The 57671-nt window shown below is 71.3% G+C and carries 44 protein-coding genes, 1 tRNA gene and 7 pseudogenes (1 of these 52 only partly in view); 31 read left to right on the top strand and 21 right to left on the bottom strand.

Annotated features, from left to right (window positions below; genetic code table 11):
- From BM536_RS15195 to BM536_RS15170, 6 genes and pseudogenes are all read left to right on the top strand, one after another.
- Positions 1-1185: the 3' portion of an amidohydrolase family protein gene (locus BM536_RS15195; protein WP_073493711.1), read on the top strand. 51 nt of this gene lie to the left of the window's left edge; the window shows 1185 of its 1236 coding nt (coding positions 52-1236); its start codon lies off the left edge, out of view; its stop codon occupies positions 1183-1185.
- Positions 1186-1190: 5 nt separating this feature from the next.
- Positions 1191-2093 carry an LLM class F420-dependent oxidoreductase gene (locus BM536_RS15190; protein WP_073493744.1) on the top strand — a complete coding sequence of 301 codons (903 nt, stop codon included), beginning with the start codon at positions 1191-1193 and terminating at the stop codon, positions 2091-2093.
- Positions 2094-2202: 109 nt separating this feature from the next.
- A complete protein-coding gene (locus tag BM536_RS15185) occupies positions 2203-2973 on the top strand; it encodes an SDR family NAD(P)-dependent oxidoreductase (RefSeq protein WP_073493709.1) in 771 nt (256 codons plus the stop codon).
- 95 nt (positions 2974-3068) lie between these two features.
- A complete protein-coding gene (locus tag BM536_RS15180) occupies positions 3069-4190 on the top strand; it encodes an LLM class flavin-dependent oxidoreductase (RefSeq protein ID WP_073493707.1) in 1122 nt (373 codons plus the stop codon).
- A gap of 59 nt (positions 4191-4249) precedes the next feature.
- Positions 4250-5983 carry an N-acyl-D-amino-acid deacylase family protein gene (locus tag BM536_RS15175; protein WP_073493705.1) on the top strand — a complete coding sequence of 578 codons (1734 nt, stop codon included), beginning with the start codon at positions 4250-4252 and terminating at the stop codon, positions 5981-5983.
- Positions 5984-5991: 8 nt separating this feature from the next.
- Positions 5992-7424 (top strand): annotated as a pseudogene (locus BM536_RS15170) (aldehyde dehydrogenase family protein).
- A 27-nt stretch (positions 7425-7451) separates the two neighbouring features.
- On the opposite strand, the gene BM536_RS15165 reads toward BM536_RS15170, so the two are convergent.
- The 3 genes from BM536_RS15165 to BM536_RS15155 all read right to left on the bottom strand — a co-directional run bounded on the left by BM536_RS15165 (position 7452) and on the right by BM536_RS15155 (position 8434).
- The gene (locus tag BM536_RS15165) at positions 7452-7751 is read right to left on the bottom strand and encodes a type II toxin-antitoxin system PemK/MazF family toxin (RefSeq protein ID WP_073493703.1); all 300 of its coding nucleotides are present in this window, start codon (positions 7749-7751) and stop codon (positions 7452-7454) included.
- Positions 7748-7978 (bottom strand): hypothetical protein, encoded by a 231-nt coding sequence (locus BM536_RS15160; RefSeq protein ID WP_073493701.1) that lies wholly within the window; start codon positions 7976-7978, stop codon positions 7748-7750. The genes BM536_RS15165 and BM536_RS15160 overlap by 4 nt, the downstream gene beginning before the upstream one ends.
- 63 nt (positions 7979-8041) lie before the next feature.
- Positions 8042-8434, bottom strand: a complete 393-nt coding sequence (locus BM536_RS15155; protein ID WP_094103030.1) for a nitroreductase/quinone reductase family protein — start codon at positions 8432-8434, stop codon at positions 8042-8044.
- A gap of 245 nt (positions 8435-8679) precedes the next feature.
- On the opposite strand from BM536_RS15155, the gene BM536_RS15150 reads away from it, so the two are divergent.
- The gene (locus BM536_RS15150) at positions 8680-9096 is read left to right on the top strand and encodes a cytidine deaminase family protein (RefSeq protein ID WP_073493699.1); all 417 of its coding nucleotides are present in this window, start codon (positions 8680-8682) and stop codon (positions 9094-9096) included.
- A gap of 13 nt (positions 9097-9109) precedes the next feature.
- On the opposite strand, the gene BM536_RS15145 is transcribed toward BM536_RS15150, so the two are convergent.
- Entirely contained in the window at positions 9110-10651 is a 1542-nt protein-coding gene (locus BM536_RS15145; RefSeq protein ID WP_073493697.1) for a CehA/McbA family metallohydrolase, read from the bottom strand.
- A 359-nt stretch (positions 10652-11010) separates the two neighbouring features.
- Here BM536_RS15145 and BM536_RS15140 point away from each other — a divergent pair, with 359 nt between their 5' ends.
- The 3 genes and pseudogenes from BM536_RS15140 to BM536_RS42825 all read left to right on the top strand — a co-directional run bounded on the left by BM536_RS15140 (position 11011) and on the right by BM536_RS42825 (position 15385).
- Positions 11011-11877, top strand: a complete 867-nt coding sequence (locus BM536_RS15140; RefSeq protein ID WP_073496627.1) for a TIGR03619 family F420-dependent LLM class oxidoreductase — start codon at positions 11011-11013, stop codon at positions 11875-11877.
- Positions 11878-12145: 268 nt separating this feature from the next.
- Positions 12146-14730: pseudogene (locus BM536_RS15135) on the top strand (bifunctional FO biosynthesis protein CofGH).
- A gap of 74 nt (positions 14731-14804) precedes the next feature.
- Positions 14805-15385: pseudogene (locus tag BM536_RS42825) on the top strand (hypothetical protein).
- 7 nt (positions 15386-15392) lie between these two features.
- On the opposite strand, the gene BM536_RS15125 reads toward BM536_RS42825, so the two are convergent.
- Positions 15393-15896, bottom strand: a complete 504-nt coding sequence (locus tag BM536_RS15125) for a DUF2165 domain-containing protein (protein WP_073496625.1) — start codon at positions 15894-15896, stop codon at positions 15393-15395.
- A gap of 264 nt (positions 15897-16160) precedes the next feature.
- On the opposite strand from BM536_RS15125, the gene BM536_RS15120 reads away from it, so the two are divergent.
- Positions 16161-17279 carry an ADP-ribosylglycohydrolase family protein gene (locus tag BM536_RS15120; protein WP_094103029.1) on the top strand — a complete coding sequence of 373 codons (1119 nt, stop codon included), beginning with the start codon at positions 16161-16163 and terminating at the stop codon, positions 17277-17279.
- On the opposite strand, the gene BM536_RS15115 is transcribed toward BM536_RS15120, so the two are convergent.
- Positions 17276-18847, bottom strand: a complete 1572-nt coding sequence (locus tag BM536_RS15115; protein ID WP_073496623.1) for a sodium:solute symporter family protein — start codon at positions 18845-18847, stop codon at positions 17276-17278. The genes BM536_RS15120 and BM536_RS15115 overlap by 4 nt on opposite strands.
- A 126-nt stretch (positions 18848-18973) precedes the next feature.
- A complete protein-coding gene (locus tag BM536_RS15110) occupies positions 18974-19759 on the bottom strand; it encodes an SDR family oxidoreductase (RefSeq protein WP_073496621.1) in 786 nt (261 codons plus the stop codon).
- 89 nt (positions 19760-19848) lie between these two features.
- On the opposite strand from BM536_RS15110, the gene BM536_RS15105 reads away from it, so the two are divergent.
- Positions 19849-20748 (top strand): hypothetical protein, encoded by a 900-nt coding sequence (locus tag BM536_RS15105; protein WP_073496629.1) that lies wholly within the window; start codon positions 19849-19851, stop codon positions 20746-20748.
- Positions 20749-20769: 21 nt separating this feature from the next.
- Here BM536_RS15105 and BM536_RS15100 read toward each other — a convergent pair whose 3' ends face one another.
- A complete protein-coding gene (locus BM536_RS15100) occupies positions 20770-22674 on the bottom strand; it encodes an MFS transporter (protein ID WP_094103028.1) in 1905 nt (634 codons plus the stop codon).
- Between the two features lie 170 nt (positions 22675-22844).
- On the bottom strand, positions 22845-25517 hold the full coding sequence (locus tag BM536_RS15095; protein WP_094103027.1) for a D-alanyl-D-alanine carboxypeptidase: 2673 nt from the start codon (positions 25515-25517) through the stop codon (positions 22845-22847).
- A gap of 239 nt (positions 25518-25756) precedes the next feature.
- Here BM536_RS15095 and BM536_RS15090 point away from each other — a divergent pair.
- The 3 genes and pseudogenes from BM536_RS15090 (at position 25757) to BM536_RS15080 (ending at position 28101) form a co-directional block, all read left to right on the top strand.
- Positions 25757-26511, top strand: a pseudogene (locus tag BM536_RS15090) (GOLPH3/VPS74 family protein).
- 302 nt (positions 26512-26813) lie between these two features.
- Positions 26814-27668: a helix-turn-helix domain-containing protein gene (locus tag BM536_RS15085; RefSeq protein ID WP_073496616.1), complete on the top strand. Its 855-nt coding sequence runs from the start codon at positions 26814-26816 to the stop codon at positions 27666-27668.
- A gap of 241 nt (positions 27669-27909) precedes the next feature.
- A complete protein-coding gene (locus BM536_RS15080; RefSeq protein ID WP_073496614.1) occupies positions 27910-28101 on the top strand; it encodes a DUF397 domain-containing protein in 192 nt (63 codons plus the stop codon).
- A 175-nt stretch (positions 28102-28276) separates the two neighbouring features.
- On the opposite strand, the gene BM536_RS15075 is transcribed toward BM536_RS15080, so the two are convergent.
- The 3 genes from BM536_RS15075 to BM536_RS15065 all read right to left on the bottom strand — a co-directional run bounded on the left by BM536_RS15075 (position 28277) and on the right by BM536_RS15065 (position 30789).
- Positions 28277-29131, bottom strand: coding sequence for a MerR family transcriptional regulator (locus BM536_RS15075; protein ID WP_094103026.1), 855 nt, complete (start codon positions 29129-29131; stop codon positions 28277-28279).
- 89 nt (positions 29132-29220) lie between these two features.
- Entirely contained in the window at positions 29221-29724 is a 504-nt protein-coding gene (locus BM536_RS15070) for a glutathione peroxidase (protein ID WP_073496612.1), read from the bottom strand.
- A 9-nt stretch (positions 29725-29733) separates the two neighbouring features.
- Entirely contained in the window at positions 29734-30789 is a 1056-nt protein-coding gene (locus BM536_RS15065; protein ID WP_107439598.1) for an ArsR/SmtB family transcription factor, read from the bottom strand.
- A gap of 78 nt (positions 30790-30867) precedes the next feature.
- Here BM536_RS15065 and BM536_RS15060 point away from each other — a divergent pair.
- Positions 30868-32111: pseudogene (locus BM536_RS15060) on the top strand (MFS transporter).
- A gap of 504 nt (positions 32112-32615) precedes the next feature.
- Here BM536_RS15060 and BM536_RS15055 read toward each other — a convergent pair.
- Positions 32616-33782 (bottom strand): Cmx/CmrA family chloramphenicol efflux MFS transporter, encoded by a 1167-nt coding sequence (locus BM536_RS15055; RefSeq protein ID WP_073496927.1) that lies wholly within the window; start codon positions 33780-33782, stop codon positions 32616-32618.
- Positions 33783-34338: 556 nt separating this feature from the next.
- On the opposite strand from BM536_RS15055, the gene BM536_RS15050 reads away from it, so the two are divergent.
- The 3 genes from BM536_RS15050 to BM536_RS15040 all read left to right on the top strand — a co-directional run bounded on the left by BM536_RS15050 (position 34339) and on the right by BM536_RS15040 (position 35795).
- On the top strand, positions 34339-34824 hold the full coding sequence (locus BM536_RS15050) for a hypothetical protein (protein WP_073496925.1): 486 nt from the start codon (positions 34339-34341) through the stop codon (positions 34822-34824).
- 130 nt (positions 34825-34954) lie between these two features.
- Entirely contained in the window at positions 34955-35332 is a 378-nt protein-coding gene (locus tag BM536_RS15045; RefSeq protein ID WP_073496923.1) for a winged helix-turn-helix transcriptional regulator, read from the top strand.
- Between the two features lie 151 nt (positions 35333-35483).
- Positions 35484-35795, top strand: coding sequence for a hypothetical protein (locus tag BM536_RS15040; RefSeq protein ID WP_073496922.1), 312 nt, complete (start codon positions 35484-35486; stop codon positions 35793-35795).
- A gap of 263 nt (positions 35796-36058) precedes the next feature.
- Here BM536_RS15040 and BM536_RS15035 read toward each other — a convergent pair whose 3' ends face one another.
- Positions 36059-36721, bottom strand: coding sequence for a MerR family transcriptional regulator (locus tag BM536_RS15035; RefSeq protein WP_073496920.1), 663 nt, complete (start codon positions 36719-36721; stop codon positions 36059-36061).
- 123 nt (positions 36722-36844) lie between these two features.
- On the opposite strand from BM536_RS15035, the gene BM536_RS15030 reads away from it, so the two are divergent.
- The 3 genes from BM536_RS15030 to BM536_RS15020 all read left to right on the top strand — a co-directional run bounded on the left by BM536_RS15030 (position 36845) and on the right by BM536_RS15020 (position 39332).
- Positions 36845-37909: a hypothetical protein gene (locus tag BM536_RS15030; protein WP_245873503.1), complete on the top strand. Its 1065-nt coding sequence runs from the start codon at positions 36845-36847 to the stop codon at positions 37907-37909.
- Complete coding sequence (locus BM536_RS15025) at positions 37906-38409, top strand: ABA4-like family protein (protein WP_073496917.1); 504 nt, start codon at positions 37906-37908, stop codon at positions 38407-38409. The genes BM536_RS15030 and BM536_RS15025 overlap by 4 nt, the downstream gene beginning before the upstream one ends.
- 302 nt (positions 38410-38711) lie before the next feature.
- Entirely contained in the window at positions 38712-39332 is a 621-nt protein-coding gene (locus BM536_RS15020) for a hypothetical protein (protein WP_245873502.1), read from the top strand.
- Between the two features lie 76 nt (positions 39333-39408).
- Here the strand turns inward: BM536_RS15020 and BM536_RS15015 are convergent, their stop codons facing one another.
- Positions 39409-39594 carry a hypothetical protein gene (locus BM536_RS15015; RefSeq protein ID WP_073496915.1) on the bottom strand — a complete coding sequence of 62 codons (186 nt, stop codon included), beginning with the start codon at positions 39592-39594 and terminating at the stop codon, positions 39409-39411.
- A gap of 224 nt (positions 39595-39818) precedes the next feature.
- On the opposite strand from BM536_RS15015, the gene BM536_RS15010 reads away from it, so the two are divergent.
- A complete protein-coding gene (locus BM536_RS15010) occupies positions 39819-41228 on the top strand; it encodes a hypothetical protein (RefSeq protein ID WP_073496914.1) in 1410 nt (469 codons plus the stop codon).
- Between the two features lie 321 nt (positions 41229-41549).
- Here BM536_RS15010 and BM536_RS15005 read toward each other — a convergent pair.
- The 3 genes and pseudogenes from BM536_RS15005 to BM536_RS14995 form a co-directional block, all read right to left on the bottom strand.
- Positions 41550-41625 (bottom strand) — tRNA-Arg (locus BM536_RS15005).
- 63 nt (positions 41626-41688) lie between these two features.
- Positions 41689-43265 (bottom strand): annotated as a pseudogene (locus BM536_RS15000) (IclR family transcriptional regulator domain-containing protein).
- Positions 43266-43521: 256 nt separating this feature from the next.
- Positions 43522-44853 (bottom strand): M6 family metalloprotease domain-containing protein, encoded by a 1332-nt coding sequence (locus BM536_RS14995; protein WP_094103025.1) that lies wholly within the window; start codon positions 44851-44853, stop codon positions 43522-43524.
- A 397-nt stretch (positions 44854-45250) separates the two neighbouring features.
- On the opposite strand from BM536_RS14995, the gene BM536_RS14990 reads away from it, so the two are divergent.
- Together BM536_RS14990 and BM536_RS14985 are read left to right on the top strand one after the other, a co-directional pair.
- Positions 45251-45898: a TetR/AcrR family transcriptional regulator gene (locus BM536_RS14990; RefSeq protein ID WP_073496911.1), complete on the top strand. Its 648-nt coding sequence runs from the start codon at positions 45251-45253 to the stop codon at positions 45896-45898.
- 339 nt (positions 45899-46237) lie between these two features.
- The gene (locus tag BM536_RS14985) at positions 46238-47773 is read left to right on the top strand and encodes an MFS transporter (protein WP_073496931.1); all 1536 of its coding nucleotides are present in this window, start codon (positions 46238-46240) and stop codon (positions 47771-47773) included.
- Positions 47774-47800: 27 nt separating this feature from the next.
- On the opposite strand, the gene BM536_RS14980 is transcribed toward BM536_RS14985, so the two are convergent.
- Positions 47801-48310, bottom strand: a complete 510-nt coding sequence (locus tag BM536_RS14980) for a MarR family winged helix-turn-helix transcriptional regulator (RefSeq protein WP_073496909.1) — start codon at positions 48308-48310, stop codon at positions 47801-47803.
- 112 nt (positions 48311-48422) lie between these two features.
- Here BM536_RS14980 and BM536_RS14975 point away from each other — a divergent pair, with 112 nt between their 5' ends.
- Entirely contained in the window at positions 48423-49232 is an 810-nt protein-coding gene (locus BM536_RS14975) for a dioxygenase family protein (RefSeq protein WP_245873501.1), read from the top strand.
- Positions 49233-49431: 199 nt separating this feature from the next.
- Here the strand turns inward: BM536_RS14975 and BM536_RS14970 are convergent, their stop codons facing one another.
- Positions 49432-49950, bottom strand: coding sequence for a GNAT family N-acetyltransferase (locus BM536_RS14970; protein ID WP_073496907.1), 519 nt, complete (start codon positions 49948-49950; stop codon positions 49432-49434).
- Positions 49951-50154: 204 nt separating this feature from the next.
- Between BM536_RS14970 and BM536_RS14965 the strand changes: the two genes are divergently transcribed.
- Together BM536_RS14965 and BM536_RS14960 are read left to right on the top strand one after the other, a co-directional pair.
- Positions 50155-51150, top strand: coding sequence for a sigma-70 family RNA polymerase sigma factor (locus BM536_RS14965; protein ID WP_073496905.1), 996 nt, complete (start codon positions 50155-50157; stop codon positions 51148-51150).
- A gap of 632 nt (positions 51151-51782) precedes the next feature.
- Positions 51783-52457 carry a TetR/AcrR family transcriptional regulator gene (locus tag BM536_RS14960; RefSeq protein ID WP_073496904.1) on the top strand — a complete coding sequence of 225 codons (675 nt, stop codon included), beginning with the start codon at positions 51783-51785 and terminating at the stop codon, positions 52455-52457.
- Between the two features lie 13 nt (positions 52458-52470).
- Here BM536_RS14960 and BM536_RS14955 read toward each other — a convergent pair.
- Positions 52471-53512 (bottom strand): annotated as a pseudogene (locus tag BM536_RS14955) (helix-turn-helix transcriptional regulator).
- A 62-nt stretch (positions 53513-53574) separates the two neighbouring features.
- Between BM536_RS14955 and BM536_RS14950 the strand changes: the two are divergent.
- From BM536_RS14950 to pfkB, 3 genes are all read left to right on the top strand, one after another.
- On the top strand, positions 53575-55158 hold the full coding sequence (locus BM536_RS14950) for an MFS transporter (protein WP_079275289.1): 1584 nt from the start codon (positions 53575-53577) through the stop codon (positions 55156-55158).
- Positions 55159-55368: 210 nt separating this feature from the next.
- The gene (locus BM536_RS14945) at positions 55369-56130 is read left to right on the top strand and encodes a DeoR/GlpR family DNA-binding transcription regulator (RefSeq protein WP_073499916.1); all 762 of its coding nucleotides are present in this window, start codon (positions 55369-55371) and stop codon (positions 56128-56130) included.
- A complete protein-coding gene (pfkB, locus tag BM536_RS14940) occupies positions 56127-57074 on the top strand; it encodes a 1-phosphofructokinase (RefSeq protein WP_094103024.1) in 948 nt (315 codons plus the stop codon). The genes BM536_RS14945 and pfkB overlap by 4 nt, the downstream gene beginning before the upstream one ends.
- The last annotated feature ends 597 nt before the right edge of the window (positions 57075-57671 follow it).

The following is a 57671-nucleotide window of genomic DNA, read 5'->3' as shown; positions in this document are numbered from 1 at the left end:
GTCGAACCCCCCACGGTCTGGCAGGACCGCCTGCCGAAGAAGTACCTGGACACCGGCCCCCGCACGGTCCGCGCCCCGCTGCGCGAGATGACCTTCCTCGGCGGACGCTTCAAGCCCGTCATGGGACAGCCCGGCGACGAGGGCCCGGTCGGCGACTGGTGGGTCTACGAGGACCTGCACCGGCCCCTGACCCGCCTCGACACCGCCGTCGGCTACGACCGCGACGAGATCAGACTGGAGGTGATCACCTACGAGCAGATGCGCCCCGGCTCCTACGACGTCCCCGCCCGCCTCGCCGACATGGACGTCAACCACGTCCAGTCCGCCGTCTGCTTCCCCACCTTCCCCCGCTTCTGCGGGCAGACCTTCACCGAGGCCGCCGACCACGAACTGGGCCTGCTCTGCGTGCGCGCCTACAACGACTGGATGGTGGAGGAGTGGTGCGGCCCCGCCGCCCACGGCCGGCTGATCCCCCTCACCCTCATCCCCCTCTGGGACGCCCGACTGGCCGCCGCCGAGGTCCGCCGCAACGCCGCCCGCGGCGTCCGCGCCGTCGCCTTCTCCGAGATACCCCCGCACCTCGGCCTGCCGTCCGTCCACACCGACGCCTGGGACCCCTTCCTCGCCGCCTGCGACGAGACGGGCACCGTCATCGCCATGCACATCGGTTCGTCGAGCCGCATGCCGTCCACCTCCACCGACGCCCCGCCCGCCGTCGGCTCCACCATCACCTTCGCCAACTGCTGCTTCTCGATGGTCGACTGGCTGATGAGCGGCAAGTTCGAGCGCTTTCCCAACCTCAAGATCATGTACGCGGAGGGCCAGATCGGCTGGATCCCCTACATCCTGGAGCGCGCCGACGTCGTCTGGGAGGAGAACCGCGGCTGGGGCGGCGTCGCCGACAAGGTCCACCGCCCGCCGTCCGAACTGTTCGCCGAGCACGTCCACGGCTGCTTCTTCGACGACGCCTTCGGGCTGCGCAACCTGGACTCCATCGGCGTGGGCAACGTGCTCTACGAGACGGACTACCCCCACTCCGACTCCACCTGGCCCAGGTCCCGCGAGGTCGGCGAGGCGCAGATGGGCCACCTGGACGCCGACGTCGTCGACCGGATCGTCCGCGGCAACGCCATCGACCTGCTCGGGCTGACGCCGGACGGCCTGTGGGCCGGTGGGACACGGTGACCGGCCTGGAGTACGGCATCCAGCTCCCCGTCCAGTCCCAGTCCACCCTGTACACCGAGCCCTGGGAGACCGGCGCGGGCCCGGCCGACCTGGTCGCCGTCGCCCGTGCCGCCGACCGCGCCGGGTTCGCGTACGTCGCCTGCTGCGACCACGTCGCCGTACCGCGCCGGCTCGCCGGGGCCATGAGCACGGTCTGGTACGACCCCGTCGCCACCCTCGCCCACCTCGCCGCCGTGACCGAACGCGTCCGACTGCTCAGCCACGTCGCCGTGGTGGGCCTGCGGCACCCTCTCCTCACCGCCAAGCAGTACGCCACCCTCGACCACCTCAGCGGCGGCCGGCTGATCCTCGGCGTCGGCGCCGGACACGTACCGGAGGAGTTCGAGGCGCTCGGCGTCGACTTCCGGCAGCGCGGCGCCCTCCTGGACGAGACGATCGACGCCCTGCGCGCCGCGCTCGGCCCCGAGGAGTTCCCCGAACACCACGGCAAGGCGTACGACTTCGAGGCACTGGGGCAGCGGCCACGACCGGCCCAGGCCCGGGTCCCCGTCTGGGTCGGCGGCTCGTCACCCGCGGCCGTACGCCGGGCCGCCCTCAGGGGCGACGGCTGGCTCCCCCAGGGCGACCCCAGGGACCGCCTCCCCGCACAGATCGACCGCCTCCGCCGACTCCGCGGCGACACCCCCCTCACCATCGGCGCCCTCACCGAACCCCTCTACGTCTCCACCCCCGCCTGGGACGTAGGCCGCCGCACCCTCCACGGCACCCCGGAGTCGATCGCCGAGTCACTCCGGGAGTACCGGGCGATGGGCGTCCACCAGATCCAGGTCCGCTTCCGCTCCCGCAGTCGTACCGAACTCACCGACCAGATGGCCGCCTTCGGGGAAGAGGTCGCGCCGATGCTGTGAGTGCGCCGGGGGACGGCACCCGCCGACGGGCCCTCCTCGCCCGTCCGCCGCCCTTCTTTGCTGACGCAGCGTCAGCTACCGTGCCGTCGCCACTTCCGAAGGAGGAGCGATGGGAAAGCTGGACGGACGTGTCGTCATCGTCACCGGTGCGGCGCGCGGGCAGGGGGAGCAGGAGGCGCGGCTCTTCGCCGAGGAGGGCGCGCGGGTCGTCGTGGCGGACGTGCTGGACGAGCGAGGGCATGCCCTAGCCGCCGAGTTGCGGGCCCTGTACGTCCATCTCGACGTGGGCGAGGAGGCCGACTGGGCCGATGCGGTGGCGGCGGCGAAGCGGGCGTACGGGCGGATCGACGGGCTGGTCAACAACGCGGGCATCCTGCGGTTCAACGCCCTTGTCGACACCCCGCTGGACGAGTTCATGCAGGTGGTGCGGGTCAACCAGGTCGGCTGCTTCCTCGGCGTGAAGACCGTCGCGCCGGAGCTGACGGACGGCGGCACCATCGTCAACACGGCCTCCTGCACCGGCCTGTCCGGCATGGCGGCCGTGGGGTCGTACGCCGCCACCAAGCACGCCGTCGTCGGGCTCACCCGGGTCGCCGCGCTGGAGCTGGCCCCGCGCGGCATCCGTGTCAACGCCGTGTGCCCCGGCGCGATCGACACGGCGATGTCCAACCCGGCCCACCTCGACCCGGACGCCGACACCGAGGAGACGTCGCGGGCCCTGGACGCGCTGTACCGCAAGCTGGTGCCGCTCGGCCGGGTGGGACGCCCGGAGGAGGTGGCCCGGCTCGCACTGTTCCTGTCCTGCGAGGACTCGTCGTACATCACCGGCCAGCCGTTCGTGATCGACGGGGGCTGGCTCGCCGGGGTCACCGTCATCTGACGATCCGTCAGCTATTGACGCCGCAGGCGGGCGGTGCCACAGTCAGCGATCTGACGCCACATCAGATACCTAGGGACCGGGGACGGTGAACCTCCTTGGAATTCGGACTCTTCGTACAGGGATACGTCGGCAAGCGGGCCGAGACCGACCCCCTCGCCGAGCACAAGGCACTGATGGAGGAGACCGAGTACGTCATCCAGGCGGACCGGTCCGGATTCAAGTACGCCTGGGCGTCCGAGCACCACTTCCTGGAGGAGTACTCGCACCTCTCCGCCAACGACGTCTTCCTCGGCTACCTGGCCCACGCCACCGAACGCATCCACCTCGGCTCCGGCATCTTCAACCCCCTGGCCCAGGTCAACCACCCGGTGAAGGTCGCCGAGAAGGTCGCCATGCTCGACCATCTCACTGGCAACCGCTTCGAGTTCGGCAGCGGACGCGGGGCCGGCTCCCACGAGATCCTCGGCTTCCTCCCCGGCATCACCGACATGAACCACACGAAGGAGATCTGGGAGGAGACGATCGCCGAGTTCCCCAAGATGTGGCTCCAGGACGAGTACGTCGGTTTCCAGGGCAAGCACTGGCAGCTCCCGCCCAGGAAGGTGCTGCCCAAGCCCTACGGCAGCAGCCACCCCGCGATGTGGTACGCCGCCGGCTCGCCGCCGTCGTACGCGATGGCCGCCCGCAAGGGGCTCGGGGTGCTCGGGTTCAGCATCCAGAAGGTCGCCGACATGGAGTGGGTGCTGGAGCAGTACAAGACGGCGATCGTGAACGCCGAGCCGATCGGTGACTTCGTCAACGACAACGTGATGGTGACCACGACGGCGATCTGCGCCCCGACGCACGACGAGGCGATCCGGATCGCGGTGAGCGGCGGACTGCACTACCTGCCGTCGCTGGTGTTCCGGTACCACGACACGTTCCCCCGTCCCGAGGGGTTCCCCGCCTGGCCCGAGACGCTGCCCGAGTACACCGCCGAGTTCGTCGAACTCCTCGTCGAGGAGGAGCTGTTGATCTGCGGCGACCCGGACGAGGTGCTGCGGCAGTGCAAGAGGTGGGAGCAGGCCGGAGCCGATCAGCTGAGCTTCGGACTGCCCGTCGGGGTGCCGAAGGAGGAGACGCTGCAGACGATCCGGCTGATCGGGGAGCACGTGATCCCGAAGATCGACACGGACCCCGTGCACCGGACCACTCGGTTCCGTCGGGCCGCCGCCTGAGCCCCACGGGCGTTCATCCCCGCTGATGCCGATGCCCTCGGAGTTGAGGAGGCACCCCCATGCTCGATCACGTCATCAAAGGCGCGACCGTCGTCGACGGGACGGGGGCGCCGGCCCGTATCGCCGACGTCGGTCTCCGGGACGGCCGTGTCGCCGCCGTAGGGAAGGTCACCGAGGCGGCGCGCACGGTCGAGGACGCCGCCGGGCTGGTCCTCACGCCCGGGTTCGTCGATCCGCACACGCACTACGACGCCCAGCTGTTCTGGGACCCCTACGCCACCCCGTCCCTGAACCACGGGGTGACCACCGTCGTCGCCGGGAACTGCGGCTTCACCCTCGCCCCGCTGAACCCCTCCCGCCCCGAGGACGCCGACTACACCCGGCGGATGATGTCCAAGGTGGAGGGGATGTCACTGGTGGCGCTGGAGGAGGGGGCGCCGTGGAGCTGGCATTCGTTCGGGGAGTATCTCGACGCCCTGGAGGGGCGGATCGCGGTCAACGCCGGATTCATGGTCGGCCATTGCGCGCTGCGGCGGTATGTGATGGGCCCGGACGCGGTCGGCGGGCAGCCGAGCGAGGAGCAGCTCGCACGGATCGTGGCGCTGCTCCACGAGGCGATGGACGCCGGCGCCTGGGGCTTCTCCACCACCCAGTCCGCCACCCACTCGGACGGTGACGGGCAGCCGGTCGCCTCCCGGCACGCGCGCCCGGCGGAGCTGCTGGCGCTGGCGAAGGCGGTCGGCGAGCACGAGGGCACGCAGATCGAGGCGATCGCCGCGGGCTGCCTGGACCAGTTCAGCGACGCCGAGATCGACCTGTTCGCGGAGCTGAGCGCGACGGCCGGACGCCCCCTGAACTGGAACGTCCTCACCATCGACGCGGCCGTCCCCGAGCGGGTGCCCAGACAGCTCGCGGCGAGCGAGCGGGCCCGGAAGGCGGGCGGCAGGGTGGTCGCCCTGACCATGCCGATCCTCACGCCGATGAACATGTCCCTGGGCACCTTCTGCGCCCTGAACCTGATCCCCGGCTGGGGCCCGGTCCTCGGCCTGCCGGTCCCGGAGCGCATCGCCCGACTGCGCGACCCCGAGGTCCGGGCGGAGCTGCTCAGGCGCGCGGACTCCAAGGAGGCGGGAGTCTTCCGGCGGCTGGCGAACTTCGGCCGGTACGTCATCGGCGACACCTACAGCGAGGCGAACCGCGGCCTGTCCGGCCGGGTCGTCAGGGACATCGCGGCCGAGCGCGGCCAGGACCCCTTCACCTGCCTGGTGGAGATCTGCGCGGCCGACGAGCTGCGTACGGTCCTGTGGCCCATGCCGCCGGACAACGACCCCGCGTCCTGGTCGCTGCGGGCCGAGACCTGGCAGCACGAGGACGTACTGCTCGGCGGCTCCGACGCCGGCGCGCACCTGGACCGCATGTGCGGGGCGCCGTACACCACCCGGTTCCTCGGGGACTGTCTGCGCGGCCGGAAACTCGTCGGCCTCGAGCAGGCGGTGAAGATGCTGACGGACGATCCGGCGCGGCTGTTCGGGCTGCGCGGGCGGGGCCGGATCGAGGAGGGCTGCCACGCCGACCTCGTCCTGTTCGACCCGGAGCGGATCGAGGCGGGCCCGGCCACCCTCGTGCACGACCTGCCCGGCGACAGTCCGCGGCTGGACTCCAAGGCGCTCGGCGTGCGGGCGGTGTGGGTCAACGGGGTGGCGGCGATCCGGGACGACGTGGTGACCGGTGCGGTACCGGGGAAGGGTGCTGCGTTCGGGGCGGGGACGACGCGGACGGTGGGCACCCGGTGAACCAGCGGCTGTTCGTCGGCGGCCGGTGGGCGGAGCCGGACGGGGGTCACTACGAGGTGACCGATCCGGCGACCGAGGAGCGGGTCGGGTGGGCGCCGGAGGCCTCGCGGGACCAGGTGCTGGCGGCCTGCGCCGCGGCCCGTGAGGCCTTCGGTCCGTGGTCGCGTACGGCACCCGGTGAGCGGGCGGCGGTGCTGGCGCGGGCGGCGGACGTCATCCGCGGCCACCTCGTGCCGTACGCCGAACTCGCGCGGGCGGAGACCGGCGCGACGACGGCGACCGCGCGGGCCATGCAGGTCGGCGTCGGCGCCGCCCGATTCCGGCGGTACGCGCGTGTGGAGCCCGCCGAGTGGGCGATCGAACCGCAGATCAACGAGGCCGGGCCGATGGGGCGGGCGGGCGTGATGGGCGCGCTGGCCGTCCGCCAGCCCGTCGGCGTCGTCGCCTGCGTCACGTCGTACAACAACCCGTGGGCGAACCCGGCGGGCAAGATCGCCCCGGCGCTCGCGATGGGCAACACGGTCGTGGTCAAGCCCGCCCCGCAGGACCCGCTGTCCGTCTACCGGATGGCGGAGGCGCTGGAGGCGGCCGGGGTGCGCGCGGGGTGGTGAACGTGGTCTCGGGCCGCTCGGTCGAGGTGGGCGAGACGGTGGTGGCCTCCCCGGACGTCGACATGGTGAGCTTCACCGGCTCCACGGCGGTCGGGCAGCGCATCGCCGAGGTGTGCGGCCGGTCGATGAAACGGCAGCTGATGGAACTCGGCGGGAAGGGCGCGGCCCTGGTCCTCGACGACGCCGACATCGGCTCGGCCGTGGCCGGCATCGGGACGACGTTCTCCTTCTACAGCGGCCAGATCTGCACCGCCCCGACCCGTGTACTGGCCCAACGGGGCGTCTACGAACGTCTGGTGGACGGCCTCACGGCGTACGCCCGCCGCCTGAAGGTGGGCGACCCGCGCGACCCGGAGACGGTGGTCGGCCCGTTGATCTCGGCGACCCACCGCGACCGGGTGGAGTCCTACGTCGAACTCGGCCGCAAGGAGGGCGCGGTGGTGACGGCCGGCGGCGAACGCCCGCCGCTGGAGCGGGGTTTCTACGTCCCGCCCACCCTCCTCGCCGACTGCACGAACGACATGCGGGTGGCCCGCGAGGAGATCTTCGGCCCGGTCGTCGTCGTCATCCCCTTCGACGACGAGGAGGAAGGCGTCACCCTGGCCAACGACAGCGACTACGGCCTCATCGACTACGTCTGGTCCGGCGACATCGCGAGAGCCTTCCGCCTGGCCCGACGCCTCCGGGCCGGAGGCGTCGGCATCAACACGGTCGGCCGCAACATGGAGGCCCCGTTCGGCGGCTTCAAGAGGAGCGGGGTGGGCCGCGACGTCGGCTCCTACGCGCTGCACGCGTACAGCGAGGTGCAGTCGATCGTGTGGCCGGGGTGAGATGCCTGCCCGGCCTCGGGCTTCGGTCTACAGGTCGAGCACGGCTCGAAGCCCGATCTCGACGGCCTCCATGACCCGCTCCTCCACCGGTCCCAGGTCCTCGGTGAACCGGGTGGCGGACAGGGTGCGGAACTCGCCCAGCACGATCGTGCCCGCCGAGGGCGTACCCACGGGGATGTCCACGAGCGTGGCCTCGCGAACCTGCTGCGGATAGATCAGCACGCAGGTGGCCGACTTGTGCTGATCGTTGAGGGCGTCGGACGAGATCACCAGAACATGCGCGGGTCCGCCGGCGAAGCGCAGTTCGTAGACGTGACCTCGCTTCACCGGCCGGCCACCCGTCCCCACCGTTCCAGCGTGGCCTCTTCGCTCTCGGCGGGCTCCGCGGCCGTTGTCCTGATGCCGGCCTCGGCACGCACCCGCGCGGACTTCGCCATCTCCTCGGCCAGCATCTCCCGGCGCAGTATGCGGGCCGTATAGGCGGAGGCATTGCCCTTGGCCTTCACGAAGGCCGCCACCTCGTCGGGCAGGCTCATCGTCATGTTGATCGTCATGCCGTCATCATACTGACCTTCATGGCGCATGTGGGCCGATCTTGCACAGGGCGGACTTTTTGATCACCCGTCCAGATCCACCCGCACCGTCAGCAGGTTCGTCCCCAGGGCCCGCACCGCCACGCTGTTGAACCGCGGCAGGCCGCGCAGGCGCGCCGCCGCGTCGTCGTCGGGCAGCAGACGCGCCGTCCCGGTGTGCCACCGCCCGCCGATCCGCACCCGCACGCGCGGATCGGCCTTGATGTTGCGCACGTACTGGGACAGCTCCCCGAACTCCGACACCAGCCAGAAGACGTCCCCGATACGCCGGCCCCCCACCGGCGTGTGCCGCGGCAGCCCGGACACCCGGCCGGTCGTCTCGATGACGGTCTGGAAGGGAAGGCGGCGCAGAAGCGGGTTCAAGCGGCGCTGGATCGCGGTGGTGACGCGGAAGCGGCGGTCGTCGAGGCGGGACATCGTCGGTGCGACTCCTTCAGGCAAGGGACTGCGACTGTCGCCGCCATGGTCTCGGATGCGCCGGCGGCGAAGACGGGTGGCCGCGGATCCGGACCGTGACCTGGAACCCGTGGTGGCGCTTCGAGCCGTGGCAGGCCAGGCGGAAGGCGATCCTGTCGGTCCTGCGGAACCTGGACCCCGACATCGTCGGCCGGCCCACCCGAAATCCGCTTGCGCGTTTTCGCCGGGCAGGTCAACGTCGCCCGATGACCTCGCGGAGCCCTCACGTCGACCACGAACTCGTCCAGGCCGCGGCGGACGTGGCCCGCACGCGCTGCCGCGGCGACAACCACACCATGGCGGCGGCCCGTGCCCGGGACGGCCGGATCCTCACCGCGGTGAACGCCTATCACTTCACCGGAGGTCCCTGCGCCGAGCTGGTCCTCATCGGCGCGGCGGCCGCCCAGGGCGTCTACGAACTGGACACCGTCGTCGCCGTGGGCGACCGCGACCGTGGAGTCGTTCCGCCGTGCGGCCGGTGCCGTCAGGTCATGCTCGACTACTTCCCGGCCCTCAAGGTCATCGTCGGCGAAGGCGACCGCATGCGCACGGTCCCCGTCACCGACCTGCTCCCGGAAAGCTACGTCTGGGCGGACCACCAACTCGACGCCGAGCAGGGCTGAACGTGGCGGCCCCTCACCCCGTCGCCTCCAGGAACACCGGGTTGGTGAACGCCGCCAGCGCCCCCGGCAGCGGGCCCGCCGCCTCGTGCCGTACCTCCGCCCGGACGTACGCCGCGTACGACGGCGTCGTACGCCACTCCACCACTCCCGTCCCCGACACCGGCAGGGGGCCGCTGGTGAAGAGGACGCCCTGGTCGGTCACGAAGCGGACCGTGCAGCGGGGAGCGCCGGTGATCTCCAGGCGGATGGTGACCGGGGTGTCCGGGCCGGTGCGCAGGCGTCCGCCGATGCCCGCGTGTTCGCCCCGGCCGCCCGTCGCCGTGAAGGAGAGGGACAGCGCGGACGACTCGGCGACGTACGAGCGGCCGGCGCGGATGCCGTCCTGGACGGCCTCGCGGGTCAGGTCCTCGGCCAGGACCACCGTCTGGGGCAGGCCCACCACGTCCGGGTCCCGGTGCGCGTCGCTGTTCCCCATCGCCGGGATCCAGGAACCCGAGCCCGAGCGCACGCCCGCCACCAGCATCGCGTCCCAGGCCGCCAGGGACACCTCGTCGTCGGCCGTGTAGGGGCCGTTCCACACCTCGACCGCGTCCGCCTCGCCGAAACCGAACTTCCAGTTGCAGCCGATACAGGTGGCGTGCGGGTGGGCCGGGACGACCAGGCCGCCCGCCTGGCGGATCCGGCGCGCGAAACGGCCGAAGCGGTTGTCGCGGGCCCGGTACCGCCAGTCCACGAAGGTCCCGGGATCGGTCCCCAGGGCGACCACGTGGCCGTTGCGGGTGGTGACCTCCTCGCCCAGCATGACCAGCAGGTCGTCCCCCGCCACGTCCGCCCAATGGGCGTGCCCGGCATGCGTGTTGTGCTCCGACGTGTTGATGAAGTCCAGCCCCGCCGCCCGTGCGAGGGCGCCGATCTCGGCCGGGGTGCGGCGGCCGTCCGAGTACCAGGAGTGGAGGTGGCAGTCGCCCCGGTACCAGGCCCGGCCCCGCCCCGCGGCCCGCTCCGGCGGGTACACCGGCCGGGAGGCCTCGGCCGCCTCGCCGTACGTCAGCGTGACCGTCAGCTCGTACGCCATCCCCTGCGGTGCCACCGTGTACGGGCCGAGGGCGATGTGCCAGGTGCCCTCGCGCACCGGCCCCGGCACATAGCCCGGCGTGGCCTCGTCGGCCCGGACGAAGAACTCCGTGCGGGCTCCCCCCGACCAGCCCCGGAAGCCCTTCCCGCCCAGTTCGGTACCGCGCTGGTCGAACAGGCCGATGTCGAGGGCGTTGCCGGGCGTCCCGGCGGGCACGGACGGCCGGTCGTAGGTGTAGGCGACCCTGAACTCCCGGACTCCCGGCGGGACTTCCACGGGCACGTACACGAAGTCGGGCGACCCGGTGGGCAGGGTGCCGCGGACGGTCCTGGTCTCCCGGGTCCCCGGTCCACGGCCGGCGGCCGCCGCGGAGCTCACGCTTCCCCAGGTGAGCGCGGTGGCGGCGCCCGTCACGAACAGGGCTCTGCGTGCGATTCCGTGATCGTTGGCGGCATCGATGACATCGTCGTCGTCACACATGGCCGCCACTGTCCCCGACGGGCGTGAACTCCCGTGAAAGCGGAGGGGATCGGTGGACGTCGGGATGTCCCGTACGCGAGACCTCGGAAACGCCACCCTTCCAAGCCGACCGGTCGGTATGGACAGGCGGCCCGTCTCCCGGTACAGATGAGGACGTCACGCGCGTCGACGAGCCGCACACCCAGAAGGCCCACACCCCGGAAGCCGCACAGCCCGGAAGCCGCACAGCCCGGAAGCCCCAGACCTCGGAAGCCACACGCCCAGAAGCCGCACAGCCCGGAAGCCACACCCCGGAAGCCCACACCCCGGAAGCCGCACCAGCCGCACAGCCCGAGCCGCCGCGTCGAAAGGCCGCCCCCATGCGCATCGCCGTCACCGTCTTCCTCACCGACGAGACGATCACCCCCACCCGCCTCGCCCGCGAGCTGGAGCAGCGCGGCTTCGCCGGGCTCTACCTGCCCGAGCACACGCACATCCCCGTAGAGCGCACCTCCCCGTACCCCGCGGGCGGCGACCTGCCCCGCGAGTACGGCCGTACCCTCGACCCCTTCGTCGCCCTGGGCCAGGCGGCTGCCGTGACGGAGGGCCTCGGCCTCGGCACCGGCATCACCCTCGTCGCCCAGCACGACCCGATCGACCTCGCCAAGCAGATCGCGACCGTGGACCACCTCTCCGGCGGACGCTTCACCTTCGGCCTCGGCTTCGGCTGGAACGTGGAAGAGGCCGCCGACCACGGGGTGGAGTGGCGCACCCGCCGCGACCTGGTCCGCGACCGGATGGCGTTGATGCGGGCCTTGTGGAGCGAGGAACCCACCGCGTACGAGGGCGAGTTCGGCGGCGTGCGGGCCAGCGACGCCCACCCCAAGCCCGTGCAGAAGCCCCGCGGCCCGGTCATCGGCCCCCGCACCCTCGTCGGCGGCGCCGCGGGGCCGAAGCTGTTCGCGCACATCTGTGAGTACGCCGACGGCTGGCTGCCCATCGGCGGGCGGGGCCTGTCCGAGTCGCTGCCCGTCCTGCGCGCGGCGTGGGCGGACGCGGGCCGCGACCTGGCGGCCCTCCAGATCGTGCCGTACGCCGTCCACCCGTCGCCGGGCAAGCTCGCGCACTACGCCGGACTGGGCATCGAGGAGGTCGTGGTGCAGCTGCCCCCGGCGGGGGAGGCGGACGTGCTCAGGGCCCTCGACGAGTACACCCCCTACCTGCCCGGCGCGGCGGACAACCGGTAGCACCGGGTGCCGACCGGGTATGAGCGGCGGTGCCCCCGGGCGGCGCGGTGACCCCGGGCATCGGTGGCACAGGACACCGGAGACCCAGGACACGGGTGACCCCGGACACCCGAGACCCAGGACACCGGTGACCCCGGACACCCGAGACCCAGGACACCGGTGACCCCGGACACGCCCTTCCGCCAGTGACAGCGTGCAACGCATGCCCCCCCCGGGACGATTCGGGCGCTCCCGTCGGTCCTGATCAGCGCGAACGTATGCTCACAGCATGACGACTTCCGCGATCTCCGGAACCGGCCCCACCGAGAACTCGCTGCGTCGCGCCCTCAAACGTGCCCGGGACGGCGTCGCCCTCGACGTCTCCGAGGCGGCGGTCCTGCTCCAGGCCCGGGGCGAACACCTCGTCGACCTGGCCGCGTCCGCCGCCCGGGTGCGGGACGCGGGCCTGGAGGCGGCCGGTCGCCCCGGCGTCATCACCTACTCCAAGAGCGTCTTCATCCCGCTGACCAGGCTGTGCCGGGACAAGTGCCACTACTGCACGTTCGTCACCGTCCCCGGCAAGCTGCGGCGTGCCGGGCACGGGATGTTCATGTCGCCGGACGAGGTGCTCGACATCGCCCGCAAGGGCGCGGCCCTCGGCTGCAAGGAAGCGCTGATCACCCTCGGTGACAAGCCCGAGGACCGCTGGCCGGAGGCGCGCGAATGGCTCGACGCGCACGGCTACGACGACACCATCGCCTACGTCCGGGCCGTCTCCATCCGCATCCTGGAGGAGACGGGCCTGCTCCCGCACCTCAATCCGGGCGTCATGACCTGGACGGACTTCCAGCGGCTCAAGCCGGTCGCCCCGTCGATGGGCATGATGCTGGAGACGACCGCGACCCGCCTGTGGTCCGAGCCCGGCGGCCCGCACTTCGGTTCCCCGGACAAGGAACCCGCCGTACGGCTGCGTGTCCTGGAGGACGCGGGCCGCTCGTCGGTCCCCTTCACCTCGGGGATCCTCATCGGCATCGGGGAGACGTACGAGGAGCGCGCGGAGTCGCTGTTCGCGCTCCGCAAGGTCTCCCGCGCCTACCACGGCATCCAGGAACTGATCATCCAGAACTTCCGCGCCAAGCCGGACACGGCGATGCGCGGCATGCCCGACGCCGAACTCGACGAGCTGGTCGCGACGGTGGCCGTCGCCCGCCACATCATGGGCCCCAGCGGCTGCCTCCAGGCCCCGCCCAACCTGGTCGACAGCGAGTACGAGCGGCTGATCGGCGCCGGTATCGACGACTGGGGCGGGGTGTCCCCCCTCACCATCGACCACGTCAACCCCGAACGCCCCTGGCCGCAGATCGACGAACTGGCGGAGCGGTCGGCCGCGGCCGGCTTCGAGATGCGCGAACGGCTCTGCGTGTACCCGGAGTTCGTCACCCGCGGCGAGCCCTGGCTGGACCCGCGCCTGCTGCCGCACGTGCGGGCGCTCGCCGACCCGGAGACGGGCCTGGCCCTGCCGGACGCGGTCGTCGAGGGCCACCCGTGGCAGGAACCCGAGGAGGCCTTCGAGGCCACCGGCCGTACGGATCTGCACCGGACCATCGACACCGACGGCCGTACGTCCGACCGCCGCGACGACTTCGACGAGGTGTACGGCGACTGGGGCGCCCTGCGGGAGGCCGCCGCCCCCGGCATGGTCCCGGAGCGCATCGACACGGACGTGCGGCAGGCGCTGGCGACGGCGGCCGACGACCCGACGAAGCTGACGGACGCCGAGGCGCTGGCCCTGCTGCACGCCGACGGGCCCGCGCTCGACGCCCTCTGCCGCGTCGCCGACGACGTCCGCAGGTCGGTGGTCGGCGCGACGTCACCTACATCGTCACGCGGAACATCAACTTCACCAACGTCTGCTACACCGGCTGCCGTTTCTGCGCCTTCGCGCAGCGCCGCACCGACGCCGACGCCTACACGCTCTCCCTCGACCAGGTGGCCGACCGGGCCCAACAGGCCTGGGAGGTGGGTGCGGTGGAGGTCTGCATGCAGGGCGGCATCCACCCGGACCTGCCCGGCACGGCGTACTTCGACATCGCGAAGGCGGTGAAGGAGCGGGTGCCCGGCATGCATGTCCACGCCTTCTCGCCGATGGAGGTCGTCAACGGCGCCACCCGCACCGGGATGTCCGTCCGCGAGTGGCTCACCGCCGCGAAGGAGGCCGGGCTCGACTCGATCCCCGGTACGGCGGCGGAGATCCTCGACGACGAGGTCCGCTGGGTCCTCACCAAGGGCAAGCTGCCGACGGCGACCTGGATCGAGGTCGTCACGACCGCCCACGAGCTGGGCATCCGCTCCTCGTCGACGATGATGTACGGCCATGTCGACCAGCCGCGGCACTGGCTCGGCCACCTGCGGACCCTCGCCGGGATCCAGCAACGGACGGGCGGTTTCACCGAGTTCGTGACCCTGCCCTTCATCCACACCAACGCGCCGGTGTACCTGGCGGGCATCGCGCGGCCCGGCCCGACCATGCGGGACAACCGCGCGGTCACGGCGATGGCGCGCCTCCTGCTCCACCCGCACATCCCCAACATCCAGACGAGCTGGGTGAAACTGGGCTCCGATGGCGCGGCCGAGATGCTCCGCTCGGGCGCCAACGACCTCGGCGGCACCCTGATGGAGGAGACGATCTCCCGCATGGCGGGCTCCTCCTACGGCTCCTACAAGTCGGTGAAGGACCTGATCGAGGTGGCCGAGGCGGCCGGCCGGCCGGCGAGGCCGCGCACCACCCTGTACGGCGAGGTCTCCGAGGAGCGGCAGCGGGCCGCGCGGGCGTCCGACGGCCACCTGCCGGAGCTGCTTCCGGTACTGGACTGACGGCGGGGAGACGGGGGGCCTCGCAGTACGATGATCGGGCTCCCGGTGTCGGGGGCCCGAGACTGAGGAGATGCGTGCCCGTGCCTGCCCGACGGCTTCCTTCGTGGGCCTGGGTCACCGGTCTGACGGCCGGCGCGATCGTCGTGGTCGGCGCTCTGACGGTGCAGGCCGAGAAGGGCCCGCACCCGACGGCGACGGCGGCCGGTGCGAAGCCGTCCGCTTCGGCCTCGGCGGACGCCAAGCCCTCGGCCTCCGTCTCCCCGACCCCCAGGGCCGTGCCCGTCCCCGACGGCTCGGGCTCGGGCCGCCGTATCGTCTACTCCCTCGGTCAGGACCGGGTCTGGCTGGTCGACGCCGACGACGAGGCCCGCCGCACCTTCACGGTCTGGCCGGGCACCGTGGACCCGGCCTCCGGCAGCTACATGGTGTCCCTCCGCAAGGACGCCACCACGGGATCCGACGGCGTGGAGATCGAGCACATCATCTACTTCTCCGCGAAGTCGGGCGTCAACATCGCCTTCTCCAACGCGGTCGACGGCTCCTCCCCGCCCCCCGCCTCCGGAGCCCCGACGGCGGCATCCGCATGCCGAAGGCGGACGGCGCGGCCCTGTGGGCGTTCGGCGCGACAGGAACGAACGTCAGGGTCGTCGAGTAGTCAGCAGTCAGCCCACCCGCTCACCCTCGGCCGGCAGGTACTGCGCGAGCAGCACGACCCCGCTGAACACGAACACCCGGGTCGCCGCGTCCAGCCCGTTCCAGTCCTGCGACTGCCACATCGCGAACCACTCCCCACCGATCGCGATGAAGCCGCCCCCGAACAGCAGCATCACCATCAGCAGCCCGTACGTCGACACCTGCCGGGCCCTGCCCGGATCCCGCCGCGCCCAGAACCACGTCCCGGCGATCAGCACCAGCGCGGCGACGGTCTCCCACGCGATGATCAGCACGTACGCGGCATCCTGCAGCCCTTCCCCGGTGACCGCCCGCCACATCAGATCGTCGTCCTTGAACGTCGTGTCCATGGCCAGAACATGCCGGACGAACTGCTGATTGGTCCCGAAGTCGGTGATGTTCCCGAAGGCCACCAACGCGGTGTAGAGCGCGACGGACGCGGTGAGGAGGGTGACGGTGACACGGACGGCGCGTGCGGCGGGGGTGGAGGTCATGGGGGTGTCCTTCCCCGCCAAGTCCGTCCAGCGCCACTCACATTGAGCCACAATCGCGGCGGGTCCCTCGCGGGACCTCCGTGCGTGCCCGTGGCCCGGGGACCTCGCGCCGCCGAGGGAGATCTCCCCCGGGGTGGGCGATAACTGACCACTCGTGACCACTCCGGTCACACCTCGCATACCGTTCCACACCCTGAGTCGACCATTGTCGGTCGATTACAGTGCTGGGCAGTCGTGTGAACGGACGGTGCCCGGGAGGTCCAGGTGGGTGCGACAGGTGGGGCCGTCTGGGGGCGTACCGAGCAACAGGACTTTCGCAGCCGGGTGCGGGGCACACTGCTCGGCTCGGCCGTGGGGGACGCCCTGGGGGCGGCCGTCGACCGGCTGGGACTGGAGGAGATACGGCAGGCGCACGGGCCCGAGGGGCTCGTGGACCTGGCCCCCGCCTACGGGCGGCGCGGTGCCGTCACGCATCTCACCCAGCTGACCCTGTTCAGCGTGGACGGGCTGATCCGCGCCCAGGTGCGGCGGGACACCGGTGCCTGGTATCCGCCGACCGATCTGCACCGGGCGTATCTGAGGTGGGCCGCCACCCAGCGCGACTGGGGGCCCGACCTGCGCCGCAAGGACGACGGCTGGCTGGCCCACGAGGAGTGGCTGTACGTGCGCCGCGACCCCGCCCGCTCCCTGCTCCTCGGCTTCGGCGACGACATCATGGGCACCCTCGACGCACCCAAGAGCCCCGGCGAGGCCGGCCCCGAGGCCACCGCCCGCTCGGCGCCCTTCGGGCTGCTCGTCGGCTGGGAGCCGCAGCTGGTGGCACAACTCGCCGTGGAGTGCGCGGCGCAGAGCCACGGCCACCCCGGCGGATACCTCACGGCGGGCGCGTACGCGGTCACCGTGCACGCGCTGGCCCGCGGCGACAGCCTCGACGGCGCGGTGCAGCGGGCGCTCGCGCTGCTCTCGGCCCGGCCGGGACACGAGCCGGTGTCGGAGGCGTTGCGGCACGCGCTGGGTGCCGTACGGCAGGGGATGCCCGGCCCGGCACGGGTGGAGGAACTGGCCGGGGCGGGGACGGCCCCGGCCGTGCTGGCGGCGGCCGTCTACTGCGCCCTGGTCGCCGAGGACGTACGGCACGGTCTGCGCCTCGCCGTCAATCACGGCGCCCCCTCCGCCGCCACCGGCGCGCTGGCCGGGGGCCTGCTCGGGGCGCTGCACGGCGAGACGGCCCTCCCGCCGGCCTGGCTGGCCGAGCTGGAGGGCCGTCCCACGATCCTGGAACTGGCGGACGACTTCGCGATGGAGATGACCCAGGGTCCCGCCCTGCACACCCCGGCGGGCGCGTCCCCGGGCTGGCTCGCCCGGTACCCGCGAGGTGCCTAGTCCTTCACCGGCGTCCGCACCGAGTCCCGCGGCTCGGGGACCTCGGCCGCCGCCGACATCGCCCCGCCGCCCCCGTCCGTGTTGATCCGCTCGATGATCGCCAGCCGTTCCGGGGTGTCCTCCGGCTTCAGGAAGCCGATCAGGATGTAGAGGACGAGGGAGACCGCGAGCGGTATGGACACCTGGTACTGGAGCGGGACACCGCCGTCGACGTTCCAGTTGATCGGGTAGTTGACCAGCCAGAAGGCGAACAGGCCCATCGACCAGCTCACCAGCGCCGCCGTCGGACCCGAGCGGCGGAACGGCCGCAGCAGACCGAGCATCATCGGGATCGCCATCGGGCCCATCAGACCGGCCACCCACTTGATGACGACGGTGATGATGTCCTTGAACGCCGGCGAGTTGACCTGCGTGGCCGCCGCCATGGACAGACCGAGGAAGACGACGGTCGCGATGCGGGCCGCGATCAGCCCCGACCGGTCGCTCCAGGCCCGCGCCCGCGCCGAGATCACCGGCGCGCAGTCACGGGTGAAGACGGCGGCGATGGCGTTGGCGTCGGAGGAGCACATCGCCATCGTGTGGGAGAAGAACCCGACGATGACCAGGCCCAACAGGCCGTGCGGCAGGAGCTGTTCGGTCATCAGGCCGTAGGAGTCGGAACCGTCCGGCTTCTGCGACTCGACCAGCAGCGGGGACATCCACATCGGGTAGAACAGCACCAGCGGCCACACCAGCCACAGCACCGCCGACAACCGCGCGGACCGCTCGGCCTCCTTCGGCGTGGCGGTGGCCATGTATCGCTGGGCCTGGTTGAGCATGCCGCCGTTGTACTCGAACAGCTTGATGAAGAGGAACGCCAGCAGGAACACCGTGCCGTAAGGCCCCACCAGCGGCTTCTCATGGCCCTGGAGGGCCGGTTCGTCCCACGCGCCGAGGAAACCGATGTCACGGTCGGCGAGTTCCATCACCACGGCCACGAACATCGCGACGCCGGCGAGGAGCTGGATGACGAACTGCCCCAACTCGGTGAGCGCGTCGGCCCACAGCCCGCCGATGGTGCAGTAGACGGCCGTGATGGCGCCGGTGATGAGGATGCCCTGGTTCAGCGAGATGCCGGTGAACACGGACAACAGGGTGGCGATCGCCGCCCACTTGGCGCCCACGTCCACGATCTTCAGCAGCATCCCGGACCAGGCCAGCGCCTGCTGCGTCTTGAGGTCGTACCGGTTCTTCAGGTACTCCAGCGGGGAGGCCACGTGCAGCCGTGAGCGCAGCCGGTTGATCCGGGGCGCGAACAGCTTGGAGCCGATCGCGATGCCGATGGCGATCGGGAAGGACCAGGTGATGAAGGAGGTGACGCCGTACGTGTAGGCGATGCCGGCGTACCCGGTGAACATCACCGCGCTGTAGCCCGACATATGGTGCGAGATGCCCGACAGCCACCACGGCATCTTGCCGCCTGCCGTGAAGAAGTCGCTGACGTTGTCGACCCGTTTGTGGGACCAGACACCGATGGCGACCATCACGCCGAAATAGCCGATGAGCACGGCCCAGTCGAGACCGTTCATGTGCGTCCTCCCAGGGTTCAGCCCGGCGCTCATCGTGGGTGCTGGCGCGTGAACACGACAAGGCGGCGTAAGGTCAAGGGGAGGCAAAATCATTCGGTATGGTGGTCCTGGTTCATCTATATGAACTCATCGCATCAGCTCCCCGGCGTTGACCAGCAACGACTGCCCGGTGATCGCGCGCGCCCGGTCCGACGCCAGGAACACCGCGGCGTCCGCGACATCCCCGTCCGTGGCCAGCTCCGGCAACGCCATCCGCTCCGCGAGCCGCCCCAGCACGACCTCCTCCGCCACGTCCTCCGTCGCCGCCGTGAACCGCACGAACGCCTGCACCGGCGGCCCCCACATCCACCCCGGCAGCACGGTGTTCACCCGGATCCGGTGCGGCCCCAACTCCCGCGCCAGCGAGTACATCGCGCTGGTCAGCGCACCCTTCGACGCGGCGTACGCCGCCTGCCGCACCTGTGTCGGAGCCGCCACCGCCGACTGCGTCCCGATGAACACCACCGACCCGCCCCGCTCCTTCAGCCCGCCCAGACAGGCCCGCGTCATCCGCAGCGCGCCCAGCAGGTTCACGTCCAGCACCGACTGCCAGGTGGCGAAGTCCGCGTCCTCCAGCCCGCCGAAGTAGGAGTCCCAGGCCGCGACGTGCACCACCGCGTCGATCCTCCCGAACCGCTCCCTCGCCAGCCCCGCCAGTGCCGCGCACTGCCCCTCGTCCCTGATGTCCGTCGCCCGGTACGCCGTGTGCGTCCCGTCCGGATCGATCCCGGCCGCGCTCCTGGCGAGGTTCGCCCCGGTCCGCGCCCCCAGCACGGCGTTCCCCCCGTCCCGTACGACGGCCGCGGCGACCTGGTGACCGAGCCCGGCCCCGACCCCCGAGACGACGACGGTCCTGCCGACCAGCAGTGACATGACGACCCTCCCTGACCCTGGCGCATCAACTGACGGAGCGTCAGAGTATGGGCGACCCACCGGCGAAGGAGAAGAGGAAGGGCGAGCCCATGAGCGAGGAGCCCCGCAGCGACACTCACGGCACGAACCGCACCGACACCCGCACCGACACCCGCACCGACACCCACAGCGACACGTACGCCGAACTGGCCGCCGTCGGCCCCTACGGGGTGCACCCGGGCCACGCCCTGATCACCATGGTCGAACCGCACCCGGGCCACGAGTACGCCTACAACCGCTGGTACGAGGACGACCACTACTACGCCGGCGCCATGGCCATGCCCTGGATGTACGCCGGCCGCCGCTGGGTCGCCCCCCGCGACCTCCAGCTCCTGCGCCGCCCCGAGGAGTCCGCCGTCGCCCGGCCCGTCACGGCGGGCTGCTACCTCTCCACGTACTGGATCACCGACGGCCGCCACGACGACCACATGCGCTGGACGGTCGCCATCAACAAGCGCCTCAACCGGGACGCCCGCGTCTACCGGGACCGCACCCACGTCTTCACCGCGTTCCAGGACCACGAGACGACCGCGTACCGCGACGGCGCGGCGGGCCCCCGCGACTTCCACGCCCTGGACCACCCCTACGCCGGCCTCGTCCTCCAGGTCGTCGACGCCCCGGACCCGACGCGGCGCGCCGACCTCCTGGAGTGGCTGCGCACCCGCCACCTCCCCAAGCGCCTCGCCGGCTCCCCGGCCGCCCTCGTCACCGTCTTCCGCCCGACCCCCCTGCCCGGCGACCGCATGACGTACGTCCAGCAGGTCGAGGGCGTCGACACCCGCCTCACCCTGCTCTGGTTCCTGGAGACGGATCCCAGGGACTGCTGGGAGCGCCACTTCAGCGGCCTGGAGGAGGCGGTGGCGGAGACGGGCCTGGGCAGGGTGGAACTCCTGGCCCCGTTCATCCCGACGGTGCCGGGCACGGACCGGTACGTCGACCGGCTCCGGTGAGCTTCGGCGCGCCCCGGCCGGCTACTCCTTCAGCTCGTCCGGGCACGGAGTGCCCCGCGGCAGCTGGTACGGCGCCGCCAGCCGGTACGTCCCCGCCTCCGGCGCGAGCAGCACCGTCCACCGGTCGCCGTCCGCGTCCTCCTCCGTCTCGAAGAGACAGCCGTTGACGTTGTCGTACGTCTTCGGCTCCCCCTCGGCCCGGTCCTTGGACGCCTCCGTCTCCTGCGGCGGCTTCAGGCTCTTGCCCTCCGCGTCGACGACGCTGAGCCACGGCGAGTACGGGATCCGGATCAGGACCCGGCCCGCCTTGCGCACGTCGATCGTCATCTCGCCCTGCGCCGCCCGCTGCACGACCGCGTTCGGCTCGGCCAGCGGCGCCGGGGCGCTGACCCGGAACAACTGCCAGTTGGCGTCGCCCCAGATCTGCTCCAGATACGGCAGCCCCCGCTGCACCAGCTCCCGCTCGCGCTGCCCGCCGTCCCCGTCCGGCTCGTCCTTGGGCACGACCACGAAGTGCACGGCCCACCGCTTGAGCCACTCGCGGTAGTTCGCCGAGTTCAGGGTGTCGTCGTAGAAGAGGGGGTTGCGCTCCATGTCGGCCTGCCGGTTCCAGCCGCGGGCCAGGTTGACGTACGGCGCGAGCGCGGACGCCTCGCGGTGCGAGCGGGCCGGGACGACCTCCACCCGGCCCTTCTCCGCGCCGACCTCCTGCAACTCGTTGACCAGCGGCGCCAGCTCACGTGCCCAGGACGCCGCCGGGGTCGTCCGGTAGACGTCGTCGACCGACTTGTAGCCGATCCAGCCGACGAAGACCAGCGAGGACACCACGATCGCGTACCACTTGCGGCTGCGCGGCACCGCGAACGGCAGCGCGGCCATCAGCACCACGCCCGAGAACAGCATGGCGAGCCGGGTGATGTTGGACCCGATCTGCGAACTGATCAGCCACACCCCCAGCACCCCGAGGCCGTAGACCGCCGACGTGATCCGCACGGTCTTCCAGTCGTGCGGGACGAGCACGAAGACGAGCACCGAGAACAGCAGCGGCAGGGCCGTCGAACCGAACGACATCGGCTGGGTGCCGGAGAACGGGAACGCCCACGCGGACACCGCGACGACCGCGGTCGGGGCCAGCCCCAGCGCCCACGCGCCGGGCCGCCGCTTCTGGAGGAACAGCGCGACCGCGACCAGCCCCACGAAGAGGCCCGCCACCGGCGACCCCATCGTGGCGAGCGCGGCGAGCGGCGCCGCGCACAGTGCCTTCGCCCACCGCTTGTAGCGCCAGCGGTGCGGCCAGCAGAACACGACCGCGACCGCGCCGAGCGCGAACATGTTGCCGAGCCCGAACGTCACCCGGCCCGACGCCGCGTTGCACAGCAGCGCGAACACCCCCGCGAGCGCGGGCCACACCGGGTTCCTCACCGGCCGGCAACGCAGCAGGATCAGCGTCAGCAGCCCCGCGGAGATCGTCCCGGCGATCATCATCGTCGTACGGACGCCGAGCACCGACATGAGATACGGCGAGACCACGCTGTACGACACCGGGTGCATGCCGCCGTACCACGCGAGGTTGTACGCGGAGTCGGGGTGCCGGCCGACGAACTCGGCCCAGGCGTCCTGCGCGGCGAGGTCCCCGCCACTGTTCGCGAAGGCGAAGAACCAGACGATGTGCAGTACGGCGGACAGGGCCGTCACCGAGAGTACGAGATGCCGACGGAGCCAGCCGCGCATCCGGTACGGGACCGAGTTCATGACAGGGTCGGGTGCGGGTGCGGGTGCGGGTGGGGATGCCGGGGTCGTGGCACGGTCCTGGCCGTCCGTGTCGCGGTCGTGGTCACCGGACTGGGGTGCGGGCACACGGGCCCTTCGGCCGGTGTCCGGGTCCGGACCGGATTCGTCGGCGCGTGTCGGCTCCGCAGTGGCCACCTGAAGGCACTCCCCGTGTCCCGTCTTCTACTCTCGGACGCGTCCCGTTCGCGACCGCTTCACGGCCGCGTCGCCGCGACCGCCGACCTGTCCCGTTTCGTGACGCTAGCACGCACCCCGCCGAGCGGCTGCCCGGCGGGATGCGTCCAGGACGGTGTGCGCGCGGCGGCTCAGCCGATGCGTGTCAGCTTGTCCGAGAAGCCCGGCTCGACGAGTTCGCTCTGCAGGGCGACCGGGACCTTCACCGCACTGCTGCTGCCGTCCCCGACGGTGAGCGTGCCCACCTGGGTGCCGGTCTTCGCCGTGTGCGGGACCTCGTCGGCGGCGAACGTCAGCTTCACCGTCAGCCCCGCCCAGCCGACCGCCGTGACGTCCTTGGTGACGACGACCGGGGTGTGACCGCCGAGCTTGTCGTCCACGTACCCGACGACGTCGCCCTTCTTGAGGATCTTCGCCGGGGCCAGCGCGTCCTGGGCGGCGGTCAGGGCCTTCCTGCTGACGTCGTTGGCCGTCTTGAGGATGGTCGGCTTGTGCTGGCCGAGGACCGCGCCGACGACGGTGACCGTCTCGCCGCCGACCTCCTTGCGGGCCGCGAAGAGGAGGTTGCCGCCGGCCGCGCTGGTGGAGCCGGTCTTGATGCCGATCGCGCCGATCTTGTAGGGCAGCTCGTTGTAGTTCGGCCAGTTGTATCCGGAGGGGTCCGTCCAGCTGGCCGCGCTGGTGATCGCCACGAGAGCCGGGATCTTCACGACCGCGTTGCCGAGCTTCACCTGGTCCTCGGCCGTGGAGACGGTGGTCTCCTTCAGCCCGGAGGGGTCGGTGTACGTCGTGTTCGTCATCCCGAGGTCCTCGGCGGCGGCGTTCATCTTCTCGACGAACGCCGCTTCCGAGCCCGCGTCCCAGCGGGCCAGCAACCGGGCGATGTTGTTCGCCGACGGGATCATGATCGCCGAGAGGGCCTGCTGGAGCGTGAGCTTGTCGCCCGCCTTGACCGAGTTGAGGGTGGACTCGCCGCTCTGGTTGTAGCCGCCCTCCTTCTCCGCGATGGCGTCGACGGTGATGTCGGGACCGTCCTCGCCCGTCTTGAGGGCGTGGCCCTGGAGGACGACGTACGCGGTCATCGTCTTGGCCACCGAGCCGATGGCGACCGGCTTCTGGTCGCCGAAGCTGTCCATCGTGCCGATGCCGTCGACGTCCATCCAGCCCTGACCCTCGGACGGCCAGGGCAGGGAAAGCTTGCTGCCCTCGAAGGTGTACGAGTCCTGCGCGGTGAGCGTGAGCGCGGTCGCCGGCAGTGGCCTGACGGCCTGCGCGATCGCAAACACGACCACCAGCAGGAGGACCAGCGGCGTCCAGATCTTGAGCCGGCGGCCCAGCGTCCGCAGCGGGGTCGGCGGAGGCGGCGGGGTGTTCGTCAGCTCGGCCAGCAGGTCCAGCGGCGGCTTCGGCGGCAGCGGCTGCTGCGTCGTCCGCTCGGGGCCGATCTGCGGCACGACGGCGGTGCGGTCGGCGGCGGCCTTCACCGACCGGTCGGCGGAATCGACGGAATCGTCCAGCGGCTTGAGCGCGACGAACCTGCTGGTCCGCTCGCTCGCTGCCGCGGGCTTCTCGGCGCCGGGCTCGGTCGCCGGCTCGGGCTCGGTCGCCGGCTCGGGCTCGGGTGCGGTCGCGGGCTTGGGCTCCGGCTCGGGCTTGGGTGCGGGCTTGGGTGCGGGCTCGGCTTTCGTGGCCTTCGCGTCGGCGGGCTCGGCCTTGGCCTTGGCCTCGGGGAGGTCGCCCAGCTTCAGCATGGTGGTCGGCTGATCGACCTCACGCTCGGCGGACGGCCGTACGGCCTTGAAGACGGCGGTGGGCTGATCGACGGGGGAGTCGGGCTCGGAGTCGTCGGCCTTGTCGGACGCTTCGGCCTCGTCGGTCGCGCCGTCCTCAGGGTCCTTGACCTCGTCGGTGTCCTCGGGTGCCGCGGGGGCGACGGCCGCCGTCCTCGCGGTGGCCACCCGGGGGTCCTCGGGCCTGGCGGCCGTGCGGCCCTCGGGGGCGTCGTTGTCGTCGGTGCCGTCCGCCTCGGAGTCCTCCGAGTCCTTGGGCGTCTCGTCGTCGCTCGTCGCCCACTTGGGCGCGGACTTGGAGGGGCGCTCGGCGGGGGCGTCCTCGGGGGCGGTGGCCGTGGAGCCGTCGGACTTTCCGGAACGGTTCTCCGGCTCAGGATCGCTCGATGCCTCGTCCGAGGACTCGTCCGACGCCTCGTCGGATGCCGTATCCGGCTTCTCGTCCGCCGAGGCGACCCACTGGGCCACGGCCGAGCGCAGCCGATCGTCACGGCCCCCGGCGCCCGTGGCCACCGTCTCGGAAGCCTCGGCGTCCTCGGCCTCCTGGGCCTTCTCGGCGTCCTCCGGGCCTTCCTCGGCCCCCGACGGCCCTCCGGAGCCCTCCGGTGAGCCTTCAGCGGCTTCCTCCGGGCTCTCGGCGGCCTCGTCGGCATCGTGGGCCTCCGCGGGGCCCTCCGGCTCGTCCGCGTCCTCGTCCGCGTGCTCGTCCGTTGCGGGACCGTCACCGGGGTCCGCGTCCGGCTCGAGGGCCGGCGTGACGTCTGCCTCGTCGTCCGCCTCGACGTCCGGCTCGTCGTCCGATTCGGCGGTCGCCAGCTCCCGTACCGAGAAGACCCGCGTCGCCGTATCCACCCCGCCCCGGGACCCGGCCGAGGACGCCGTGGACGCGCTGTCGCCGTCCCGTGTCACCGCGAGCCGCGGATCGCGTGCCTCGGGAACCGCTCCCGCGCTCCCCGACGTCGGTTCTGCCGACGACTCGCGCTGCTTCGACCTGTCGGGGGACTCGCCCGCCACCGATGCCTCCTCGCTGTGCCGCACGCCGACCGCGCGCCTGCCGAAAACCGTGAACCAGCCACCCGGGCCCGCCTCACGACAGTGTCCGAACCGTGTACCAGTGTCCTGTGTAGTGGGCTTGGCTCATGCGGTAGACGAGAACGACATACCTACTGGTTCCACTACGAACCGGTCACGCACTCTCGACAGATGAATGTGAGAGGGGTCACCCTGTCATTCATCCACGCGGGGAGGCATGGATGGGCAGGAGCCGCAGAACAATTCCGGAAGAGCTTTTGCTGCTGGCACTGGACCCGGCCACGGGTACCACTGCACAGCCGCAGTCGCTCGACCTTGGTCTGGCCGGAGCACAGCTAGTGGAGCTGGCGCTGGCCGGACGGATAGCCCCGGACGGGGATCGTATCGCCGTGGTGTCCCCACGGCCGACCGGAGATCCGACTCTGGACTGCGCGTTGGAGTTGCTGCGAAGGCGTGGCGCTCCCGTACGGGCGGTTCATTGGATAGGCGGACCCCGACTGGGGCTCCGTCAGACGTACCTCTCACACCTGGAGCGGTGCGGCATGGTGCATGCCGTGGCGGGACAGATGTGCGGAGTGCTGCCGACGACTCGCTACCAGGCGACGGAGACGGCGATCAGCCGGGAGATCAAGGCCCGGCTGGACACTGCCATCCGCACCGGCGTTCCGCCGGACCCGCGGACGGCGGCGCTCGCCGCGCTGGCGCATGCGGTCGGTCTCGGCAAGCACCTGTACCCGGGGAACGAGGGACGCTCGTCCCGATCCCGGTTGCGGGACCTGATCAGGCACGACCCCATGGGCGGCCTCGTGGCGCACGCCGTGATGGACGTCCAGAACGGCGCGGTCGCACAGCCGCGTCGTAACCCGGCCCAGGCCGGCCGTCCGGCGGACCGGGAGGCAGGTCGGCTCCGGAACCCGCCCGTGGTGTTCCGGCGCAACCGCACCGAGGCTCCATGGCACGTGTCGTGGCGCACTGAGCCGCGGTCCCACGACACCGCAGCCGTAAGGCCGTAAGACCGCAAGGCCGTCAGACCCGTTCGGGAGCCGCCGCGGCCCGCGCGGGGTGGTTTTGCCGTACGTCCCCGTGACGCACGGCGCCCGCCACCCCGCGCGGACGCATGTCCGGACCGCCTGTCCGCTTCGCAGGTCCGGGCGGCATGTCCGGCAGGGCCCGCATATCCCTTGTTTTCCAGCGGTAGAAAGCACCTTGGTGGCAGTCTGCTCAACAGCAGATACGCAAAGTGTCAGTTGCAGGCACGCAGCCGGAGGTGCACGTCCCGTGACGTCCAATGTCAATCCCACGGTCAGACGACGCCGGCTGGGCCAGGAGCTACGCAAGCTCCGCGAGGACAAGGGCATGACGGCCGAACAGGTCGCCGACCGCCTGCTGGTGTCCCAGTCGAAGATCAGCCGCCTCGAGAACGGCAGACGCAGCATCAGCCAGCGCGATGTGCGCGACCTGTGCGGGGTCTACGAGGTGGAGGACCAGCGGATCGTCGACTCGCTGATGCAGATGGCCAAGGACTCCCGCCAGCAGGGCTGGTGGCATGCCTTCGGCGATGTCCCGTACAGCGTGTACATCGGTCTTGAGACGGACGCGGCGAGCCTGCGCGTGTACGACCCGCAGGTGGTGCCCGGCCTGTTGCAGACCCGTCAGTACGCCGAGACGCTGATCTCGGGGGCGCTGCCGGAGACCGCGGCGGCCGAGATCGAGAAGCGTGTGCAGGTGCGGATGCGCCGGCAGGAACGAATCAGCGCGGAGGAGAACCCGCTGCGCCTGTGGACGGTGATGGACGAGGCCGCGCTGCGCCGGATCGTGGGGGACAAGTCCCTGATGCGCGATCAGCTGGACCATCTCGTCGAGCAGTCGCGGCTGCCGCACGTCACCGTGCAGGTGATCCCCTTCGACATGGGCGCGCACCCCGGTCTCAACGGCCAGTACGCGATCCTGGAGTTCCCCGACGCGGCCGATTCCAGCGTGGTGTACATCGAGGGTGTCACCAGCGACCTGTACCTGGAGAAGCCGAACGACGTCCAGAAATACAGCGTGATGTACGAGCACCTGCGGGCGCAGGCCCTGAACGTGGATCAGTCCCGCCAGTTCATCGCCGATATCGCCAAGAAGTACACCTAGGGCGCTTCTGGGCCCTCCCGGCCGGGAAGTGCGGCACCGTACACCCTGACCCGGTCGGGACGGAAGTCTCACCTGGTATATGCCATCCAGTCGAGTGAATAGTCGCTTCGTACACCGATGTTGGCGAGTAGCGTCGATCACGCCACCGAGCAAGACCGTTGGCGGAAACCGTGCTGTGGGCCCGAGTCAGGCCCTCCGTGCGGCGACAGCAACTCATCACATCTGGCAATTCGGAGCAAAAATGGCAATTCGTCAGGGCATCACGGACGCGTGGACCAAGTCCTCCTACTCGACCGGCAACGGCGCGTGCGTCGAGATCAAGTCGCCGATCGTCGAGGCGATGGCCGTGCGGGACTCCAAGGTCCAGGACGGGCCCGTGCTGGGCTTCCCCGCCGACGCGTGGAACCTCTTCGTCGCATCGGTCAAGGCGTAGGGACTCCACAGACAGCACCACCGCACATTCAGCACCACCGCACAGACAGCAGCACCACCGCACAGGCGGGACTACTGCACAGGCAGGACAACTTCACAGGCAGCACCGAAGGGCCCTCTCGACGAGCTCGCCGTCCTTGCCGAGAGGGCTCGGCTTCTGTCCCCGGGCTATCGCCTCACCGCACGGGGAACGCCACGTCGCACACCGGGTCCGCGGGGCCGGCCGCGTCCCAGTCGGCGAAGTAGACCTCCCGGCACGGGCCGTCGTACTCCAGGCCCTCCCGCTTCATCCACGCCTCCACCGCCTCGAACGCGGCGAGGATCTGAGGGTGCGCGACCTGTGCCTTGCTGATCCGGGTGAAGGCGAGCCGCCTCGCCGGTTCCACCAGGACCGCGACCTCCCGCCCGTGTCCCCGCCCGGCCGCCCAGGCCCGCGCCGCCGCCTCGTCGGCGACCGGCACACAGGACTCGACCGGACCGTCGCTCTCCGTCGTCACCTCGGAGTGGTAGACGACGAACGGCGCCCCGGCGACGCCCCCGCAGGCCCGTGCCGCCTCCTCCAGCCGACCGAGTGACGCGCCGATCCAGGCGGGCAGTTCGTCCGCCAGCGCGTGCCGCTTCTCGGTGATCACCACCTGCGCGGGCACCTCGACCGTCTCGACCTCGAACGTTCCGTACATCTCGGAGTTCCTTCCCGACAGACGTGCACGGAGGTACTCGGTGAGGGTGCGCTGGGCGGCGATCCGCGTCTCGACCCCCGCCCAGTAGGCGGCGAGCCGCTCGGCGGCCTCGGCACCGTCCGCCGCGTCGACCACCTCGGCGATCCGGGCGAGCGGCATGTCGAGCTGCCGCAGCATGGCCACCAGCCGGGCGCGTTCCACCTGGCCGGCGCGGTAATAGCGGTAACCGCTCACCTCGTCGACCTGCGCCGGCGCCAGCAGCCCCAGCCGGTCGTACAGCCGTAGCGCCTTGGCCGACAGCCGGGCCCGCGCGGCGAACGCGCCGATGGTGAGCAGCGCCTCGTCGTCCACCTGATCCCTCGTCCTCCGTCGCGGCGGCCTTCTCCGCCCGGCGAAGGGAACGCTCGGCTCTGCCCCAGGGGCAAGGTCAAGCGGGCAGGTCAGCCCAGCTGCTTCTCGATGGCGGCGACGACCTCGGCCGACTCCGGCTCGGTCTGCGGCGAGAACCGGGCCACCACGGTGCCGTCCCGGCCGACGAGGAACTTCTCGAAGTTCCACCGGATGTCCCCGCTGTGTCCCTCCCCGTCGGCGAACCCGACGAGCCGCTCGTACAGCGCGTGCCGCCCGTCCCCGTTCACCTCGGCCTTCTCGGTCAGCGGGAAGGTGACGCCGTACGTCGCCGAGCAGAACTCGGCGATCTCCTCGGCGCTGCCGGGCTCCTGCCCGAGGAACTGGTTGCAGGGCACCCCGAGCACGGTGAAGCCCCGGCCCGCGTACCGCTCCTGAAGCCGCTCCAGGCCGTTGTACTGGGGGGTCAGGCCGCACTTGGAGGCCACGTTCACGATCAGGACGGCCTGGCCCGCGTACTGCGAGAGGTCCGCGGAACCGCCCTTGAGGGCACCGATCTCGACATCGAGGGGGGAAGTACCGGCATCAGTAGTCATCCCCGGATGCTAGCTCCGCCGGGTGACGGGAAGGCTTGCGGGGGCTGTCTCCGGTTCCACCGCGTCCCTCTGCTTCCGGCGCGTCCTTCCGCTTCCACCGCGTCCTTCCGCTTCCGGCGCCCACGGGACGCGCGATTCCCCCGTCTCCGTTTCCTCGGCCCGGCCGCACCAGCACCTCTCCCGCCCCGCGTCCCACAGCACCCGCAGGTGCCGCCCGACCGACCCCAGCCCCTGGCCGGTCAGCGCGACCAGTTGGGTCGTGCTCAGCGGGCCCTGCCCCAGCAGGACGAGAACGGCCGCCCGTCCGGGCCCGAGCAGCGCGCTCAGCGCGGCCGGCACATCCCGCTCGCGGTGATCGGCGGCGAGGACCCCGGTGCAGGGATAGACGACGGCGTACCGCTCCCGTCCCTCCCACGACACCCAGCCCGCCCTGGGCGTCACCGGCACGAACAGCAGCTCCGCGCCGGAGATCTCCCGGGGCGGATACTCATGCGCATTGACCTGGAACCGGCTCTCCCCGAGCCACCGCGTCCCAGGCCGCAACGAGTCCAGTACGGCCGCCCACCCGCCCCGGCTCACCTGCGCGACCCGTGCGACGACATCCGCCTCCAGCACCCTGCGCCGCCGCTCCCAGGAGGGCCGTACGGCGCTCTCCCACACCCATGTCAGCAGGTCGGCCGCCCGCTCGGGGAGGTCGTCACGTTCCAGGACGCCCGGCAGCGGGCCGGCGAGGGAGGTCCGCAGATGGGCGCGGGCATCGGCGGGCCGTACCGCGCGAACCCGGGCGACAGCCTCCTCGAAGCTCTCCCCGCCCCTCGGCGTGGGGGTGAGGAAGTCCGCGATCCAGTCCCGGCCGAGCCCGGCCCGTACGAGCGTGGCGGTCACCGGATCGGCGGCCAGCCGGGCACGGTGGGCGGGCAGCCACTCCCGCAACCACGCCGTCTCGCCGGGATGCGCGCCCGCCCCGGCGTGCAGCAGCTTCAAACAGGCGAAGGTCTCGGCGAGCGGTGAGACCACGAACCGGCTGCCCGCCAGCGTGTCGGCGTTCACCTGCCACCAGCCCATGGAGCCCTCCCTCACCATGACGTTTCGCGCTCCCGCGAAACAGTAACGACCGGGCCCGCGCCGCCCGAGACTCCCCGCATGACCGGCTACCGACAGCTCCCGCGCACCCCCGAGTTCACCCCGCTCCTGCTCTCCTCCGCCGCCCACACCGCCGCCCACACGGTCGCGGGTCTCGCCCTCGGCACCCTGGTCCACCGCGCGACGGGCTCCCCACTGCTGTCGGCGGTGAGCATGTTCGGCCCGTCCCTCGCCCAGGTCCTCGGCGCGACCTTCCTCCTCTCGGGCTCCGACCGCCTCCCACCGAGGACGCCCTGGCCGGTCTCTCCCTCGCCTTCGCCACCGTCACGGCCGTCCTCGCCGTCCCCGGCCTGCCGGTCGCGGCCGTCTTCGCGGTCGTCCTCGCGCAGGGTCTGATCGCGGCCCTCGGCGGCGGGGTCCGCTGGGGGCTGCTCCACGAGATCCTCCCCGAGGACGGCTACCTGCCCGGCCGTTCCGTCTTCAACATGATGAGCGGGCTGATGCAGATCACCGGCTACGCCCTCGGTGGCGCCCTCGTCACGACCCTCTCCCCGCACACCGTCCTCCTCCTGGCCACCCTTCTGCACGCCACCGCCAGCGCGACCGCCCGCCTCGGCCTGACCGACCGCCCGCCCCGCGCCGCCGGTCGCCCCTCGGCCGCCGAGACCCGGCGCGTCAACGCCGTCCTGTGGTCCTCGCGCCCACGCCGCCTGGTCTACCTGGGCCTGTGGCTCCCCAACGGCCTGGTCGTCGGCTGCGAAGCCCTCTTCGTGTCGTACGACCCCGGCGCCGCGGGCACCCTGTTCGCGTGCGGGGCGCTGGGCATGCTGGCCGGGGACCTCGCCGTGGGCCGACTGCTCCCGCCCACCGTCCGCACCCGCCTGGCGACCCCGCTCCTGCTGCTCCTGGCCACCCCGTACGCGCTCTTCCCCCTGCACCCGCCGCTGCCCGTCGCCGCGCTCTGCGTCACGCTCGCCTCGGTCGGCTTCGGCGCGAGTCTGGTCCAGCAGGAGCACCTGATGGCCCTCACGCCCGCCGAACTCAGTGGCCACGCCCTCGGGTTGCACTCGGCCGGGATGCTCACCCTCCAGGGCGTCAGCGCCGTCGTGGCGGGCACGGTGGCACAACTCACCTCACCGGCAACGGCGATGGCCGTGATGGCGGCCGCGTCGACCACGGTGACCCTGACGCTGGCGGCGGCCTCCCGGTGGCCGCTCCGGAATGCCGGAAGCCCGTTGAAGTCCGCGTCACGAACCAATGAGGTGCGTGACGCGAACACCGAGGTGCGTGACGCGACCGAATGAGGTGCGTGACGCGACGTGAGCACGCCATACCGGCGAGCGGCCCATTCCGGCGAGCGACGAACGGCGGCGCCAGCGACACCAATTCGACGTCCGTCGTCGTCGGCGCGCTGGCGGCGGCTCGCCAAGTCGAGGTCCACCGGGCGGGCCGATGGACCGGACGGTGCGGCGCGGGTCTGTGCGGCGCGGCCCGTGCCGGTGCGGTGAGGGCCCGCGCGGTACGGCGGCGATCCGCGGGACCTACGGGCCTTTTCCTCATGCGGGGTGCCTAACGGTGGGGGTGGGGGCGCGGCGGAGGGGGTCGGGCCGGGAGGGGCGGACTGCGGAGGCTCGGACTGCAACGGCCCGGACTCCGACGGCCCTGACCCGCGAAGGCCCGGACCGGGATGGCGCGGACCGGGATGGCGCGGACCGCGACGGCGGGCAGCCTGACGACGGGAGGCCGCCTTGGCGGAGGCCTGGACCGGGACGGCGCGGACCGCGACCTCGACCTCGACCGCGGGCAGCCTAACGGCGGGGGGCCGTGCCGGTGGATGGCTGGATCGCGACCGCCCGGACCGCGGCGAGCAGGGCCAGTGCGGCGAAGACCGCGCTCACCCACGCGACGTGCCGGTAGTCGTGCGTCACGGCCGTCACCAGACCGGCGAGCAACGGCCCGAGGAACGCGCCGGTGTTCAGCGCCACGGTGGCGTACGACCCGCCCAGCACGGGCGCGCCGGAGGCGGCGGCCATCACCCGGTGCACGAACAGTGACCCGACACCGAACGACAGCCCGCCCTGCACGACGGTCACGGCGAACAGCGGAACCGGCTCGGTACCGGCCACCGCCAGCACACCCCACCCGAAGGGCAGCGCACCGAGCGCGAGAAGCAGGCCCCGCCGGGTCACCCGGTCGCCCGTACGGCCGGCCACGGTGACCCCGGCGAAGGCGCCCGCGCCGAACGCGGCGAGCAGCCCGGGAACCATGCCGTCCGGAAGGTGGGCGACCTCCGTGGCGATGACGGCCAGGTAGGCGAAGGTCGCGAAGGTGGCCCCGTTGACCAGAGCGGCCAGAAGCATCGCCTGTCGGACGGGGCCGGACCGCAACTCCCGTACCTCCCGACCGAGATCGACGGCGGCTGCGGTCCCCGCGGCGGTCGGCGCCGACCGGAACACCAGCGTCAGCGCGGGCAGACACAGAGCGGCCACCGCCCAGAACGCCGCACGCCAGCCGGACCACTCGCCGAGCAGTGCCCCCGCGGGCACCCCGACGACGCACGACAGCGTCACCCCGGACAGCATGACGGCGGTGGCCCTGGCCTGTCGCTCCGGCCCCGCCAGGGTGACCGCGACCGACATGGCGACCGCGAGGAAACCCGCGTTGACGACCGCGGCGACGATCCGCGTGGCGAACAAGAGGGAGAAGCTCGCCGTGACAGCGCCGACGACATGGACGACGACGAACGCCGCCAGGAAACCGGCCAGCGCCCGCCTCCGGGACCAGCGGGCGCTCAGCGCGGCCATGACGGGTGCGCCGACGATCATGCCGACGGCGTACGCGGAGGTCAGGCTCGCGGCGGCACCCGTCGGCACGGACAGGTCGCGGGTGATGCCCGGCACCAGGCCGGACAGCATGAACTCGGAGGTGCCCTGCGCGAAGACGGCAAGGCTGAGGACGTGAACGAACAGAGGCAAGGCTCGACTCCGGCGTGAAGGGAGGACGGAGGACGGAGGACGCGAAGGACATCCGCACGCCGGATCGCCACAGACGGGAAGAGCAGCACGGCACCGGGCACCGGTCACGGGTTCAACGGCGACCGGTCATCGACGACGGGTCATCGGCTACCTGTCACCGGTCGGAGTCTGCTCGCCGCCGGGCGACCGGCGGCTCCGCTCTGTCGGACTCTGGGCTCGTCACGCGGGCCACGGTAACCATGCCGCCGCGATCGCTCAACGGAATTCGGCATGCGCCCCCACTCGGCATGCGTCGCCAGTCGGTTTGCGTCGCGACTCGGTACGCGCCGTGAATTACGCGCCGCCAGTCGGATCGAGCCCCGAACCGACTCGGTACGCGCCGTGACGCGGTACGCGCCGCCACTCGGATCGCGCCCCGAACCGACTCGGTACGCGCCGTGACGCGGTACGCGCCGCCACTCGGATCGCGCCCCGAACCAGATCTGTAGCGGGCCCGTTGCGCGCAAAGTGAGCCATGCCACAGCTCGCCTGCTGATGCGGCTGCTGAACTCCGCGGATGGTGCTTCTGCTCCTCCTGATCTTCCCCGGCGGCCTGGTCGCGGCCTTCGCCTTCACCGGCTACGCCGTAGGCTCCCTCGGCCGCGTCGGCCTGCGCGCGGCCGACCGCACGGTGTGGCTCCGCAGCACCGCAGCGCTTGTCGCGGCCGTGGCGTCCCTGCTCTACACCTGGGGCCTGCTGCACCTCGTCGGAGCGGCCGTGGAGGCAGCGGAGGGCGGCACCGAATCCGCCCCACTGTCCGACTGCGTGACCCCCGGCCAGGAGGAACGGGCGTCGACCGTCGTCGACTACACCGTTTCCTACGTCCCCCTCCGCTTCGTCTGCGAGACCTCCGGCGGCGGCGACTTCACGAGCGACACCGTCCCCGGATACGTCAATCCGGGCGTCCTCGGGCTGGCGCTGACCGCGGCGGGCGTGGCAGGGGGTGCCGAGGCCCTGGCGGTGGGGCGACGGCATCGGGTCGGACAGAACGGGGAGCACTAACTCACAGAAAGTACCGCCCTCCGAGTACGGTATGAGCATGGGTACGGGTAGGGGTGCGGGCACAGGTGTGGATACAGGTGTGGATGCAGGTGTGGATGCAGGCGCAGGTGCGGCCATGGAGGCAAGCGGGATGACATTCGTGGACCGTGTCCGCGGTGAGGGCGGCGACGGCGCGTGTCCCCAGCGCCTGGTCCTGGAGCACGTGACCAGCCGCTGGGGCAACCTGATCCTGATCGCGCTGCTGGACCGCTCGTACCGCTTCAGCGAGCTGCGCCGGGCGATCGGCAAGGTCAGCGAGAAGATGCTGACCCAGAGCCTCCAGACGCTGGAGCGCGACGGCCTGATCCACCGGGACGCCAAGCCCGTGATCCCGCCTCGCGTGGACTACTCCCTCACCCCCCTCGGCCGGGAGGCCGCCGAACAGGTCCGCGCCCTGGCCCAGTGGGTGGACGAACGCATGCCGGCGGTGGAGCGGGCCCGCGAGGAGTACGACGCGAGGCGGGCGTGAGCCTGGTGCGGGCGGGAGTGCCTCAGTCGCCGAAGCGCCCACGGGCCCTCATCCCCCTCCGATGTCGCCGACTCTCCATGGCCGCCGGAAGCTGACCCCGGGGTCCGACAAGCGGGTTGCCGTCGGCCGCCGCGTACCGAAGGATCGGGGGATGTCCCGGACAACAGGCACGCGGACGGCCGACCCGTGCCCCCGCTGCCGCACGGAGGCGTTCCGCCCCGGCTCCCCGACGCCGGCGGCGGGCCGCCACACGGCCGTCGCCTACACCTGCGCCCGCTGCGCACACACCTGGTCCCGCCCGATCGACGACGACCTGGAACCCCTGGACACCGTCCGCGTGGACCTCCCCGACACCACCCTCTACGGCACCGCCTGGCAGGTGGAACCCGACCGCGTCCAGGTCCGGGGCACCGGCGGCACGTGGCTGCGGTGGGTGGAACGGTGGAGGGTCATCGTCTACTGACGCCCACCCGGCTCCGGACGGCGGACCGGGCCAGGGCACCCCGCGGCGACTCACCACGATGTCACGGAGGGTGCTGTCAGGCAGGGTTCCCCCACAGGTCCAAGCCCGCACCGTCGTCTCGGTGATCGGTGATCGGTGATCGGTGATCGGTGATCGGTGATCGGGGAGCGGACGTTCCCTCCAGGTCGGAACGGCATCGCGTGGCACCCTCGCCAGGATGCGCACCTGCGACCGGACCGCGGCGACGGGTGGCGGCCCGGTGTCTAGTCCGCAACCTTCCGTTCGGCATCGGCGGCCGTGTCCTGCCCGAACAGCCTCGCCGACGCGTCGACGTGCGCTAGGCGGCGCATCGCGTGGAACACCGCCGCGCCGAGGACGGTACCGATCACCACGCTTTCCACCAGGTCATCGACCGCCACCCGCCGATCCACGTAGCCCAGGTCGGCGCGGGCGACCAACTCGGCGGCCTCGGCGTAGTCGTCGAGCAGTTCCCTGAACGCCCCGTGTCCGACCCGTTCCATGGCGGCGAGCGCCCGGGCCAGGTCCCTGGCGGCGGGGTCCGACGCGTGCGCGCTCCAGCCGCGTCGCGCGATCAACTCCGCGACGGCGGCGCCGGCGGCCAAGGACTCCGCGTCGTCGTCCTCGCTGCGTGCCGTGCCGAGCTGGTCCGCCACCGCGCCGAGCACCTTGTGCACCGGGCGTGCCGGGTCGTCGACCGCGCGGAGGACTTCCGCGATCGCGGCCACCTTCAGGCCGCCCACATCGAGCAGTGCGCGGATCAGTCGCAGCCGGCGTTCGTGCGTCTCGTCGTATATCGCCTGGTTGCGGCTGGTCAGCTCGCCGGGCGGGAGGAGCCCTTCTCGGACGTAGTACTTGATCGTCGGCACCGGCACTCCGGTGCTGCGGCTCAACTCGCTGATGCGCACGGCCTGTTCGCTCCTCGCTTCGCTCTCCCGGGCTTGCCGGCCCGCCCTCCCATGATAGATAGTGGCGCTATCAGATAGCGGATAGCGCCACTATCCGCTTGCGCGGGGTCGAAGGAGACAGGTATGCCGTTCTGGCGTTCATGGCACCGGCCACTGGTGGTGTTCGCCCTGTCGATGGTGGTTCTCGCCGTCGTGTCGGGGGTGGGGCTCGTGGTCGACGACCGACAGCTCGTGGGCTCACCGATCTGGTTCAAGCCCTTCAAGTTCTCGGTTTCGTTCGTGGCGTACGGACTGTCGCTCGCGTGGCTGCTGTCACTGCTGCCCACCCGTCGTGCACGGAGAGTGGGCTGGTGGGCGGGTGCCGTCGTGGCGGTGGCGAGCGTCGTCGAGATGGTGATCATCACCGGTCAGGTGGTGCGCGGGAAACGCAGCCACTTCAACCACGAAACGCCCCTTGACGAAACGCTGTTCAACGCGATGGCCATCACCGTCGTCATCCTCTGGCTCGGCACCGTGGCCATCGCCGTACTCCTGTTCCGCACCCGTCTCGCCGACCGTGCGTCCGCCTGGGCGCTGCGGTCCGGTGTCGTGCTCGCCCTTGCCGGAGCCGCTGTCGGCTTCCTGATGACACAGCCGGCCCCAGGTCAGCAGCGTGGGGTCTCCAAAGTGGTGGGCGCCCACAGCGTGGGCGTACCGGACGGCGGCCCCTCCATGCCGCTGACCGGCTGGTCGACCACCGGCGGCGATCTGCGGGTTCCGCATTTCTTCGGCATGCACGCGCTGCAGTTGCTTCCGCTGGTGCTCATGGCGCTGGTTGCCCTGGCGCCGCGTGTGCCGCGACTGAGGGCCGAGCGGGTTCGGCTGCGCCTGATCCTGGTCGCCTCGGGTGCGTACGCCGCCGTCTTCGCCGCGCTCACCTGGCAGGCGCTGCGCGGGCAGTCGCTGATCCATCCGGACGGGGCGACCTCGGCGACGGCGGGGCTGATCCTCGTCGGCACCGCGGCGGGCGCCCATTGGGCACTCCGAACCGCGGACCCCGAACGGGCGGCAAGGAGCCGCCCAGGTCAGGCGCTCGACACTTCCGAGCCTCGCAAGGCCGCCAAGCCCGCCAAGGCTCCCGAGCCCTCCGACCCTTCCCACGCCTCCCAGCCTTCCGATGCCTCTGACACCAAGGAGCCTGTGGCATGACCGGTCTGCTCTTCGAGGTCTGCTTCTGGCTGGCGGCGCCCGTCTGGCTGCTCATGATCTTCGCGCCGGGGTGGGGGCCGACCGCCCGTATTGCCGCGTCGCCGCTGACCGTGGTGCCGGTACTGGCCCTGTATCTCGTGATGGCACTGCCGGTCTTCCCGGAACTCTGGGGCGTGGTCACCAACCCCGACATCGACAAGTTCCGCGCTCTGATGGTGCGAGCGAACGGCGCGGGCGCGATCTGGGCCCAAATCATCGCCTGGGACCTGCTGATCGGGCAGTGGATGTACGGCGAGGCGCGGCGGACCGGAATCCATCCGCTGGTCATGGGGCCGCTGCTGGCGTTCACGATCCTGCTCTCGCCCCTCGGGCTGCTGCTCTTCCTCCTGCTGCGGGCAACGAGGGAACGGGCGAGGGCCAAGAACCGCACGCCTGAACCCGGCTCAGGCACTCGGCCCCCCGGGCGTGCCGGTCGGCCCCCGTTCGCACAGGAGCGGTAGGACACGGTACGGGCCGCTGCCGCCACGCATCGATGTCGGAGACGGCACGTGCCTCCCGCCCCCCGCCGCCTGGATCACGGACGTCCGCCGCCTGGACCACGGACTCACGCTCGCCGAGAGCCGCCGCCAAGAGAACACAGCCGAGCGCTGCCCTGGAAGCGCGGCGGACCCGAAACCGGCAGGGGTGTCACCTATGACGGCAGCAGGCTTTCGGAGGTGCACGATATCCAGGGCGTTTCCCTGCGGCTCATGCGTGGTCCCAGCCTCGATCCGCCCTACTTGGTGTTCACCTCGATGCCCGTATGAGTGAGGTCTGGATGGACTACGGAACGATGCCCGATGCGAACGGGCCGCCGACACCCCTGGATACCTACTCCTGGTGGTCGGCGGTGGAGATGTACGACCGTCGGTACACCTTCGTCGCCGCCGGTCCCCGTTCGCGGGACGACTGGCTTCACGATGTTGCCTCGGTCATGCGGAGAGAGACGGCGGATCCCCGGGCCTGGCGGACCGTCGATCCCGACGAAGGCGAGGAGGAGACGGAGGACGACCCGGCCCACCCCTTCGTCGTTCCGCCCGTGGACGAGGCGGGTGCAGCGGAATGGCGAGGTCGGCTCACTGAGATTCCGCGTTCCGCGGTGGGGCGACTCCTCGTCCTGCTGGCTACCCTCGATCTTGATGTCTCCCGAGACCCCCGTTTTCCCGCACAGCGGGCTGAGATGGAGAAGCACGCCAGGGTGATTCTCACGCGCTTTTCCGGCGGGGCTCGATTCTTCACGAACACGCGGGGAGGCGGGGCGTCCCTCGACTTCTCTCAGCAGATCTCGAGCTGCTCACCGATCAGCCGGTATGCCTGGGACTTGGGGCTCCTTTGGGTGTCCGACGAGGAAGTCGGGCTGATCTGGTCCTTCGATCCACGTTGAGAGGTAACAACACGTTGCTGACCAAATCCGCCTCCTACGAGAGATTGGGGGACGCCTCGGGGTCGGGAGGAGGATGTCACCGAGAGACCGGCGGCTGCGGAGGGCCGCCGTGGCCGCGCCAGGCTGCGTACAGGCCTGATACGGCGATGGTGATCGTCGCCAGCGACTCCGCCGGCACGCCGTGCAGCACGAGAAGCGCGCCGACGCCGAGTACTGCGAGGAAGACGACGAGATCCTGAATTCGCTTGGTGCGCTGAGGCATGGGTAATTCCCCGATCATGGTGAGGGCCTGTCCGGTGGATCGAAGCCTGTGACGATGGACCTCCACCCTGGCGAAGGGGCGGGGCGCTGCGGCAGATGCAGCAGTGCTGCCGGACAACCGGCAACACGCTTGGATACGGACCGGATACGGATACGAATACGGGCACGGGCACGGGCACGGGCACGGGGACGAGTTCGGGAACGGGAACGGGGCGGCGGAGCACGATGAGCGAACTGAAGCCGATCGACGACGGTCTAGCGCCCGAAGTGGTTGCTCTCGCCCAGGCATTGCGGGATCTCTTCGCGGGCCTGGGGATCTCGACTCGCCGTTACGCGGCCCGTCGCACGTACGACTCCTCCGCCGTCTCCCGCTTTCTCGGCGGACGCCGCCTGCCGCCGTGGGAGTTCGTTCTCAACCTCCTGCACGACGTCGCCGAGGAACGGGGAACCGCACCGACGGAGGAAACCATCGGCATGCTCCGTACGCTGCACACCGCCGCGGTGCAGTCCGGCAACGGTCCGGTCCACAAGGTGCAGTTGCTGGAACGGAAGCTCGCGGAAGCCGATCAGGAGGCACGGCGGGCCGCCGCGCGGGAACGCTGGCTGGAGGACACCCTCCAGGACCGCGAGCACCGCATCCGTGACCTTCAGATGCGCTTTCGCGAGCTGCAGGCGATGCCGGTGTCACCGCTGACAGAACCGGTGACCGGTGCCCCGTCCGGTGATGCGGCCGACGAACACGCACGGCTGAGGGCGGAGATCCGTGAACTGCAGGCAGAACTGGAACGCGTACGTGCCCTGCACCGGCAGGCGGAGGAGCGCTGCGGGCAGCTGGAGCGACAACTCGCCGACGCGGAGGAGACGGCACAGCGGGAGGGTGAGGTCGCTCTGCTGCCGGAGCTTCTGCCTCTCATCCCCGACGGGTCCGGTGCGGCCTTCCGCTCCGCTGCCGACGTACGGAACGAGGTCGTGAACGCTCCCGGCGCACTACCTCTGAACTCGGTGTACCAGTTCGGGCACATCCACGGCGACGTCAGTGTCGTCACAGACACCTGGCAGGTGGATGAGGAGTTCGTCGCCTCGGTGAGCGTCCGGTTGTGCGCGGGGGACGAGCACGTGGGTAACGGCCTGCTCTTCGACGCCGAGACGGTGATCACGACGGGCGTGGTGCTGGAGCGTGCCCTGGGGACGAGCGCATCGGGGCACGTGATGGAAGTCGTCAGCGGTGAACTCAGGGTCCGGGCCGAGCAGATCGAGATCCGTGACCTCCCCGGATTCGGATCGCATGGTCTGGGGGTCCGCCCGTCCCTCGCGGTGCTGCACCTGGCCGAGCCCGTCGCCTTCCCTGACCAGGTGCTGGTCTTCGACTGGCGTCATACACCCGGGAGGCAGAGCCTGGTGAGCGCGTACGCCATGCAGGGGCGGTACTCGTGCCTCCTGGACGTCAAGGGCCGCTCGGGAGACTGGCTGCGCGTGTCCGGCGAACTCGTCGACGGCCTGTTCGGCGCCCCGGCATTTTCCAGCACGGGCGCGCTGACGGGCCTGGTCGCGGCCCGCAGCACCGACAAGCGGGCAGGCCTGCTCCTTCCCGTCTCGGCCTTCCGCGCCCTGACCACCATCACCCTGGGCGACTAGGGAGGTCCGGTCCACGTCGTTTCCTGCCGTGACGATCTTCAACGACAGTAGTGGTGGTCACTGAGGTCACTGACCTGGTGTTCCAGTTGTTGGCGTGGCGGGATTTGCGCCCACGGGCTATTCGTCCCGAAGCAACTTAGGACGCTCGCCTCGACGTCCTGGACGTCATGACGACCATCGAGACGGGCGTGATTCACGGGCCGGCGCAGCGCCCCGACGCGGCCGAGTGGCCAGCGTGCCGTGCGCGGGTCTTGTTGATGTCAGAAGTAGATGCCAAAGGCCTACCACCTCCGAGAATTCGGAAGTGGTAGGCCTTTGACCTGGTGCCCCCGGCAGGATTCGAACCTGCGACACCCGCTTTAGGAGAGCGGTGCTCTATCCCCTGAGCTACGAAGGCGTGGGCCCACGTGTGTGTGGGTCCAGGCGTCAGCGTACCGGAATCGGTTGGGGGGTGTGGGCGTCAGGTCAGCGGTACGGGTGTGAAGCGGGAGGCTGTGTGGAGGGCCGTTTCGATGTGGGTGGCTGTGGTGGTGAGGGCGGGGAGGAGGGTGTCGACGCAGTCCTCTGCCGTGCGGCGGGCCGTGTGGGTGGAGGTGGTGAGGGCGGCGATCGTGTGGCCGGTGCGGTCGTGGATGGGGACGGCGAGGGTGCGGACGCCGTGTTCCAACTCCTCGTCCGCCAGGGCGTGGTCGTGGTGGGACAGGAGGACGCGGCCGACGGCCGTGTCGGTGGTGGCCGGGAGGCGGGTACCGATGCGGATGTCGACGCGCATGACGTGGCGGGCGGTCGCCCGGGCCGTGCACTGGATCTCATCGCCCGTTTCCGTGAGGGCCGCGAGGTAGGTCGTTTCCTGGATGCGGTCCGTCAGGGCCCGTAGGTGGGGTTCCGCGAGGTGGGGGAGGGGGTTCCGGCGAGTGGGGGGAAGCCGAGGGACAGGACGCGGGGGGTGAGGGTGAAGGTGCGGTGGGGGGTCTGGGTCACCAGGTTCAGGTGGTCGTAGGTGATCAGGGCTCTGCGGGCCGTGGCCCGGGCCAGGCCGGTCGCCTTCGCCACCTCGGTCAGGGTCAGGGACTCCCTGCCTTCCCCGAACGCCGTGAGGACGGTCAGCCCGCGGGCCAGGGACTCGATGAATTCGCGGCCCAGTTCCTGCTTCGACGCACCCGTCCGGAGGGCGAGGCCCGCGGGTGGGGGACCCGGTTCGGCGGGCGGGGCCTGGCGCAGGGCCTCCTCCATCTCCGCCACGGCCGTACGGAGCCGGGGGAGGAGCGTGTCGCGCAGGTCGGCCGCCGTGTGCCGGCTGGTGTGGCTGACGACGTTGGCGACGCAGGCGAGGCGGCCCGTACGGGGGTCCCGTACGGGTGCGGAGACCGCCACCAGGCCCGGCTCGATCAACTGATCGTCCAGGGACCAGCCCTCCGCCGCCGCCCGCTCCGTCCGGCGTACGAAGCCCTCGTCCGGGTCGCGGGTGTGCGGGGCCGGGGGGACGGCGGGGAAGGCGCGGTCCTGCGGGTCCGTCGTCCGGCGGGTGCGCCAGCGGGTCCAGTCCGCGTCGGTCCATTCCGTCGCGAACAGCGGGCCGGGCGCGGTGCGTTCGGCCGGGAGCAGGTCGCCGATGCGGAAGCTGAGGGACATCGCGCGGCGCCGGGTCGCCTGGTGGATGAAGCGGATGCCGTCACGGTCGGCGACCGCCAGCGACACCGACTCGTCGAGTTCGTCGGCCAGGGCGTCGGCGCGCGAGCCGAGGAGGGCGGGCAGGCGCAGCGCGGCCAGGTAGGCGTTGCCGAGTTCCATCACGTGCGGGGTCAGGACCGCGTCCCGGCCGTCGAGACGGACGTACTCCATGCGGGCCAGCGTCGCCACGATCCGGTCGACCGTGGAACGGGCCAGACCGGTGGCGCGTTCCAGGGCGCTCGCGCTCATCGTGCCGCCCGCCGCGGTCAGCTCCTCAAGGACCGCGACCCCCCGGATCAGCGGCGTCACCGCCTCTTCCGGTACCTGGCTGTCCGGGGCGGCGGTCGGGGTCGTCCTGGCGGGCATCGTCTCTCCGGTACGGCGGTCGCGGCAGGTCGCCTACGGTAGCCGCGCCCACGCCCGTCGTCGTGCGCCCGTGCCCGTGCGTCTGTCGTCGTATGCCGGTACGCCCGTAGCCGTAGCCGTAGCCGTAGCCGTAGCCCGTACCCGTACGCCCGTACCCGTGCGCCCGTACCCGTGCGCCCGTACCCGTACGCCCGTACCCGTGCGGCCGTCCTCGTACGGCGGTCGGCGTGCGGCCGCCGCGGTGCCCTGCCGGCTGCTACCTCCGGGTGACCCGCACCCGGTACGTCCCCTCCAGGTCCGCCGCCACCACGGAGATCCGCACCCCCCGCGCCGTGTCCTTGAACGTCTCGCCCGGCACGAGCGGCGCGTCCGACAGCTCGGCGTGGACGTTGGGGCTGCGTGTGCAGCCGCCGCTGTCGCGCTGGGAGTCGTGGACCGTGACCGGGCCCATGCCGGTGTCGATGTTCGCGTCGACCTTGTAGACGAGGACGCCGGGGCGGCACACGGCCTCGTCGTTGCCGCCGCGGGTGCGCAGCTCCACGGCGTACCCGGCGCGGCTGTTGAGGGGGACGAAGACCAGCTTGGGGCCGCCCGGCTCGGCGAGGGGGGTGAGGGCGTACTCGCTGGTGCCGGGCGCGGCGGCGCAGCCGATCTGGGCGGCGTCCAGCCAGCCCAGCTTCCATTTGTGCCAGCCGAGGAAGTCGTTGTTGGCGCCCCAGTCCTCGCTCATGATGTCCCAGTGGCCGACCGCCCCGCCGCCCTCCTGGGTGTAGAGGTCGGGCAGGCCGAAGACGTGGCCGTTCTCGTGCGGCAGCACGCGGTAGCCGGTGCGGTCGTAGGAGCCGGAGCCGTCGTCCTGGCGGGAGTAGACGAAGGACGCGTTCGCGACGGGGACGCCGTCGGCGACCGGGGCCTCGTGGTTGCCGGCGAACGTCACCGACAGGACCGTGTCCAGCGCGGAGGGGCCCGCGTTCGGCGTGACCAGCACGTTCAGGAGGTCGTACGCCCGGAAGTCGACGGTCGGGTCGGCGGCGGCCACGATGTCCTGGACCAGCTCGCGGTAGCCGGGGTCGAAGGGCGCGCCGCGCTCTATGCCGTACGCGCGAAACGGTTTGGGCATGCGCAGCCAGCCGGGGACGGGGGTCTCGGCGCGGTAGTCGAGGCGGCCGTAGGACGCGGTGCGGAACCACTCCCGGGTCTGCGGGAAGAACTCGCGGAACCGGTCCTGTGCCTTGCCGCGGCCGGGTGCGTCCGAGAAGTCGATCATCAGGGTCAGGGCGCGGACGGTGCCCGTGGAGCGGACGTAGCCGCCGGCCGTCGGGACGCCCTCGGACATCTGGACGGCGGACCCCGGGGTGATCAGGCAGGGCGCGAGGGCGGGAGAGCGGGCCAGCGAGATCGGGCCCGCGCCGGCCGGGGAGGAACGCGGTGCCAGGTGAGCGGTGCCGGCCGAGGTGCTGACCGCGAAGGTCAGCGCGGTGACGCAGACGAGGCCGGCCGTGCGGCGGCGCCTGCGTATGTGTCGGCGGAGCGGATCCGCAGGCGCGGCATGGTGGCCCGCCCCGGGTCGCTCAGGCTGCGGCTGCATGCGGGAACCCTTCGCGCCAGGCAGCCACCGTCACCGGCTGCACCCTTTCGATCACCCTCGTCGGGGGCGGGCGGGGGCGCGCGCTGGAGCGGCCGATCGTGGGTTACCGGGAGGTAGTGGGCAGGCGCGGGCGAGGTGAGAGCGCTTGTGACCCAGGTCACGTGAAAAGAATCGACCACCGGGAAATAACCGGGGACCGTCTCCCCGTTTAGCCATGTGTCCGAGCGAAGCGGGGACCATGTCCCCGGATCGGGAGCGACAGCGGAACCAGCAGTACCGGTACCGACAGAAGTGCCAGCAGCACCAGCAGCGACAGAAGTACCAGCAGCACCAGCAGTACCAATAGCGACAGAAGTACCAGCACCACCGGTCACGTCATCGATCAGAGGAGTACGCCGTGCAGACCGCAACCGCCCCCGCGCAGCGCAAGGTGCCCCGGCCGCGCGCCGACGCCCTGCGCAACCGGGAGCGGATCGTCACCGCCGCCCGCGAGATGTTCGTCGAACTCGGCCCCGAGGTGCCGCTGGACGACATTGCCCGCCGGGCCGGTGTCGGCAACGCCACGGTGTACCGCAACTTCCCCGACCGGGACGCCCTTGTCCGCGAGGTCGTCTGCTCCGTCATGGACCGCACGGCCCACGCGGCCGCCCAGGCGCTCGCCGAGACCGGCGACGCCTTCGGCGCGCTGGAGCGCTTCGTGCACGTCGCCGCCGACGAACGCGTCAGCGCGCTGTGCCCGATGGTCACCAGCACCTTCGACAAGGACCACCCGGATCTCGTGGCCGCCCGTATGCGGGTCGAGCAGCTCGTCGAGGAGGTCATGGAGCGCGCCCGGCAGGCCGGGCAGCTTCGCGACGACGTCGGCTACGGCGACCTGATGGTCGCCGTGGCCCAACTCAGCCGGCCTCCGGCGGGCACCGCCTGCCCCAGCGTCGACCGCTTCCTCCATCGCCATCTCCAGCTGTTCCTGGACGGACTGCGGGCCCCGGCCCGGTCGGTCCTGCCGGGCACGGCCGTGACCATGGAGGACCTGCGCCAGGCCTGAGCCACCGCAAGCCACACACGCCACCCACACCACGGCAGCCACGCAAGCCACAACGCCACGCAAGCCATGTAAACAAACCGCAAACCACCACAAGCCACGCAGGACGACTCCGGGACTCCGGCTTCACGCTGCGAGACCCGATGCAGACGATGCGGACGGTCGAAGACCGCCACCGTCGCCGCCGTCGTCACCGCTGCCACCGACGTCGCTGAACCCGATCAACCGATTCCGGACCCCTCCCCGCGGCCGTCACCGTCGACGGGTCGTCATCTTGCTCCGCCCGTTTTCTTTCACCAATTCATGACATTAACGTCACGAAGTTCCGAAGTGGGTACCTCCATGTCTGACACAGCCACCAAGGCTCCCGGCATCCGCCAGTCGGATCCGGCTCGCTGGAAAGCGCTCGTGTTCATCGCGCTCGCCCAGCTGATGGTCGTTCTCGACGCGACCATCGTGAACATCGCCCTGCCCTCCGCCCAGCAGGACCTGGGGATCTCGGACGGCAACCGCCAGTGGGTCGTCACGGCGTACGCCCTGGCCTTCGGCGGGCTCCTGCTCTTCGGCGGCCGTATCGCCGACCTCTGGGGCCGCAAGCGCACCTTCGTCCTCGGCCTGGTCGGCTTCGCCGCCGCCTCGGCGCTCGGTGGCGCGGCCACCAACGAGGCGATGATGTTCGGCTCCCGCGCCCTCCAGGGTGTCTTCGGCGCGCTGCTCGCGCCCGCCGCGCTCTCCCTGCTCGCCGTGATGTTCACGGACGCCAAGGAGCGCGCCAAGGCGTTCGGCATCTACGGCGCGATCGCCGGTGGTGGTGGCGCGGTCGGCCTCATCCTCGGCGGTTTCCTCACCGAGTACCTGAACTGGCGTTGGACGTTCTTCGTGAACATCCCGTTCGCGATCGTCGCCGCGGCCGGTGCCTACTTCGTCATCCGTGAGCCCGCGGGCGGCCGCAACCGCTCCCCGCTCGACATCCCCGGCGTCATACTCTCGACCCTCGGCCTGGTGTCCCTGGTCTACGGCTTCACCCGCGCCGAGTCCGAGGGCTGGAGCGACGCCGTGACCATCGGCATGTTCGTCGCGTCCGTGGTGCTGCTGGCGGCCTTCGTGGTCGTCGAGGCGAAGGTCAAGTCCCCGCTGCTGCCGCTGCGCGTGATCACCGACCGCAACCGCGGCGGTATCTACCTCTCGCTCGGTCTCGCGATCATCTCGATGTTCGGCCTGTTCCTCTTCCTGACCTATTACCTGCAGATCGTGAAGGGCTACACGCCGGTCAAGACCGGTTTCGCGTTCCTTCCGATGATCGTGGGCATGATCACGGGCTCGACCCAGATCGGTACGCGCCTGATGACCCGGGTCGCACCCCGGCTGCTGATGGGCCCCGGCTTCCTGGTCGCCGCGCTCGGCATGCTGCTGCTGACCCAGATGGAGATCGGTTCCTCCTACACGGCCCTGCTGCTGCCGGCGATGCTCCTGCTCGGTCTCGGCATGGGTACGGCGTTCATGCCGGCCATGTCCCTGGCCACCCAGGGCGTCGAGCCGCGCGACTCGGGTGTCGCCTCCGCGATGGTCAACACCTCGCAGCAGGTGGGCGGCGCGATCGGTACGGCGCTGCTGAACACGATCGCCGCCTCGGCCACGACCTCGTACATCGCCGACCACATGGGCGACGCCGGCACCCGCTCCCAGCAGCAGCTGGTCCAGCTGGAGGCCATGGTGAAGGGCTACACCAGCGCGATCTGGTTCGCCGTCGGCATCCTGGTCGTCGCCGCCGCGATCGCCCTGACCTTCGTCAACGCCGGCAAGCCGGACATGAGCGCGGTCGCCGACGCGGGCGAGGACGCCGAGGACTCCCTCCGGGTCCCGGTGGTCGCCCACTGACATGACGTACTGCCCGGGCTGTAGCGGCTAGCGCAGCCAGGGCAGGTCGGCACCCGCTTCGTTCGGCTGGAGTCCCTCGGCGACGATCTGCATGATCTCGCCGAGGGACTTCTGCTGTTCCGGGGTGAGCCGGTCGAAGAGCGCGTTGCGTACGGCGGTCACATGGCCCGGCGCCGCGTTCGTCAGGACGTCGAGGCCCTCGTCGGTCAGTACGGCGAACTGGCCGCGCTTGTCGGAGGGGCAGTCCTCGCGCCGTACCCAGCCGTTCTTCTCCAGGCGCGCGATGGCGTGCGAGAGGCGGGAGCGGGTGATCTTGGCGTCCCTCGCCAGCTCGGTCATCCGCAGCCGGCGGCGGGGGGACTCGGCGAGCTTGACGAGGAGGCCGTAGTAGACGTGCGGCATGCCGGCGTCGCGTTGCAGCTGCCGGTCCAACTGATCCTCGAGGAGGGTGGTGGCGTGCAGGTACGAACGCCAGATGCGCTGTTCCTCTGCGGTGAGCCACTGCGGCTCGTGAGCGGGTGCGGCTGCCTTCGTCATGGGGTCCACTCTACGTGTTTCATCCTTGAACTTTAAACAAGTGGCGCCTACAGTGATGTGGAGTGGAAGATTTAGAGTTCAAGCAGACTGAGCTGCCGAGGGAGTTGCCGACATGCCCGCCGTCACCCAGGAGCGTGCCGTTCCGCAGGAGCGCATGCCCGCCCTGTATCTCAGCCACGGCGCCCCGCCCCTCGCGGACGACCCCGTCTGGCCCGGTCAGCTCGCCGCCTGGTCCGCCGACCTGCCCCGCCCCAAGGCGATCCTCATGGTCTCCGCCCACTGGGAGGAGGCCCCCCTCGCCCTCGGCGCGGTCGAGCCGGTCCCCCTGGTCTACGACTTCTGGGGCTTTCCCGAGCACTACTACCGGGTGCGCTACGACGCCCCGGGCGCACCCGCGCTCGCCCAGAGCGTGCGCAAGCTGCTGCGCGCCCCTGGAATCCCCGTACAGGACATCCCCGACCGTGGCCTCGACCATGGGGCGTACGTCCCCCTCGTCGAGATGTTCCCGGCCGCCGACATCCCGGTCCTCCAGATCTCCATGCCGACGCTCGACCCCGTGAAGCTCATGGAGATCGGCCGCAAGCTGGCGCCCCTGCGCGACGAGGGCGTGCTCATCGTCGGCTCCGGGTTCTTCACCCACAACCTGGCCGCGCTACGGCACACCGGCGGGGGAGTGCCCACCTGGTCCTCGGAGTTCGACGACTGGGGGCGGCACGCGCTGGAGAACCGGGACTGGGACGCCCTGCTGGACTTCCTGCACAAGGCCCCCGCGGGCAGGTACGCCCACCCGCGCACCGAGCACTTCGCCCCGCTGTTCGTCACCATGGGCGCCGCGGAGGTGTCCGGCGAGCTGGACACGCAGAGGTCGGTGATCGACGGGTTCTGGCTGGGCATGGCGAAGCGGTCGGTGCAGTTCGGCTGACCTGGGGACCCTCTGCCTTGCCCGCGGCTGACCGCGGCACCCTTCGCTTCGCCGGCGGCAGCTGACCGCGGCACCCTTCGCTTCGCCCGCGGCCCCCTAGCCTTCGCCCGTTACGTGCCCGTAGGACCCGTAGGACACAGGACCCGTAGGACACAGGACCCGTAGGGCACAGGACCCGTAGGACCCGTCACCTGGTCCCCTACAGGTCCCTTTCGTACCAGGCGACATCCCAGTAGCGGCCGAACTTGCGGCCCACTTCGCGGTACGTGCCCACGTGCCGGAAGCCGAAGCGTTCGTGCAGCCGCACGGACGCTTCGTTGGGCTGGGCGATGCCCGCGTACGCGCGATGCAGGTCCTCGCCCGAGAGGGCCTCGAACAGCGACTTGTAGAGGAGCGTGCCGACACCGCGGCCGGCGGCGTCCGGGCGGAGGTAGATCGTCACCTCGACGGAGGTCGTGTAGGCCGGTTTCGGGCGGAAGGGGCCGGAAGTGGCGTACCCCAGAATTTCCTGTGAGTCCGTGTCCGTGGCAACCATCAGCCGGTACGGGCCGTCTTCAGGGTGGGAGAGCAGCCAAGGGCGGCGCTCCTCCGGAGTGAAAATCGCGGTATCGAATGTGATCGGCGTCTCACGTACGTAGTGGTTGTAGAGGTCGGTGAGGGCTTCAAGATCCCCCTCGATTCCCGGCCTGACCTGCACCTCTGTACGTTCCGACGGCATTCGTCCTCCTCCTGGGGCCCGACAGGGTACTGCATGATCAGAAAAATCGGGGGACGGGTTGGGAATTCTGTCCTGATTCCAGTCGTTGTTTCCATCGGATGCAGGGCACCCGAGGAGAGTCCCGAGAGAGTCCCGGGAGGACCCGAGTCAGTGCGCCGGCGTCCAAGGACCACCCGCTGACCCCACCATCGCAAGGGAGCACGCATGGCAACCCGTGCCGTCGCCCGTCGTCAGTCCGCCTCCGGCGAGACCGGCGCGGCAAGCAGCGCTCGCGTTCACGGCGGAGAGATCGCCGACCGCGATCTGGTCGGCATGTACCTCGACGAGATCGCACGCACGCCTCTGCTCGACGCCGCCAAGGAAGTCGAGTTGTCGCAGATCATCGAGGCGGGTGTGTTCGCGCGGCAGGTCCTCGACGGGGCCGAGGAGTCCAAGGCGGACGCCTCCCGTGAGGAGCTCGAGGCGCTCGTCGCCGAGGGAGAGCGCGCCAAGGACGTCTTCATCCGTTCCAACCTGCGGCTGGTCGTCGCGGTCGCCCGCCGGTACCCGCGCAGCGGTCTGCCCCTGCTGGACCTGGTCCAGGAGGGCAACGCCGGCCTGGTCCGCGCGGTCGAGAAGTTCGACTACCGCAAGGGTTTCAAGTTCTCCACGTATGCCACGTGGTGGATCCGCCAGGCCATCACCCGGTCCATAGCCGACCAGTCGCGCACGATCAGGCTGCCCGTCCACCTCGTGGAGGAGCTGGGCCGGATCCGCCGCGTGCAGCGGGAGTTCAACCGCGAGCACGGCCGCGACCCGGAGCCCCTGGAGATCGCCACCGAGCTGGGTTCCAAGCCGGAGCGCGTCATCGACGTGCTCGACTGGGCGCGCGACCCGGTCTCGCTGAACATGCCGGTCGACGACCAGGGCGAGACGCAGTTCGGCGACCTGCTCGAGGACACCTCGGCGGTCTCGCCCGAGCAGTCCGTGCTCACGCTGCTGCGCAGCGAGGAGCTGGACGGCCTCATCGACCGCCTCGACCCGCGCACGGCCTCCATCATCAAGATGCGGTACGGCATCGACGACGGCCGCGAGCGCACGCTGACCGAGGTCGGCAAGGAACACGGTCTGACGCGTGAGCGGATCCGTCAGATCGAGAAGCACGCCCTGCTGGAACTGAAGAAGCTGGCCCGGGACACCGGGTTCGAGGCGGCGGCGTAGGACGGGCCCCGCGCCCGCGAGGGGTCAGCGTCCGGGCCGGAACCCGCCACGGGGCGGTTCCGGACGGGTGCGGTGTCTGCCACCGGCGTACGCGGGGTGGCGGAAGTACGCGCAAACATGGCGGAGAAGGTCGCTTCAACCGGTGGCCCCGGGGGAAAAACACTCCTGGGCACGGGGGTTCGAGCGGCCTCTCATGAACAACTCTCATGAACGATCGCCATGAACGACCTCTCATGAACGATCTCTCTTAACCACGTCCCGACGCAATCCCGCCCCCCCGGCGCCGGACCTTCCGAGTCGGACTTCGGCCGCCTCCCCCCCCCGGCGCCGAGGTCCGGCTCTTTTTGCGGCCTCTTTTGCGGCGGGTCGGCCTTCGTCGTGCGGCACGTTCAGCCTCTGTCATGCGGCACGTCGGCGTCCGCGACGACCGCTGGGCGGCGTACGGACAGGGTGAAGGGCGGGCCACCCCGTACCTGAACCCCGGGGTGGCCGCCTGGATGGCAGATTGTGCCACATGGGCATAGCCTGCCGATGTGACAAGCTCCACCCCCGCACCGCCTCCCTCCCCTCCCTCTTCCACGAGCCCGCCCGCCCCGGCTTCACTGACCGAGCGGCGCAAGGCGGCGACCAGGATGGAGATCGCCCGAGCGGCCGCAGGTCTCTTCGCAGGCCGAGGCCTCAAGGCCACCCGCGCCGAGGACATCGCCCAGGCGGCCGGCATCGCGCCGCGCACGTTCTACCGGTACTTCGCCTCCAAGGAGGAGGCGATCGCCCCGCTCTACGCGGCCGGCGCCCGGCGCTGGGCGGAGGCGGTGCGCGAGGCGCCGCCCGAACTGTCCCTGCCCGACGCCCTGGAACACGCGGTACGGCAGACACTCACTCCCGGCGTCGGGGTCTCGGCGGCCTCCTGGGAGTGGGTCCGTACCCTCATCCGCCTGGCCTCCACCAGCCCCGCCCTGGGCAAGGTCTGGGCGGAGGTCTGCCATGCGTCGGAGGGGGCACTGGGGGAGGTGCTCAGGGAGCGGGCGGCCAGGAGTGCCGCCGGGCTCGACAACGTTGCCGAGCCTGTCGAGCCGGCTCAACCTGCCGAGTCGGCCGAGCCTGTTGTGTCAGCCGAGCCTGCCCAACCCGCCGAGCCCACCCCGCGTCAGCGTTTCCTCGCGGCGGTCGCGGGGGCCGCCGTCCGCGTCGCCGTGGAGAGCTGGTCCACCACCGACCGCCCCCCGAACGGTCCCGACGGCCCGGCGGAACTCGCCCTGCGGAACCTGGAAGCGGTGCGGGGGATGGAGTGGCGGGAGCGCGAGTGATGCCCCGGGCCGACTAACCGTTCGCACCAGCTTCCGCGGCCCCGGCGACACGGTCGGACCCCGAACCCGAACCCGCGCCCGACCCCGACGCCGCCCCCGCGCCCGCTCTCCCCAGCCGTTCCCCCAACTCCCCGTACCCGCTCCACCAGTTCTTCCGGCGAGTGGACCGTGAACTCGTGGCCCAGCATCGCCAGGCGGACCGCGAGCCACTCCAGGGGGTCGCCGGTGACGGCTCGCAGGCGGCAGCCGTCGGGGGTCTGCTCCGGACGGCCGAACCAGGACGGGAGCCGGGCGGCGACGGTCTCGGCCGGGGCCTGGAAGGTGACCTCGAACTCGTAGGTCTCCTGGCGGCGTTGGATCGACTGGCGCAGGTACTCCGCCGCATCCCCCTGCGGCACCTCCCGCGGGGCGAAACGGGTTCCGGTGGCGAAGGGCTGGCCCACCCGGTCGACGCGGAAGGTGCGCCAGTCGTCGCGTTCGAGGTCGTAGGCGACGAGGTACCAGCGGCGGCCGGTGGAGACGAGGCGGTACGGCTCGGTCAGGCGGCGCGACTCGGTGCCGTCCTTCGCGCGGTAGGCGAACCGCAGCCGCTCGTGCCCGGCGACCGTCGAGGCGATGACGGTGAGCGTCTCGGGCGCGATGCTGGCCCCGTCTCCGCTGGTCAGCGGGGTGGTCGCGGCCTGGAGCGTGGCGACGCGGTGGCGCAGCCGGGCCGGCAGCACCTGCTCCAGCTTCGCCAAGGCCCGTACGGATGCCTCGTCGACGCCCTCCAGGGCGTGCCCGGCGCCCGCCCGCAGGCCCACCGCGATCGCCACCGCCTCCTCGTCGTCGAGGACGAGCGGCGGCATCGCCTTGCCCGCGACCAGCCGGTATCCGCCGTCGGAGCCCTTGGTCGCCTGGACGGGATAACCGAGTTCCCGCAGCCGGTCGATGTCCCGCCGGACCGTGCGGCGGGACACCTGGAGGCGGCCCGCGAGTTCGCCACCGGGCCATTCGCGGGGCGTCTGGAGGAGGGAGAGGAGTTGCAGCAGCCGAGCCGGAGTGTCCGTCGTCATGGGTTCGAGGATGCCCTACCAGTAGGACACGATCTGACCTACTGGGGTCCTAGTGTCCTCGCATGACCTCCAACGAGACCCAGTTCTCCGCCGATCCCGGTCGGCCCGAGCGCCCTGCGGGGGCGGACGCCCAGGCAGCCTCGTCGACCGCCACCGCGACAGGGGCGGTGGGCGACCGCCGCAGGTGGTTCGCCCTGGCGATCGTGATGACCGCGGCCTTCATGGACCTCGTCGACGTCACGATCGTCAACATCGCCGTCCCGTCCATGCGGCGCGACGCGGGCGCTTCCGACAGCCAGGTCCAATGGATCACCGCGGGTTACGCGCTCGCCTTCGCCGCGGGTCTCATCACCGGCGGACGCCTGGGCGACATCTACGGCCGCAAACGGCTGTTCCTCCTCGGCATCGGAGGTTTCACCATCGCCTCCGCACTGTGCGGCTTCGCCGTGAACCCGGAGATGCTGGTCGCCTCCCGCCTGCTCCAGGGCGGCATGGCGGCGCTGATGGTCCCTCAGGTGCTGTCGATCGTGCACGCCACCTTCCCGGCGCACGAACGCGGCAAGGTCTTCGGGCTCTTCGGTGCGGTCGTCGGCCTGGGCGCGGTCTCGGGACCACTGCTGGGCGCGCTGCTGATGGAGTGGGACCTGTTCGGGCTGGACTGGCGGCCGATCTTCCTCATCAACCTGCCGGTCGGCATCGCGGCCCTGATCCTCGGCAGCCGCTTCATCACCGAGTCGCGTGCGCCGAAGGCGCTCAAGCTCGACCTGGTCGGCGTCGCGCTGGTGACGCTCGGTCTGCTGATGCTGCTCTACCCGCTGACCCGCGGCCGTGAGCTGGGCTGGCCGCTGTGGGGCTACCTGTCGATGGCCGGCGCGTTCGGCGTCTTCGGCGCGCTGGTGGCGTACGAGCGGCGCAAGGGCGCGCGGGACGGCTCGCCGCTGATCGAGCTCTCCCTCTTCCGGGTGAAGAGCTTCGCCGCGGGCATCGCGGTGCAGACGGTGTTCGGCATCAGCCTCGGCATCTTCTTCCTGGTCTGGACGCTGTACATGCAGATCGGCCTCGGCTGGGGCGAGCTGCGCGCCGGTCTGACGGGGATCCCGTTCTCCCTCGCGGTGTCGACGGCCGCCGGTCTCTCCGTGCAGAAGCTGGTTCCGCGCTTCGGCCGCAAGGTGCTCCAGGCGGGCGCGCTGACCATGGCCGCGGGTGTCCTGCTCTACCTGTGGGAGTCCGGGCGCTACGGCCTCGACATCGCCCCCTGGCAGATGATCCTGCCGCTCACGGTGATGGGCGCCGGCATGGGGCTGATCGTCGCCCCGCTGACCGACGCGGTGCTGTCGGACGTGCCGCGCGAGCACGCCGGTTCGGCGTCCGGGCTGATCAACACCGTGCAGCAGATGGGCACCGCGCTCGGCCTCGGCCTGGTGTCCGTCGTCTTCTTCGGCCGGATCGGTGAGCGGCTGACCCCGGCCGAGACGGGCCCGGAGTTCGTGGACGCCTTCCGGTACGCGCTGGGCTGGGTGGCCGCGGTGCTGGGCGTCATCTTCCTGCTGATGTTCGCCCTGCCGAAGCGGCCCGCCCAGCACGTGGAGAGTGCGGGGGAGCCGGAACTGCCGGCAGCCGGGAAGGAGCCGGAACTCGTCTCCTGAGCCGGGACCGAGAAGGGCGCCGGAAGGGCCTGTCACCTGCCGAGGTGACAGGCCCTTCCGGCGTCCCCGGACGCACTCGGGCATCGCCGGAAGTCCGTTCGTGCCCGAATCGCGTCCGAACCTGTTTACTTTCCGGAAATCCGGGCGTAGCCTCCGTGGCGAAACCACAGGTCCGGGCATAAACCCGGTAACGGTCGGAGGCGAACGGACATGTACGCACCGGAGCGGCAGCAGGAGATCCTGCGGCTCGCCCGTGACGGCGGCCGGGTGGACGTGCTGTCGCTGGCCGAGGAGTTCCAGGTCACGGCGGAGACGATCCGCCGCGACCTGAAGGCCCTCGACCGCGCCGGCCTCGTGCGTCGCGTGCACGGCGGTGCCATACCGGTCGGACGCCTCGATTTCGAGCCGGACCTGGCCGAGCGTGAGTCCACCTCCGCCGACGAGAAGGACCGCATCGCCAAGGCCGCCCTGACCGAACTGCCGGCCGAGGGCACGATGATCCTCGACGCCGGCACGACGGTCGCCCGCCTGGCCGCCGCCCTCCCGCTGGAAGCCTCGCTCACCGTGGTCACGCACTCCCTGCCGATCGCGGCCCGTCTCGCCGACCACCCCGGCATGCAGCTCCACCTGATCGGGGGGCGCGTACGGCACCGTACGCGCGCCGCCGTGGACGCCTGGGCGCTGCGGGCGTACGGCGAGATCCGCGCCGACGTCCTGTTCGTCGCCGCGAACGGGTTCTCCACCGAGCACGGGCTCACCACCCCCGACCTCGCCGAGGCCGCGGTGAAGCGGGCGGCGATGGCCGCGGCCCGCCGGGTCGTCCTGCTCGCCGACTCCGCCAAGCACGGCCAGGAGCACTTCGCCCGCTTCGGCGACCTGAGCGACGTGGACCTGCTGATCACCGACAGCGGGCTGAGCCCCGACGACGCGGCCGCCATCGAGCGCGGTGGCACGGAAGTGGTACGCGCATGATCCTCACCGTCACCCCGAACCCGTCCCTCGACCGCACCTACGAGGTCCCCTCCCTCGACCGCGGCGAGGTCATCCGCGCCACCGGCGAGCGCATGGACCCGGGCGGCAAGGGCGTGAACGTCTCGCGGGCCGTCGCGGCCGCCGGACGGCGCACGGTCGCCGTACTGCCCCTGGGTGGTGCGCCGGGCGCGCTCGTCGCCGATCTGCTCGACGCGCAGGGCATCGAGGTCGCACCGGTCCCGGTCGCCGGGGCCACCCGCTCGAACATCGCGCTCGCGGAGTCCGACGGGGTACTGACGAAGATCAACGCGCCGGGTCCCGAACTCTCCCCGGAGGAGCAGGAACTGCTCCTGGAGACCGTGCGCGAGCAGTCCCGCGACGCCGACTGGATCGCCTGCTGCGGCAGCCTGCCCCGCGGGCTCGCGCCCTCCTGGTACGCCGACGTGGTCGCGCGGGCGCACGCCGGGGGCGCGCGGATCGCGCTGGACACCTCGGGGCGCGCGTTGACGGAGGCGCTGCGCGAGCGGCCCGACGTCGTGAAGCCGAACGCCGAGGAACTCGCCGAGGCGGTCGGACGCCCCCTGGCGACCGTGGGCGACGCCGTGAAGGCGGCCGAGGAGTTGCGCGAGATGGGCGCACGCGTCGTGCTCGCGAGTCTGGGCGCCGACGGGCAGCTCCTCGTGGAGGACGCGGGCACCTGGTTCGCCACCGCGCACGTCGACGCCGTCCGCAGCAATGTGGGGGCGGGGGACTCCTCCCTCGCCGGATTCCTCATCGCCGGCGGCAGCGGCCCGCAGGCGCTCGCCTCCGCCGTCGCACACGGCGCGGCCGCCGTCCAACTGCCCGGCAGCGTGATGCCGACCCCGGCCGACCTGGACCCGGCGGGGGTGACGGTCACCGCGGAGGTGCCGGTGGACCGCGAACTGAAGGAGCCGGTGTCATGACCCTCGACCCGGTGGCCCGCCCGGCCCGCCGCCCGGCCTCTGCCACGGCCCGCCGCCCGGCTCCTGCCACGGCCCGCCGCTCGACCTCTGCCGCGGCCCATCACCCGGCGCCTGTCGGGAGGGCCGGCAACCCGGCGGGCCCGGCGCCTGTGGCGGTGGCTGATGGTGTGGTGCCTGTGGCGGTGGCTGACGGTCCGGTACCTGTCGCGGTGGTTGTCGGTCTGGCGCCTGCCGCGATGGCTGATGGTGTAGTGCCTGCCGCGATGGCTGACGGCCCGGCACCTGCCGCGATGGCTGACGGGCGGCTCCTGTCAGGGCGGCCGGCCCACCAGCGCCTGCCGCGGCGGCCGACGGTCCGCCGCGGTGGCAGCCGCTGCCCGTCGGCGCCGGTCGCGGACTGCGGCCGCCGTCCCTCGTTGCTCCGGCCGACCCCCGCCCGGCGTCGCGCGAGGCGTTCACATCACCGGCTCCGTTCACACCGGTAGCCCGGACGACGTCGGCCGGGACCCGGCGAGGTTCCCCTTACTCGCCGCCCAGCACGGGCAGCGTGGCGTCCTGAGCCGCCCCGCTGCCAGGGCGGGCAGGGCCCGACGGCCT

It is taken from the genome of Streptomyces phaeoluteigriseus (assembly GCF_001896135.2).
In the GTDB taxonomy this organism is placed as follows: domain Bacteria; phylum Actinomycetota; class Actinomycetes; order Streptomycetales; family Streptomycetaceae; genus Streptomyces; species Streptomyces phaeoluteigriseus.
Note: the sequence above shows the minus strand (reverse complement) of the source record. Positions and strands in the feature narration are given on the sequence as shown.

What these genes read in the sequence shown, in the direction of transcription:
- BM536_RS15185 (WP_073493709.1), top strand. Translation starts at nt 2,203, where the DNA reads ATGGGAAAGCTGGACGGACGTGTCGTCATCGTCACCGGTGCGGCGCGC.
- BM536_RS15175 (WP_073493705.1), top strand. Translation starts at nt 4,250, where the DNA reads ATGCTCGATCACGTCATCAAAGGCGCGACCGTCGTCGACGGGACGGGG.
- BM536_RS15160 (WP_073493701.1), bottom strand. Translation starts at nt 7,978, where the DNA reads ATGACGATCAACATGACGATGAGCCTGCCCGACGAGGTGGCGGCCTTC.
- BM536_RS15155 (WP_094103030.1), bottom strand. Translation starts at nt 8,434, where the DNA reads ATGTCCCGCCTCGACGACCGCCGCTTCCGCGTCACCACCGCGATCCAG.
- BM536_RS15150 (WP_073493699.1), top strand. Translation starts at nt 8,680, where the DNA reads ATGACCTCGCGGAGCCCTCACGTCGACCACGAACTCGTCCAGGCCGCG.
- BM536_RS15145 (WP_073493697.1), bottom strand. Translation starts at nt 10,651, where the DNA reads ATGTGTGACGACGACGATGTCATCGATGCCGCCAACGATCACGGAATC.
- BM536_RS15140 (WP_073496627.1), top strand. Translation starts at nt 11,011, where the DNA reads ATGCGCATCGCCGTCACCGTCTTCCTCACCGACGAGACGATCACCCCC.
- BM536_RS15125 (WP_073496625.1), bottom strand. Translation starts at nt 15,896, where the DNA reads ATGACCTCCACCCCCGCCGCACGCGCCGTCCGTGTCACCGTCACCCTC.
- BM536_RS15115 (WP_073496623.1), bottom strand. Translation starts at nt 18,847, where the DNA reads ATGAACGGTCTCGACTGGGCCGTGCTCATCGGCTATTTCGGCGTGATG.
- BM536_RS15110 (WP_073496621.1), bottom strand. Translation starts at nt 19,759, where the DNA reads ATGTCACTGCTGGTCGGCAGGACCGTCGTCGTCTCGGGGGTCGGGGCC.
- BM536_RS15105 (WP_073496629.1), top strand. Translation starts at nt 19,849, where the DNA reads ATGAGCGAGGAGCCCCGCAGCGACACTCACGGCACGAACCGCACCGAC.
- BM536_RS15080 (WP_073496614.1), top strand. Translation starts at nt 27,910, where the DNA reads ATGGCAATTCGTCAGGGCATCACGGACGCGTGGACCAAGTCCTCCTAC.
- BM536_RS15070 (WP_073496612.1), bottom strand. Translation starts at nt 29,724, where the DNA reads ATGACTACTGATGCCGGTACTTCCCCCCTCGATGTCGAGATCGGTGCC.
- BM536_RS15065 (WP_107439598.1), bottom strand. Translation starts at nt 30,789, where the DNA reads ATGGGCTGGTGGCAGGTGAACGCCGACACGCTGGCGGGCAGCCGGTTC.
- BM536_RS15050 (WP_073496925.1), top strand. Translation starts at nt 34,339, where the DNA reads ATGGTGCTTCTGCTCCTCCTGATCTTCCCCGGCGGCCTGGTCGCGGCC.
- BM536_RS15045 (WP_073496923.1), top strand. Translation starts at nt 34,955, where the DNA reads ATGACATTCGTGGACCGTGTCCGCGGTGAGGGCGGCGACGGCGCGTGT.
- BM536_RS15040 (WP_073496922.1), top strand. Translation starts at nt 35,484, where the DNA reads ATGTCCCGGACAACAGGCACGCGGACGGCCGACCCGTGCCCCCGCTGC.
- BM536_RS15030 (WP_245873503.1), top strand. Translation starts at nt 36,845, where the DNA reads ATGCCGTTCTGGCGTTCATGGCACCGGCCACTGGTGGTGTTCGCCCTG.
- BM536_RS15025 (WP_073496917.1), top strand. Translation starts at nt 37,906, where the DNA reads ATGACCGGTCTGCTCTTCGAGGTCTGCTTCTGGCTGGCGGCGCCCGTC.
- BM536_RS15020 (WP_245873502.1), top strand. Translation starts at nt 38,712, where the DNA reads ATGAGTGAGGTCTGGATGGACTACGGAACGATGCCCGATGCGAACGGG.
- BM536_RS15015 (WP_073496915.1), bottom strand. Translation starts at nt 39,594, where the DNA reads ATGCCTCAGCGCACCAAGCGAATTCAGGATCTCGTCGTCTTCCTCGCA.
- BM536_RS15010 (WP_073496914.1), top strand. Translation starts at nt 39,819, where the DNA reads ATGAGCGAACTGAAGCCGATCGACGACGGTCTAGCGCCCGAAGTGGTT.
- BM536_RS14995 (WP_094103025.1), bottom strand. Translation starts at nt 44,853, where the DNA reads ATGCAGCCGCAGCCTGAGCGACCCGGGGCGGGCCACCATGCCGCGCCT.
- BM536_RS14985 (WP_073496931.1), top strand. Translation starts at nt 46,238, where the DNA reads ATGTCTGACACAGCCACCAAGGCTCCCGGCATCCGCCAGTCGGATCCG.
- BM536_RS14980 (WP_073496909.1), bottom strand. Translation starts at nt 48,310, where the DNA reads ATGACGAAGGCAGCCGCACCCGCTCACGAGCCGCAGTGGCTCACCGCA.
- BM536_RS14975 (WP_245873501.1), top strand. Translation starts at nt 48,423, where the DNA reads ATGCCCGCCGTCACCCAGGAGCGTGCCGTTCCGCAGGAGCGCATGCCC.
- BM536_RS14970 (WP_073496907.1), bottom strand. Translation starts at nt 49,950, where the DNA reads ATGCCGTCGGAACGTACAGAGGTGCAGGTCAGGCCGGGAATCGAGGGG.
- BM536_RS14965 (WP_073496905.1), top strand. Translation starts at nt 50,155, where the DNA reads ATGGCAACCCGTGCCGTCGCCCGTCGTCAGTCCGCCTCCGGCGAGACC.
- BM536_RS14960 (WP_073496904.1), top strand. Translation starts at nt 51,783, where the DNA reads ATGGAGATCGCCCGAGCGGCCGCAGGTCTCTTCGCAGGCCGAGGCCTC.
- BM536_RS14950 (WP_079275289.1), top strand. Translation starts at nt 53,575, where the DNA reads ATGACCTCCAACGAGACCCAGTTCTCCGCCGATCCCGGTCGGCCCGAG.
- BM536_RS14945 (WP_073499916.1), top strand. Translation starts at nt 55,369, where the DNA reads ATGTACGCACCGGAGCGGCAGCAGGAGATCCTGCGGCTCGCCCGTGAC.
- pfkB (WP_094103024.1), top strand. Translation starts at nt 56,127, where the DNA reads ATGATCCTCACCGTCACCCCGAACCCGTCCCTCGACCGCACCTACGAG.